Annotated in this window: 41 protein-coding genes and 1 pseudogene; 28 read left to right on the top strand and 14 right to left on the bottom strand. The window is 71.1% G+C overall.

From position 1 onward, the window contains the following. Positions 1–511 precede the first annotated feature (511 nt). Positions 512–1,795, bottom strand: a complete 1,284-nt coding sequence (gene tyrS / locus ABZV78_RS17095; RefSeq protein ID WP_355639546.1) for a tyrosine--tRNA ligase — start codon at positions 1,793–1,795, stop codon at positions 512–514. Positions 1,796–1,898: 103 nt separating this feature from the next. Here tyrS and ABZV78_RS17090 point away from each other — a divergent pair, with 103 nt between their 5' ends. The 4 genes from ABZV78_RS17090 (at position 1,899) to ABZV78_RS17075 (ending at position 4,279) form a co-directional block, all read left to right on the top strand. Further along, entirely contained in the window at positions 1,899–2,288 is a 390-nt protein-coding gene (locus tag ABZV78_RS17090) for a PaaI family thioesterase (protein WP_091309546.1), read from the top strand. Positions 2,289–2,371: 83 nt separating this feature from the next. Next, positions 2,372–3,598: a divalent metal cation transporter gene (locus tag ABZV78_RS17085; protein WP_355639542.1), complete on the top strand. Its 1,227-nt coding sequence runs from the start codon at positions 2,372–2,374 to the stop codon at positions 3,596–3,598. Next, entirely contained in the window at positions 3,595–3,975 is a 381-nt protein-coding gene (locus ABZV78_RS17080; RefSeq protein WP_355639540.1) for a hypothetical protein, read from the top strand. The genes ABZV78_RS17085 and ABZV78_RS17080 overlap by 4 nt, the downstream gene beginning before the upstream one ends. Then, on the top strand, positions 3,962–4,279 hold the full coding sequence (locus ABZV78_RS17075) for a PRC-barrel domain containing protein (protein WP_355639538.1): 318 nt from the start codon (positions 3,962–3,964) through the stop codon (positions 4,277–4,279). The genes ABZV78_RS17080 and ABZV78_RS17075 overlap by 14 nt, the downstream gene beginning before the upstream one ends. A 3-nt stretch (positions 4,280–4,282) precedes the next feature. On the opposite strand, the gene ABZV78_RS17070 is transcribed toward ABZV78_RS17075, so the two are convergent. The 3 genes from ABZV78_RS17070 to ABZV78_RS17060 form a co-directional block, all read right to left on the bottom strand. After that, positions 4,283–5,620 (bottom strand): hemolysin family protein, encoded by a 1,338-nt coding sequence (locus tag ABZV78_RS17070; RefSeq protein WP_355639536.1) that lies wholly within the window; start codon positions 5,618–5,620, stop codon positions 4,283–4,285. A 125-nt stretch (positions 5,621–5,745) separates the two neighbouring features. Next, entirely contained in the window at positions 5,746–6,372 is a 627-nt protein-coding gene (locus ABZV78_RS17065) for a hypothetical protein (protein ID WP_355639534.1), read from the bottom strand. A gap of 51 nt (positions 6,373–6,423) precedes the next feature. After that, positions 6,424–7,953, bottom strand: a complete 1,530-nt coding sequence (locus ABZV78_RS17060) for a DUF4082 domain-containing protein (RefSeq protein ID WP_355639532.1) — start codon at positions 7,951–7,953, stop codon at positions 6,424–6,426. Positions 7,954–8,429: 476 nt separating this feature from the next. Here ABZV78_RS17060 and ABZV78_RS17055 point away from each other — a divergent pair, with 476 nt between their 5' ends. The 12 genes from ABZV78_RS17055 to ABZV78_RS17000 all read left to right on the top strand — a co-directional run bounded on the left by ABZV78_RS17055 (position 8,430) and on the right by ABZV78_RS17000 (position 21,751). Then, positions 8,430–9,629 carry a nucleotide sugar dehydrogenase gene (locus ABZV78_RS17055; RefSeq protein ID WP_355639530.1) on the top strand — a complete coding sequence of 400 codons (1,200 nt, stop codon included), beginning with the start codon at positions 8,430–8,432 and terminating at the stop codon, positions 9,627–9,629. Between the two features lie 8 nt (positions 9,630–9,637). Then, complete coding sequence (locus ABZV78_RS17050; protein ID WP_355639528.1) at positions 9,638–10,408, top strand: glycosyltransferase family 2 protein; 771 nt, start codon at positions 9,638–9,640, stop codon at positions 10,406–10,408. Positions 10,409–10,416: 8 nt separating this feature from the next. After that, on the top strand, positions 10,417–11,442 hold the full coding sequence (locus ABZV78_RS17045) for an NAD-dependent epimerase/dehydratase family protein (protein WP_355639526.1): 1,026 nt from the start codon (positions 10,417–10,419) through the stop codon (positions 11,440–11,442). A gap of 122 nt (positions 11,443–11,564) precedes the next feature. Continuing rightward, positions 11,565–12,767 (top strand): hypothetical protein, encoded by a 1,203-nt coding sequence (locus ABZV78_RS17040; protein WP_355639524.1) that lies wholly within the window; start codon positions 11,565–11,567, stop codon positions 12,765–12,767. Between the two features lie 243 nt (positions 12,768–13,010). Next, a complete protein-coding gene (locus ABZV78_RS17035) occupies positions 13,011–14,084 on the top strand; it encodes a Gfo/Idh/MocA family oxidoreductase (RefSeq protein WP_355639522.1) in 1,074 nt (357 codons plus the stop codon). Then, entirely contained in the window at positions 14,081–15,049 is a 969-nt protein-coding gene (locus tag ABZV78_RS17030) for an NAD-dependent epimerase/dehydratase family protein (RefSeq protein ID WP_355639520.1), read from the top strand. Before ABZV78_RS17035 ends, ABZV78_RS17030 begins: the two co-directional genes overlap by 4 nt. Positions 15,050–15,081: 32 nt before the next feature. Continuing rightward, positions 15,082–16,197, top strand: coding sequence for a DegT/DnrJ/EryC1/StrS family aminotransferase (locus ABZV78_RS17025; protein WP_355639518.1), 1,116 nt, complete (start codon positions 15,082–15,084; stop codon positions 16,195–16,197). Next, positions 16,194–16,886: an acetyltransferase gene (locus ABZV78_RS17020; protein ID WP_355639516.1), complete on the top strand. Its 693-nt coding sequence runs from the start codon at positions 16,194–16,196 to the stop codon at positions 16,884–16,886. The genes ABZV78_RS17025 and ABZV78_RS17020 overlap by 4 nt, the downstream gene beginning before the upstream one ends. Then, the gene (locus tag ABZV78_RS17015) at positions 16,883–18,001 is read left to right on the top strand and encodes a DegT/DnrJ/EryC1/StrS family aminotransferase (protein WP_355639514.1); all 1,119 of its coding nucleotides are present in this window, start codon (positions 16,883–16,885) and stop codon (positions 17,999–18,001) included. The genes ABZV78_RS17020 and ABZV78_RS17015 overlap by 4 nt, the downstream gene beginning before the upstream one ends. A gap of 47 nt (positions 18,002–18,048) precedes the next feature. After that, positions 18,049–19,365, top strand: a complete 1,317-nt coding sequence (locus tag ABZV78_RS17010; RefSeq protein ID WP_355639512.1) for an MFS transporter — start codon at positions 18,049–18,051, stop codon at positions 19,363–19,365. Continuing rightward, positions 19,362–20,408: a hypothetical protein gene (locus tag ABZV78_RS17005; RefSeq protein ID WP_355639510.1), complete on the top strand. Its 1,047-nt coding sequence runs from the start codon at positions 19,362–19,364 to the stop codon at positions 20,406–20,408. Before ABZV78_RS17010 ends, ABZV78_RS17005 begins: the two co-directional genes overlap by 4 nt. 20 nt (positions 20,409–20,428) lie before the next feature. Next, positions 20,429–21,751, top strand: a complete 1,323-nt coding sequence (locus tag ABZV78_RS17000) for a glycosyltransferase family 4 protein (protein ID WP_355639509.1) — start codon at positions 20,429–20,431, stop codon at positions 21,749–21,751. Here the strand turns inward: ABZV78_RS17000 and ABZV78_RS16995 are convergent. The 4 genes from ABZV78_RS16995 to ABZV78_RS16980 all read right to left on the bottom strand — a co-directional run bounded on the left by ABZV78_RS16995 (position 21,734) and on the right by ABZV78_RS16980 (position 29,882). Further along, positions 21,734–23,224 carry a lipopolysaccharide biosynthesis protein gene (locus tag ABZV78_RS16995; protein ID WP_355639507.1) on the bottom strand — a complete coding sequence of 497 codons (1,491 nt, stop codon included), beginning with the start codon at positions 23,222–23,224 and terminating at the stop codon, positions 21,734–21,736. The genes ABZV78_RS17000 and ABZV78_RS16995 overlap by 18 nt on opposite strands. Before the next feature lie 111 nt (positions 23,225–23,335). Next, complete coding sequence (locus tag ABZV78_RS16990) at positions 23,336–27,007, bottom strand: DUF4082 domain-containing protein (RefSeq protein WP_355639505.1); 3,672 nt, start codon at positions 27,005–27,007, stop codon at positions 23,336–23,338. 473 nt (positions 27,008–27,480) lie between these two features. Next, entirely contained in the window at positions 27,481–28,848 is a 1,368-nt protein-coding gene (locus ABZV78_RS16985) for an O-antigen ligase family protein (protein ID WP_355639503.1), read from the bottom strand. Further along, positions 28,845–29,882: a hypothetical protein gene (locus ABZV78_RS16980; protein ID WP_355639501.1), complete on the bottom strand. Its 1,038-nt coding sequence runs from the start codon at positions 29,880–29,882 to the stop codon at positions 28,845–28,847. The genes ABZV78_RS16985 and ABZV78_RS16980 overlap by 4 nt, the downstream gene beginning before the upstream one ends. A 233-nt stretch (positions 29,883–30,115) precedes the next feature. On the opposite strand from ABZV78_RS16980, the gene ABZV78_RS16975 reads away from it, so the two are divergent. From ABZV78_RS16975 to ABZV78_RS16960, 4 genes are all read left to right on the top strand, one after another. Next, positions 30,116–31,276 (top strand): glycosyltransferase family 4 protein, encoded by a 1,161-nt coding sequence (locus ABZV78_RS16975; protein ID WP_355639499.1) that lies wholly within the window; start codon positions 30,116–30,118, stop codon positions 31,274–31,276. 141 nt (positions 31,277–31,417) lie between these two features. Beyond that, positions 31,418–32,737 (top strand): glycosyltransferase family 4 protein, encoded by a 1,320-nt coding sequence (locus tag ABZV78_RS16970; protein ID WP_355639497.1) that lies wholly within the window; start codon positions 31,418–31,420, stop codon positions 32,735–32,737. 8 nt (positions 32,738–32,745) lie between these two features. Next, positions 32,746–33,558: a glycosyltransferase gene (locus ABZV78_RS16965; RefSeq protein WP_355639495.1), complete on the top strand. Its 813-nt coding sequence runs from the start codon at positions 32,746–32,748 to the stop codon at positions 33,556–33,558. Continuing rightward, positions 33,555–34,553 carry a glycosyltransferase family 2 protein gene (locus tag ABZV78_RS16960; RefSeq protein WP_355639493.1) on the top strand — a complete coding sequence of 333 codons (999 nt, stop codon included), beginning with the start codon at positions 33,555–33,557 and terminating at the stop codon, positions 34,551–34,553. The genes ABZV78_RS16965 and ABZV78_RS16960 overlap by 4 nt, the downstream gene beginning before the upstream one ends. Here the strand turns inward: ABZV78_RS16960 and ABZV78_RS16955 are convergent. Then, a complete protein-coding gene (locus ABZV78_RS16955; RefSeq protein ID WP_355639491.1) occupies positions 34,540–36,297 on the bottom strand; it encodes an asparagine synthase-related protein in 1,758 nt (585 codons plus the stop codon). The two genes, ABZV78_RS16960 and ABZV78_RS16955, sit on opposite strands and share 14 nt — an antisense overlap. 156 nt (positions 36,298–36,453) lie before the next feature. Here ABZV78_RS16955 and ABZV78_RS16950 point away from each other — a divergent pair, with 156 nt between their 5' ends. Then, positions 36,454–37,194 (top strand): polysaccharide deacetylase family protein, encoded by a 741-nt coding sequence (locus ABZV78_RS16950; RefSeq protein WP_355639489.1) that lies wholly within the window; start codon positions 36,454–36,456, stop codon positions 37,192–37,194. Positions 37,195–37,221: 27 nt separating this feature from the next. Further along, the gene (locus ABZV78_RS16945) at positions 37,222–38,439 is read left to right on the top strand and encodes a glycosyltransferase (protein WP_355639487.1); all 1,218 of its coding nucleotides are present in this window, start codon (positions 37,222–37,224) and stop codon (positions 38,437–38,439) included. Positions 38,440–38,455: 16 nt separating this feature from the next. Here the strand turns inward: ABZV78_RS16945 and ABZV78_RS16940 are convergent, their stop codons facing one another. From ABZV78_RS16940 to ABZV78_RS16930, 3 genes are all read right to left on the bottom strand, one after another. Further along, positions 38,456–39,118 carry a class I SAM-dependent methyltransferase gene (locus tag ABZV78_RS16940; RefSeq protein ID WP_355639485.1) on the bottom strand — a complete coding sequence of 221 codons (663 nt, stop codon included), beginning with the start codon at positions 39,116–39,118 and terminating at the stop codon, positions 38,456–38,458. A 148-nt stretch (positions 39,119–39,266) separates the two neighbouring features. Then, on the bottom strand, positions 39,267–40,619 hold the full coding sequence (locus tag ABZV78_RS16935; RefSeq protein ID WP_355639483.1) for a UDP-glucose/GDP-mannose dehydrogenase family protein: 1,353 nt from the start codon (positions 40,617–40,619) through the stop codon (positions 39,267–39,269). 22 nt (positions 40,620–40,641) lie between these two features. Then, the gene (locus ABZV78_RS16930) at positions 40,642–42,006 is read right to left on the bottom strand and encodes a sugar transferase (protein WP_355639544.1); all 1,365 of its coding nucleotides are present in this window, start codon (positions 42,004–42,006) and stop codon (positions 40,642–40,644) included. 523 nt (positions 42,007–42,529) lie between these two features. Here ABZV78_RS16930 and rfbA point away from each other — a divergent pair. The 4 genes from rfbA to rfbD are packed head-to-tail and all read left to right on the top strand — an operon-like array spanning position 42,530 to position 45,919. Continuing rightward, complete coding sequence (gene rfbA / locus ABZV78_RS16925) at positions 42,530–43,417, top strand: glucose-1-phosphate thymidylyltransferase RfbA (protein WP_355639482.1); 888 nt, start codon at positions 42,530–42,532, stop codon at positions 43,415–43,417. Then, positions 43,414–44,046: a dTDP-4-dehydrorhamnose 3,5-epimerase family protein gene (locus ABZV78_RS16920; RefSeq protein WP_355639480.1), complete on the top strand. Its 633-nt coding sequence runs from the start codon at positions 43,414–43,416 to the stop codon at positions 44,044–44,046. Before rfbA ends, ABZV78_RS16920 begins: the two co-directional genes overlap by 4 nt. After that, complete coding sequence (rfbB, locus tag ABZV78_RS16915; RefSeq protein ID WP_355639478.1) at positions 44,043–45,053, top strand: dTDP-glucose 4,6-dehydratase; 1,011 nt, start codon at positions 44,043–44,045, stop codon at positions 45,051–45,053. The genes ABZV78_RS16920 and rfbB overlap by 4 nt, the downstream gene beginning before the upstream one ends. Further along, positions 45,050–45,919, top strand: coding sequence for a dTDP-4-dehydrorhamnose reductase (gene rfbD, locus ABZV78_RS16910; protein WP_355639476.1), 870 nt, complete (start codon positions 45,050–45,052; stop codon positions 45,917–45,919). Before rfbB ends, rfbD begins: the two co-directional genes overlap by 4 nt. Here the strand turns inward: rfbD and ABZV78_RS16905 are convergent. Then, positions 45,916–46,395: a GNAT family N-acetyltransferase gene (locus ABZV78_RS16905; protein ID WP_355639474.1), complete on the bottom strand. Its 480-nt coding sequence runs from the start codon at positions 46,393–46,395 to the stop codon at positions 45,916–45,918. The genes rfbD and ABZV78_RS16905 overlap by 4 nt on opposite strands. A gap of 158 nt (positions 46,396–46,553) precedes the next feature. Here ABZV78_RS16905 and ABZV78_RS16900 point away from each other — a divergent pair, with 158 nt between their 5' ends. Continuing rightward, entirely contained in the window at positions 46,554–46,808 is a 255-nt protein-coding gene (locus ABZV78_RS16900) for a hypothetical protein (RefSeq protein ID WP_355639473.1), read from the top strand. On the opposite strand, the gene ABZV78_RS16895 is transcribed toward ABZV78_RS16900, so the two are convergent. Continuing rightward, entirely contained in the window at positions 46,778–47,254 is a 477-nt protein-coding gene (locus ABZV78_RS16895) for a cyclic nucleotide-binding domain-containing protein (RefSeq protein WP_355639471.1), read from the bottom strand. The genes ABZV78_RS16900 and ABZV78_RS16895 overlap by 31 nt on opposite strands. A 170-nt stretch (positions 47,255–47,424) precedes the next feature. Here ABZV78_RS16895 and ABZV78_RS16890 point away from each other — a divergent pair. Next, positions 47,425–48,294: pseudogene (locus tag ABZV78_RS16890) on the top strand (universal stress protein); the annotation flags it as partial. Positions 48,295–48,389: the final 95 nt, after the last annotated feature.

The raw sequence follows: 48,389 nt of genomic DNA, 5'->3' as shown, positions 1-48,389 counted from the left end.
TTTGGCACTGGCTTATCAAGCACCCTGTTGAGTTCTCAAAGAACAACCACACACCATCCGGAAACCCCGCACCAGCAGGACCCCCGTCCGGGGCATTTCGTTCAACCGCACCCGCCGCTCTCGCGCCAGGCACTTTTACTACGTTACCCGGTGGTTTCTGCCGTGTCAAACCGGTGTTTCGCGGTTTGTCATTGCTTCCACCCTTTTGCCGGGCACCACGGTTCGACCGACTCGCGCCGGGCGCCTCGTGGATTTCGGCAGGACGGCCGCTGCGGTTTCCCGCTCGCTCGTCCGTGTCCCTGCCGGCCGATAACCTTACCCGGTCGGCTCCGCCTCACCAAATCCGCCTCCCGGCGAATCCGGGGCACCGCCCGTATTCGGTCCTGCGCTCCGGCCTTTCAGGCTTTCGCCTGTTTCGTCCGTTCCGCGCTGGCAGAGAGAAAGTTACGCGCCCGGCGGATTGATCGTCAAATCTGCCGGGCGCGTCCCGCGTCACACCGTCGATGTGGAGCTATCTGCCCAGCTCAACGCCGGCAAAGTTGCGCTTGCCGCGGCGCAGCACGAGGTAGCGGCCGTGCAGCAGGTCCGCCGGTGCCACCGTGGCGTCCACCTCGGCGATGCGCACGTTGTTGACGTACGCGCCGCCCTCGGCGATGACCCGCCGGGCCTCCTTCATGCTCGGCACCAGGCCCGACTCCTTGAGCAGACCCGCGACGTCGGGCAGCTCGTCGAGGTGCACCAGGCCCGCCTCGGTGAGCGCGGCGCGCAGGGTCGCCGGGGACAGCTCGTCGAGCGAGCCGCGGCCGAAGAGCGCCTGGCTGGCCGCGACGGCCTGGGCCATCTCCCGCTCGCCGTGCACCAGCGTGGTCAACTCCTCGGCGAGCGCCCGCTGGGCGAGCCGGGCCTGCGGCCGTTCCGCCGTGGCCTTCTCCAACTCCTCCAGCTCCTCGCGGGAGCGGAAGCTGAAGTACCGCAGGTAGCGGGTGACGTCCCGGTCGTCGGCGTTGACCCAGAACTGGTAGAAGGCGTACGGGCTGGTCATCTGCGGGTCGAGCCAGACCGCGCCGCTCTCGCTCTTGCCGAACTTGGTGCCGTCGGCCTTGGTCACCAACGGTGTCACGAACGCCTCGACCGGCCCGGCTCCGCGGCGGCGGACGTAGTCGACCCCGGCCGTGATGTTGCCCCACTGGTCGGAGCCGCCGTACTGGAGCTGGCAGCCGTGCCGGCGGTGCAGCTCGAAGAAGTCGTTGGCCTGCAGGAGCTGGTAGCTGAACTCGGTGAAGCTGATGCCGCTCTCCAGCCGGGCCTTGACCACCTCCCGTGCCAGCATCTTGTTCACCGGGAAGTGCTTGCCGACGTCGCGGAGGAACTCCACCACCGACATCTCGCCGGTCCATTCCAGGTTGTTGACCAGCTGGGCGGCGTTCTCCCCGGTGTACGAGACGAACGGCGAGAGCTGGTCGCGGATGCGCTGCACCCAGCCGTGGACCACCTCGGGCGGGTTGAGGGTGCGCTCGGCGCTCTCCTTCGGGTCGCCGATCTGGCCCGTGGCGCCGCCGACCAGCAGCAGCGGCCGGTGCCCGGCGAGCTGGAGCCGGCGCGCGGTGGTGACCTGCATGAGGTGGCCGACGTGCAGGCTGGGCGCGGTCGGATCGAAGCCCACATAGAAGGTGGCGCTCCCGCCGTCGAGCAGCTCGCGCAGCTCGTCGAGGCCGGTCGAGTCCTGGATCAGGCCCCGCCACCGCAGGTCTTCGGTCAGGGAGTCCCGCCCGTGCGGGAGGCTGCTGTCGGTCACGGTCACCGATTCTCCCCCATCACCGGCCCCGGCCCGTACCGGGTTTGCCGACGAGGGCCCCGACTAGGCTGACGGCGGCGTCGCGCGAGAGGGAGGGGTCGCCGTGGAGGAGCCGGATCTGACCGGGGGCTTCGTCGCCCTGCTGGGCCTGAAGTTCGACGAGGTGAGCGGGGACCGCGTGGTGATCCGCTGGCAGGTCCGTCCGGAGCTGCACCAGCCGTACGGGATCCAGCACGGCGGGGTCTACTGCTCGGTGGTGGAGACGGCGGCCAGCATCGGCGGGGCGCTGTGGCTCGGTGACAAGGGCAAGGTGGTCGGGGTCTCCAACCAGACCGACTTCCTGCGGGCCGTCCGCGACGGCGAGCTGACCGCGGTCGGCACCCCGATCCACCGGGGCCGCAGCCAGCAGCTCTGGCTCGTGGAGATCACCGACGAGGGCGGCCGGCTGGTGTCGCGCGGCCAGGTGCGGCTGCAGAACCTCACCGGCGCCTGATCCCGGGCTGTTCGATTCGCCCGAAAACGGGGATCTGACGCCGATATCGTCGCGTCGATGAGACCGCCCGCTCCCGACCCGACGTGAGGAAGCTCCTCGCCGCCACGCTCGGCGTGCTGTCCGCCATCGGCGGCTTCGTCGACATTGGCGACCTCGTGGCGGCGAGCCAGGCCGGCGCCCGCTTCGGGATGGCCCACGCCTGGGTGCTGCTGGTCGGGGTGGTGGGCATCTGCGCGTACGCGGACATGGCCGGCCGGATCGCGGCGGTGAGCGGCCGGGCGGTGTTCGATCTGGTCCGGGAGCGGCTGGGGCCGCGGGTGGCGCTGCTCAACCTGGTGGCCTCCTGGCTGGTCACGGTGATCACCCTGGCCGCGGAGCTGGGCGGGGTGGCGCTGGCGTTGCAGCTCGCGACCGGGCTGAGCTACCTGCTCTGGGTGCCGGTGGCCGCGGTGGCGGTGTGGCTGGTGCTCTGGCGGATGCGCTTCGAGCGGATGGAACGGGTCTTCGGGCTGGCCGGGCTGGCCCTGCTGGTCTTCGCCGTCGCACTCTTCGCGCTGCCCACCGATTGGGCGGAGCTGGGGCGCGGGGCGGTGCGGATCAGCTCCGCCGGCGAGGGCTGGTCGGTGTACTGGTTCGTGGCGGTGGCCCTGTTCGCCTCGACGGTCAGTCCGTACGAGGTGTTCTTCTTCTCCTCCGGCGGGGTCGAGGAGCGGTGGAGCGCCGCCGACCTGGCACACGCCCGCTCGAACGTGCTGATCGGCTTCCCGGTCGGCGGCTTCCTGGCGCTGTCGCTGATCGCCGTGGCGACGGTGGCGTACCACCCGTCGGGGGCGTCGCTGGACACCCTCGACCAGGTGGCCCGGCCGGTGGTGACCGCGCTGGGCGGGGCCGGCCTGGCCGCCGCCGTGCTGGCGTTCTTCGCGGTGACGTTCGGTGCGGCGCTGGAGACCGGGCTGTCGGCCGCGTACGCGGCTTCGCAGTACTTCGGCTGGCAGTGGGGCAAGCGGGTCAGCCCGCGGGAGGCGGCCCGGTTCCACAGCGTGCTCCTCGTCGGGCTGCTGCTCGGGGTGCTGCTGCTGATGACCACGGTGGACCCGGTCCGGCTCACCGAGTACATGCTGGTGCTCAGCGCCGTGGTGCTGCCGCTGACCTACCTGCCGATCCTGGTGGTGGCGAACGACCGCAACTATCTCGGCGACCGGGTCAACGGGTGGTGGACGAACCTGCTCGGGGCGCTGTTTCTGCTGCTCATCGTTGCCGCGTCGGTGGCGGCGATCCCCCTGGCGATCGTCACGGGGATGGGGCGATGAGGATCCAGCTCGCCAAGCAGTTGCTCGACCGTCAGATCGTCGACGTCGACGGCCGGCTCGTCGGCCGGGTCGACGACATCGCGTTCGACGTCGACGAGGAGGGCTACCCGTACGTGGACTGCCTGCTCACCGGGCAGGCGGCGCTCGGGCAGCGGGTCGGCGGCCGGATCGGGCGGCTGCTCGTGGCCGTCGCCGACCGGTTCACCGACGACCCGCCGGTGCCGCCGCTGCGCATCCCGCTCACCCTGGTCGACCGGGTGGACAGCGCGGTGCGGTTGCGCTGCCCGGCGGCCGACCTGCCGCCCTCGCCGGTGGAGTCCTGGCTGCGCCGGCACGTGATCGACCGGATTCCCGGAGCGCACCGTGCGAGCGGGTGAGCTGCTCGGCCGGACCGCGTACGACCTGCGCGGCCGCCGGTTGGGCCGAGTGGTCGACGTGGTGGTGCGGGGTGGCTGGCCGCCGGAGCGGCTGCGGATCACCGACGTGATCGTCGCCGGCCACTGGTGGACCCGGGTCACCAGCCGGCTGATCGGGCCGGAGCGGCACCCGTCGGGGCCGTGGCTGCTGCGCGCGATCACCCGGGTGCTGGGGCGGAGCACCCGCCAGGTGCCCGCCGACTCGGTGCAGTTGCTCCCGCCGGTGCCGGGCTTCCCGTTCGGCTCGCCGGCCGAGCGCCGTTGAGGGTCAGCCGCGCGCCTCGTCGAGCACCGGGGCGTCGTCGGCGGTGTCGGCGTCCTCGGCGCGGTCGCGGCGGGCGTGCCGGCGGACCCGGACCTCGGTGATGGCGTGGTGGTCGACGCCGCCCACGGCCAGGTCCCAGCCGTCGACCCGGACCCGCTCCCCCGCCACGGTGGGGATGTGCCCGAGGCAGATGAGCACCAGCCCGGCGATGGTGGTGTAGTCGCCGGCCGGCCGGTTGGGCAGCTCGACGCCGAGGTCGGTGAGGTCGTGCACCGGGAAGGTGCCGGGCAGCACCAGCGTCCCGTCCTCCTCGGTGTGCACCGTGCTGAGGTCCCGGTCCGTCTCGTCGTAGATCTCGCCGACGATCTCCTCGAGGATGTCCTCCAGGGTGACGATGCCGTCGACGGCGCCGCGCTCGTCGACCACCAGCGCGATGTGCTGGCGTTCCGCCTTGAACTGGCGCAGCGCGTCGACCACCGGCAGCGAGTCGGGCAGCAGCATGGGTGGCCGGGCGATCTCGTCCACCGGCCGGTCGTCGGGGACGCCGACCAGGTCGCGCAGGTGGATCACCCCGACCGCGTCGTCCAGACCGCCGTGCCGGACCACCGGCGCCCGGGAGTGGCCGGTCGCGGCGAGGACCAGCCGGGCGGCCTCCGCGGTCGTCCCGCTGTCCAGGGTGAAGACCTGCAGCCGGGGTACGAGCACCGCGCGCAGCTGCCGGTCGGCGATCTCCACGGCGCCGGCGATGATGGTCCGCTGCTCCTTGGTGAAGCCGTGGTTGCCGGCCACGATGTCGCGCAGCTCGTCCGGGCCGATCTCGTCCGGTTCGTGCTTCGGGTTCAGCCCGAAGAGGCGGACCACCAGGTCGCTGGTGGCGCCGAGGGCCCACACCGCGGGCCGGGTGACGCTGGCCAGCAGGTCGAGCGGGCGGGCCACGACGAGGGCCCACCGCTCGGCGGACTGCATGGCGATCCGCTTCGGGGCCAGCTCGCCGAAGACCAGGGTGACGAAGGTCAGCACCAGGGTGACCGCGACGATGGCGACCGTCTCGGCGGCGTCGCCGAGCGCTCCGAGCAGCGGGACGAGGGGCTTGGCCAGCGACACCGCCGCGGCGGCGGAGGCCAGGAAGCCGGCCAGGGTGATCCCGATCTGGATGGTGGCCAGGAACCGGTTGGGGTCCTTGGCCAGCCGGGCCAGGGTGCGGCCGGCGCGACTGCCGCGTTCCAGCCGCTGGAGCTGGCTGTCACGCAGTGAGACCAGGGCCATCTCGCTGCCGGCGAAGGCCGCGTTGACGATCACCAGAACTCCGACCAGGGCCAGCTGGCTCCAGTAGCTCTGCACGCCCGGTTCTCTCCCCCTCGACCCGACCGGGCCGGCCGCCGTGGCCGCCCCGTCGCCGACCGGGGCCCGGGCGGCGTCGCCCCTCAGTGCCCCGCGGGCGGGCCGCGCAATCCTCCGGCGAAGGGTCAGGCGGGCGCCGGCAGGTCCAGCACGTAAGCGTCGCCCTCCGGGCGGAAGCCGAGCCGGTGGTAGTAGGGAGCGACCATGCCGGGCGGGCTGACCACCCGGCGGAAGCCGCGGTCGGTGAACAGCCGGCTGCGCCGGTAGACGAACTCGCCGGGGGTGAAGTCGCGGAACGGCGGGGTCACGTAGTCCAGGTCGATCTGGGCCACCCCGCCGGCCTCGGCGTGCGAGACCACCACGCCGACCACCTCGTCGGCGCGGACCACCAGGAACGCCGAGCGGTCGGCGGCGGCCCGGTCCCAGCGGAAGTCCGGGTTGAACCGGGCGATGTCGGCGGCGTGCACCCGCAGGGTGTGGGCCAGGAAGGCGTCGCCGGTGCCCACCTCGACCACCTCGTAGGTCTGCGCGTCGTGCCGGGTGGCGAGCATCTTTCGCAGGTACCAGACGTTGATCACCGCGAGCACCACGTTGAGCCCGACCATGGGCCACACGTGCACGGCGGCGTTGTAGCCGATCAGGATGAGGCAGCCGAGCAGGTTGAGCGCGCGCAGCCGCAGGATGCGGGTCTGCAGCAGCGACCAGACCAGCAGCGCGGAGCCGGCCCAGCCGACGAGTTCCAGCCAGTTCACCCCGGGGAGACTAGTGGTCGCCCTGGTCAGCCGCCTCGGAGGGCGGCCCGGTCAGGGCCCGACGGGCCCCGAACCGTCCGCCCACAGATTCCCCTGCCAGACGTTTCCCGAGTTGTTCCGGTAGGCGGCCACCGGTCCGTAGCTGCCGCAGCGGGGGTTGAACTTCTTGCCGAAGCGGTTGTCGAGGTAGCGGATGTTGGTGCCGTTCGGGCCGCCGCCGTAGGTGCAGTAGCCACCGGCGGTGTTGAAGAGGTTGTTCTGCACCAGCACGTTGCTGATGGTCGGCTCGTCGTAGAGCGACAGGGCCGACGAGCAGCCCTGCTTGTCCGGAGAGACGTTGACCCGGCTGCACTCGAGGTTGTTGTGGACGAGGGTGAGGTTCGCACCGCCGTTCGCGCCGGCCGCCGCCTGGTGAGCGCCCTCGGTGTACGTGAAGTCGTGGGCGTACGAGTCCCGGATGGTGACGTTGTCGCCCATGCTGATGCCCGTGCCCGTGTTGTGCACATGGCAGCGGATGCAGGTGAAGTTCGGTCCACCGATCGCTGCCCGGTCCGGCGTGGCGTTGCCCTCGTCCTCCACCTCGACATCGATCAAGGTGAGATTCTGGAAGTCCCAGTCCGTCATCCAGGAGGCGTACACGGAGCCCTTCACGTGGGACCGCTTGATGGTCACATTCTTCGCCACGATCTTGAGATCCCGTGGGAAGTAGCAGCCGTCGAGCGTGATGCCGGACGTGCGGATGTCACCATTGCAGTCGCGCAGCTTCACTCCGGTGTGCCGCCACCCGGTGCAGTTCTCGTCCGGGAAGGCGGGGAACGCGGGGCAGGCACCGGGAGCCGGCGGTGGCGTGGCGCTCTGAGTGGGACTCGGCGTCGGCGAGGCACTCGGTGTACGGGTGGCGGTCGCGGTAGGGGTGGGAGTGGGAGTGGCACGGGTGGCCGTGGGCCGCGGCGTCGGGGAGCCGGACGGAGTGGGCGTACCGGACGTGAAGACCACGTCCACCCAGTAGTTGGTGGCCTTGTAGCCCTGGTCCGGGAAGCCGCCGGCGCCGTACCGGTACACACCGTTGGCGCCCTTGGCGCCGTCAGCCGGGGCATGCAGCGGGCCGCGATCGCGGCCGGCCTTGAAGTAGTTGTCGTCGGCCGAGTAGGCCCCCACGTTCGTGTGGTACGACACCACGTACAGGTCGTTGGCCTTGACGGCGACCGGCTTCGAGAAGGCGACGTACTGCCACCCGGACGCCGTCTCGTCGGTGAACTGAGCCGTCGCCAGCCGGGCCCCGCTGATCGTCCAGAGGCTGCCGGTGTGCACTCCGGTGTTGGTTTTCGACTTGTAGAACCGCACACCGAGCACCGTGCCGGCCTGATCCGAGGTGAACTTGACCCCCAGCTCGACGGCCCGCCGGTCCGGGTCGGTCACCGTTTCGGGAACCGTGGAACTGCTCCACAATGAATGCGATTGACCGGGAACGGGATCGCCGGCGCGAGAACCGGTGAGCGTCGCATTGGCGAGAGCCGTCCCGGCAACGGCGACGATGCCGGCGACGCCCAACACAACGATCGATCTCAACTGATCACGCATCCGTTACCCCTTCTTGCGGTGCCACGGCTGTTCCGCGGGCACCGAAGCCACGCCGTTATTTCGATCATGACGAGGGCGGTCCTCGGCCAGACTATGTGACGTGCCGCTGACACCTGTCCTGCGCAACTCGCACGTGCCCACCCGCACGAAGCGGTCGGTCCTCGGCTCCGACGACCTGCTCAACGAGCATCGGCGCCCGACAGGTGCTGTAATCAGCCGAAAAGCTTCCCCCATCGCTGTCCGCCCGCCACCGCATCGCATAGATCTTCGACGAGTGGACGAAGAAAACGGCGAGTGCCCTATCGGTAGTTTGGACGGCCGACCTCAGCCACCTGTTCGTGGCCCGTGTCGCTTAGTGGACAGACGGAGTTTCCGCCCTACAGTCGTCCATAGCATTTAGCCCGTCGTTAGGACTGGCAAAGGCTTCCGCCACGGTCCGACAATCCACGGGTCGATGCAATCTGGGGGTACGCCCTGTGCGCAAAAACCAGTTTTCCCGCGATGCGGTCATCATCGGCGGTTGCGGTCGGGTGGGGCTGCCCTTGGGCATAGCGCTCGCCTCACGCGGCCTGACGGTGGCCCTCTACGACATCAACGAAGCGGCGGTGGCAGCCGTCAACAACGGTGTGATGCCCTTTGCCGAGGAAGGCGCCGACAGGCTGCTGGCCGAGGCGACCCGAGCCGGCCGGCTCGCCGCGACCACCGATCCCGCGAGCGTGGGTACGGCCGAGAACCTGATCGTGGTGGTGGGAACCCCGGTCGACGAGCATCTGAACCCCGACCTGGGAGCCGTGCCGCGCGCGCTCGAACGCTGCGCGGAGCATCTGGCCCCCGGCCAGTTGATCATCCTGCGCAGCACCGTGTATCCCGGAGTCACCGGGCTCGTCGAGAAGCTGCTGCGCGACAAGGGCATCCACGCGGATGTGGCCTTCTGCCCCGAACGGATCGCCGAGGGCAAGGCCCTCACCGAGCTCTTCGACCTGCCGCAGATCGTGGCGGCACGGACCTCGGATGTCAGCCAGCGAGCGGAGAAGTTCTTCCGGAACCTCACCGGTCAGATCGTGCCGCTCGCACCCGAAGAGGCGGAACTGGCGAAGTTGTTCACGAACACCTGGCGCTACATCAAGTTCGCCACCGCCAACCAGTTCTGGATGATGGCCAACGACTTCGGGCTGGACTACGCCCGCATCCGCCACGCCATCACGTTCGACTACCCGCGTGCGGCCGACGTGCCGATGCCGGGCTTCGCCGCCGGACCATGCCTGCTGAAGGACACCATGCAGCTGGCCGCCTTCAACAAGAACAACTTCGTGCTCGGCCACGCCGCGATGCTCATCAACGAAGGGCTGCCGCTCTACCTGGTGTCCCGCCTCGAAGACCGCTTCGACCTGGCGAGCAGCACGGTCGGCGTCCTGGGCATGGCGTTCAAGGCCGGCAGCGACGACCCGCGCGAGAGCCTGGCCTACAAACTCCGGAAGATTCTGACGCTGAAGGCGAAGTCGGTCCTGTGCACCGACCCGTACGTGGTGGACGACCGGTTCGTCCCGCTCACCGACGTGCTGGCGGCCGCCGACGTCCTGGTCATCGCCGCGCCGCACGCCGACTACGCCCGACTCGACACCGAGCGTCCGGTGATCGACATGTGGGGTGTCACCAGGCAGGGGGTCCTGCTGTGAGGCCGCGGGTGTCCATCGTCATCCCGGTGTACAACGAGGGCGAGGCCATCCTGCCGTGCATGGAACGGATCCTGCGCGACGTCCTGCTGCCCAGCGAGATCCTGCTCGTGCACGACACGCCGGACGACTCCACGGTGCCCTACGCGGAGAAGATCGCCGTCACCGACTCGCGTGTCCGTCCGGTCCTCAACACGTACGGGCCGGGGCCCGCCAACGCCATCCGCTTCGGCATCGACGCCGCCCAGGCTCCGGTCACCGTGGTGACGATGGCGGACGGATGCGATGACCCACGGCAGATCGACGAACTGGCCCGCCTCGTCGAGCGCGGTGTGGTCGTGGCGGCGGCGTCGCGGTACATGCCCGGCGGGCAGCAGGTCGGAGGGCCGCGCCTCAAGCGGTTCCTGTCCCGCTGGGCGGGGCGTAGCCTCCACCTCTTCACCCGCGTCGGCACCCGCGACGCGACCAACAGCTTCAAGGCGTACGACACGGAGTTCGTCCGGTCGGTCGGCATCGAGTCGCGGGCCGGCTTCGAGATCGGCCTGGAGTTGACCGCGAAGGCCAGCCGGGTCCGCCGTCCGGTGGCCGAGATCCCCACCATCTGGCTCGACCGCCAGCTCGGCCAGTCGCACTTCGACCTGGGTCGGTTTCTCCCCAGCTACCTGCGCTGGTACCGGTTCGCCTACGGCCGGCGGCTGACCATGGAGCAACTCGTCGCCCGACGAGAGCGCCATGACAAGCAACAGGTCATCGCTACCCCCGCCCTCGAACAGATCCACTAGGAGCATTCGTGTCAAAGGTTCTGGTCACCGGTTCGGCCGGCTTCATCGGCGGCTACGTCGTCGAGGAGTTGCTGTCACGCGGCCACGAGGTGGTGGGAGTCGACAACTTCTCCAAGTACGGTCCGGTGTCGCACTCGTACGATGCCGACCCGCGTTACCGCTTCGTGGAAGGGGACGCCCGGGACGCGGACCTGCTCGGCGATCTCCTGGCCGACTGTGACCACTTCATCGCCGGCGCAGCGATGATCGGTGGCATCTCCTACTTCCACACCTACGCGTACGACCTGCTGGCCACCAACGAGCGGATCATGGCCGCGTCCTGCGACGCCGCGATCCGGGCGCACCGCGACGGCCGGCTGCGGAAGGTGACCTACCTGTCCTCGTCGATGGTGTTCGAGTCCACCGACCGCTGGCCGTCGAGGGAGGGCGACGAGCGGCGCATCCCGCCGCCGCTGTCCTCCTACGGCTTCCAGAAGCTGGCGGTGGAGTACTACGCCCGCGCGGCCTGGGACCAGTACCGGCTGCCGTACACGATCGTGCGGCCGTTCAACTGTGTCGGCGTCGGTGAGGGCCGGGCGCTGGGCGAGGCCGAGGTGCTCTCCGGCAACGTCAAGCTGGCCATGTCCCACGTGGTGCCCGACCTCGTCCAGAAGATCGTCAAGGGACAGGATCCGCTGCACATCCTCGGTGACGGCAACCAGGTCCGCCACTACACGTACGGGGGTGACCTGGCGCGCGGCATCGTGGTCGCGATGGAGCACGAAGCGGCCCGGAACGAGGACTTCAACCTGTCGACCGCGGAGTCGACCACGGTGCTGGAGTTGGCCGAGCTGATCTGGCGCAGGATCAAGGGTCCGGAGGCGCCGTTCCGGTACGTCTCCGACGACCCGTTCGAGTACGACGTGCAGAAGCGCGTCCCCGACGTCACGAAGGCCCGGGAGGTGCTCGGATTCGAGGCGACCACCACGCTGAACGAGATGCTCGGCGAGGTGATCCCGTGGGTGACCCAGGCGGTCGCGGAGGGGCGGCTCTGACCGCCACGCGACGGCCGGACACCCGCCCGGCACCGCCGAGCGCCGCCCGGGCATTGTTCGTCGCCCCGGCGGCGGCCCGGTTCGCAGGATGGCGCGGCCTCGCGCTCGCCACGGTTGCCGTGGTGGCCGGCACCGCGCTCCAACTGTTGCGCCAGCCGGGGGCCGGCGCACTCGACACCATCTGGGCCGAGGACGGCACGGTCTTTCTCAGCGACGCCGTGCGGCAGGGGCCGCTGACCGCGCTCACCACCTCGTACGCCGGCTACTACCACGCGGTACCCCGGCTCCTGGGCGGTATCGCGGCGCTCGTCCCGGCGGACGCGGCCGCCGCCGTCCTGGCCGTTGAGGCGGCGCTCGCCGTCGCACTCCTCGCGCTGCTGGTCTACGTCGCCAGTGCGGCGCACCTGACCTCGTCGCTGTCCCGCCTGCTGGTGTCCGCGGCGATCCTGGTGGTGCCCGTGGGCCAGGGGGAGGTGCTGAACTCGATCGCCAACTTCCACTGGTACGGGTTGTACGCGCTCTTCTGGGTGCTGATCTGGACGCCGCGCACCAGGGCCGGGCGGGTCGTCGCGGTCGTGGTGACGGTCCTCGTGGCGGCGAGCGACATCCTGGGTGTCGTCTTCGTGCCCCTGCTGCTGTGGCGTGCGGTGCGCCCGGCGGACGGGCCGAGGCGGGACCGGCACGGCGTGGTTCTGGCCGGCGCGCTCGCCCTCGGCCTGGCGGTGCACTTCGCCGGTCTGCTGGCCGGATCGAGCGGGCGGCACCTGTCCCCCGACCCGGTCCGCGCCCTGGCCGGCTACCTGCTGCGCGCGGTGCCGGCTCCGCTGATCGGCGAGCGCTGGTTGGGAGACGAGGTCGACGCCCGGTGGATGGCGCTGGCCGCCGTCGCCTGGCTCGCCGTGGGTGCGGTGGTGCTGCTGGCCTTCGCCCGGCTGACCGGTCCGGCCTGGCCGCTGGCGATCGCCGCCGCGCTGCACGGCGCCGCACTGTACGTCCTGCCGGTGTTCCTGTCCGGCACGGCCGCGCCGCGCTACGCGGTGGCTCCGGCGCTGCTCGTCGTGACGGCGCTGGTTGCCCTGCTCCAACCGGCCGCCGACGCCCGTGCCGGGAGGGTGCCCCTGTACGCCCTCGCGGTCGTGCTCGCGGTGGTCGCGGCGGTCAACTTCCGAGTCGACAACCCGCGTGCGGACGGCCCGACATGGCGCGAGGAACTGACGCGCGCCCGCGCCACCTGCGCTCCGGGCGCCACCGCCGTCGTGCCGGTCGCCCCGCGGAACGAGACGCCCCCCTGGCTGGCCCGGATCCCCTGCGGCCACCTCACATGACCGGGGCAAGGGTGGCCTCGCGGGTAGCCGCCGATGCCGATGGGGCGACCGGTGTCACGCACTGTCGGTTGGCGACGACACACCCGACAGCGAGTGCTGGTGGGCCGAAGGTACCGGTTTCCCGGCGGCCGCCCGCCGAAATGCGACAGAGCCCTGCGAACGCCCATCACCGGCCGGTAGCTTCCCGAGCGGATCAGGTCAATGGGCGCCAAACGAACCACCGTACGAACGAAACGGAGTGCCGTGAGTTCTTCGCCTGCCATCTCAGACGGACCCATCGGCGTCGCCGTCATCGGCGCCGGCTACTGGGGCCCCAACCTGGTTCGCAACTTCCAGGGGTCGCCGGCCTTCCGCCTCCGGTGGCTGTGTGACCTCGACCGCGAACGGGCCCGCCGCGTCCTCGGGGACTACTCGACGGTGCAGGTCACCGACGACCTTGACACGGTGCTGGCCGACGAGACGGTCCAGGCCGTCGCGATCGCCACCCCGGCCGGCACCCACCTTCCGGTGGCACTGGCCGCGCTGCGCGCCGGCCGGCACGTGCTGGTGGAGAAGCCGCTCGCGGCCACGTACGAGGAGGGGCGCCAGCTCGTCGAGGAAGCCGACCGGCGCGGGCTGACCCTCATGTGCGACCACACCTACTGCTACACCCCGGCGGTCCTGCGCATCCGTGAGCTGCTGCGCTCCGGCGACCTGGGCGAGCTGCACTACCTCGACTCGGTGCGGATCAACCTCGGTCTGGTCCAGCGCGACATCGACGTGGTCTGGGACCTGGCTCCGCACGACCTGTCCATCCTGGACTTCATCCTGCCGCCGGGGATCGCGCCGACGGCCGTCGCCGCCCACGGCGCCGACGGCATCGGGGCCGGGCGCAGCTGCGTCGCGTACCTCACGCTTCAACTCAACACGGGCGCGATCGCGCACATCCACGTCAACTGGCTCTCCCCGGTCAAGATCCGCACCGCCATCATCGGCGGATCCAAGCGCACCCTGATCTGGGACGACCTCAACCCCAGCCAGCGGCTGGCGATCTTCGATCGGGGCGTCGACGTCGCGACACCCGACGAGCTCGGCGAGGAGGAACGCCGCGACGTGCTGGTGTCCTACCGCTCCGGGGACATGGTGGCTCCGGCACTCACCGAGCGCGAGGCACTGCGAACCATGGTCGAGGAGTACGCACGCGCCATCCGCACCGGATCGCCGGCGCTCACCGACGGCCGGTCCGGCCTGCGGGTGCTCCAGATCCTGCAGGCGGCGTCGCAGAGTCTCGCCAACGGCGGTCTGATGGTCGACTTGCGAGGAGGGTCCGAAGGATGAGTGCGGCGGTTTCGGTGAAGGACGCGTGTGCCCTGGTGACGGGCGGTGCCGGCACGATCGGCTCCCACGTGGTCGACCTCCTCGTGCAGGGCGGTGCCCGCGAGGTGGTGGTGCTCGACAACTTCGTCCGCGGCCGGCGCGAGAACCTGCAGTGGGCCCTGCGGAACGGCCGGGTGCGCCTGGTTGAAGGGGACATCCGCGACGCGGACCTGGTCCGCGAGGTCAGCCGGGGCAAGGACCTGGTGTTCCACCTCGCCGCCATCCGGATCACCCAGTGCGCCGAGGAGCCGCGGCTGGCCAACGAGGTGCTCGTCGACGGCACGTTCAACGTGCTGGAGGCGGCCGCCGCCGAGGGCGTCCGCAAGGTCGTGGCCTCCTCGTCGGCGTCGGTGTACGGCCTGGCCGAGGTGTTTCCCACCACGGAACGGCACCATCCGTACAACAACGACACCTTCTACGGCGCCGCCAAGGCGTTCAACGAGGGCATGCTGCGCAGCTTCCACAGCATGTCCGGCCTCGACTACGTGGCCCTGCGCTACTTCAACGTCTACGGCCCCCGGATGGACATCCACGGTCTGTACACCGAGGTGCTCATCCGCTGGATGGAACGCATCGAGTCGGGCACTCCCCCGCTGATCCTCGGCGACGGCCGGCAGACCATGGACTTCGTGCACGTGGCCGACATCGCGCGGGCCAACATCCTGGCTGCCGAGGCCGATGTGACCGACGAGGTGTTCAACATCGCCAGCGGCACGGAGACCAGCCTCAAGGAGTTGGCGCAGGCGCTGAGCGAGGTCATGAAGTCCGACCTGCCGCCACAGCACGGGCCCGCACGCGCGGTCAACGGAGTGACGCGGCGGTTGGCGGACACCTCGGCGGCCGCCGAGCGGATCGGCTTCCGGGCCGGCATCGGGCTCCACGAAGGCCTGCAGGGCCTGGTCGACTGGTGGCGGGGGCAGCGATGAGTTCAGCCGATCCGGGCCGCCGGATACCGGTCATGATTCCCCTGCTCGGCGAGGAGGAGGCACAGGCCGCGGCAGACGCCGTCCGCTCCGGCTGGGTCGCCCAGGGCCCACGGGTGGCACAGTTCGAGCAGGAGTTCTCCGCGCGCGTCGGCGCCGATCACGGGGTGGCCGTCAGCTCCTGCACGACCGCCCTGCATCTGGCTCTGGTCGTCCTCGAAATCGGCCCGGGGGACGAGGTGATCGTCCCGTCCCTGTCCTTCATCGCCACCGCCAACGCGGTGCGATACGTCGGCGCGACCCCGGTCTTCGCCGACGTCGACCTCGCCACCGGCAACCTCACGGTCGACACCGTCGACGCGGTACGCACGCCGCGAACCCGCGCCGTCATCGCGGTCCACCAGGGCGGCGTGCCGTTCGACGTGGCCGCGCTGCGCAAGGCCGCCGACGGGTGGAACGTGGCCCTTGTGGAGGACGCCGCCTGCGCGGCCGGCTCCACCGCCTACGGTCAGCCCGTCGGGGCCGGCGCCACCATCGCCGCCTGGTCGTTCCATCCCCGCAAGGTCATCACGACCGGCGAGGGCGGCATGCTCACGACGGACAACGCCGACTGGGCGCGGCGCCTGCGTCGGCTGCGGGAGCACGGGATGAACATCTCCGCCGCCGACCGGCACGCCAGCGCACAGCCGGTGCTGGAGTCGTACCTGGAGACCGCCTACAACTACCGGATGACCGACATCCAGGCGGCGGTGGGCCTGGTGCAGCTCGGCCGCCTCGCCGGGCTGGTCACGCAGCGCCGGGCGCGGGCCGAACGGTATCGGGCGCTGCTGGCCGATCTCCGCGGCGTCGTGCCGGTCCAGGATCCCGCCTACGGCCAGAGCAACGTGCAGTCGTTCTGGGTGCTGCTGCGGCCGGAGTACGGCACGAGCCGCGACGAGGTGCTCGCCGAGTTGGCGGCGCAGGGTGTGTCGGCCCGGCGGGGCATCATGGCGTCCCACCTCGAACCGGCGTACGCCGGCCTGCCCTCGGCGCCGCTGCCGGTGACCGAACAGCTCACCCGCGACTCGCTGATCCTGCCGCTGCACCACGCGCTGACCGACGCCGACCAGGACCACATCGTCGCCGTACTGCGCCTGCTGGCCGGTCGATGACGCAGCCTCTGGTGATCGTCGGAGCCGGGGGCTTCGCCCGGGAGACCGCCGCGGCCGTCCGCGCGGTCAATCAGGTGCGACCTGTCTGGCGGCTGCGAGGCTTCCTCGACGACGATCCGGCGTTGCACGGCACCGAGCGGGCGGGTCTGCCGATCCTCGGCGGGATCGACGACCTCGCGGAGCTACCCGACGCAGCCGTCGTGGTCTGCGTCGGCAACCCGCGCGACCAGCTCGCCCGGGCGCGGGTGGTCCGCCGGCTCGGCCTGCCCGCGGAACGCTTCGCGACCGTCGTCCACCCGTCCGCTCAGCTCGGTGCGGGCTGCCTCCTCGGAGCGGGGTCGGTGCTGCTGGCTCAGGTCACCCTGACCGCTGACGTCACCGTCGGCAGTCATGTGGCGATCATGCCGCAGTCCGTGCTGACCCACGACGACGTCGTGCACGACTTCGCGACGATCGCCTCGGGCGTGCGGCTGGGGGGCGCGGTCACCGTCGCCGAGGGCGCCTACCTCGGCGCCGGCGCCCTGCTTCGGGAGTCGCTGACCGTCGGCGCGGGGTCCCTGCTCGGCATGGGCTCGGTCCTCCTCGACGACCTGCCGCCGGCCGAGGTCTGGGCCGGCAACCCGGCCCGGTTCCTGCGCCGCACCCACCTGCCCGCCGAGCCGCTCAGCCTTCGAAGGAGCCCTGCATGACCAGCATCCCGCTCGTCGACCTGGCCGCCGCCCACGCCGAGGTGGCGGAAGAGGTCGAGGCCGGCTTCAAACGGATCATCGCCGACACCGCCTTCATCGGCGGCGCCGAGGTGACCGCCTTCGAGCAGGAGTACGCGGCCTTCAGCGGCGTACCGCACTGCGTCGGGGTGGCCAACGGCACCGACGCGCTCGAGTTGGCGTTGCGCGCGCTCGGCGTCGGTCCGGGCACCGAGGTGGTACTTCCGGCCAACACGTTCATCGCCACCGCGGAGGCGGTCGCGCGGGCCGGCGCCCGGGTGGTGCTGGTGGACTGCGACCCCGGCACGTATCTCCTCGACGTGGACGCCGCGCTGGCCGCGATCACGCCGGCCACCAGGGCGGTCGTCCCGGTGCACCTCTACGGGCAGCTGGCGCCGGTGGAGCGGCTGCGCGCGGGGCTCGCCGGGCGGGACGTCGCGATCGTGGAAGATGCCGCCCAGTGCCAAGGCGCCACCCGGCACGGCCGCGGCGCGGGCGTGGACGGCATCGCCGCGACGAGCTTCTACCCCGGGAAGAACCTGGGGGCGTACGGGGACGCGGGCGCCGTGGTGGCGACCGACGCCGAGCTCGCCACCGCGGTGCGCACGCTCGGCAGCCACGGCGGCCTGAAGAAGTACACGCATGACGTGATCGGCGTCAACAGCCGGCTCGACGGGCTGCAGGCCGTCGTGCTGCGCGCCAAGCTGATGCGGCTGGCCGGCTGGAACGCGCTGCGCCGGACCGCGGCCGCGCGGTACGACGCGCTGCTCGCCGGACTCGACGTGGTGCGGCCGACGACGCTGCCGGGCAACGAACACGTGTGGCACATCTACTGCGTGCGGATCCCCGGCGACGGCTCGCCGGGCCGCCGGGACGAGGTGCTGGCCCGCCTCAACGCCGCGGGCGTGGGCGCCGCGGTCCACTACCCGGTGCCGGTTCACCTCACCGGGGCCTTCGCCGGGCTGGGATACGCCGCCGGCGCATTCCCGGTCACCGAGCGGATCGCGCCGGAACTTCTCTCCCTGCCGATCTATCCACAGATCACCGCCGAGCAGCAGGAGCGGGTGGTGGAGTCGCTCGTCGCGGCACTGCGATAGCTCCTCATCCGCAGCCGCCCCGCCCGGATCGGGACGAAAGGTAGGACGTGTACGTATCGATACGGGATCGACCCGGGATCGGCCGGCGGCCGGGCCCGGACGCGGTCGTCGCCCGTGTCTCCACGACGGTCGTCCTGCTGGGCGTGGTCAGCCTGCTCACCGACGTCTCCTCGGAGATGGTCTCGTCCGTCCTGCCGCTCTACCTCACCGCGCAGGTCGGGTTGACGATGACCGCCTACGGCTTCCTGGACGGCGTCTACCAGGGCGTCAGCGCGGCGGTTCGCATCGCCGGCGGGTACGCGGGCGACCGGAGCAGCCGGCCGAAGTGGGTGGCGGCGATCGGCTACGGGGTGTCGGCGCTGTCCCGGATCGCCATGCTGCCGGTGCAGGGGCTCGCGGCCATCACCGCGGTGATCACCGCGGACCGGTTGGGCAAGGGTTTGCGGACCGCCCCCCGCGACGCGCTGATCGCCGCCTCGTCGGACCCGGCGATGCTGGGCAGGTCCTTCGGCGTTCATCGGGCGCTGGACACCGCCGGCGCGGCGTTGGGGCCGTTGCTCGCGTTCGGACTGCTCGCGGGCGTGCCCGGCAGCTACGACTCGATCTTCGTCGTGTCGTTCGCCTTCGCCGCGGTCGGACTGGCGGTGCTCCTCCTGTTCGTACCGAACCCGCTCACGGCGACGGACGGCCGCCGCGCCGGACTGCGCCGTCTCGGTCGCGAGCTGACCAGCCCGCGGCTGCGCCGTCCGCTGCTCGCCGCCGGCCTGCTCGGCCTGCTCACCGTCGGTGACGGCTTCCTCTACCTGACGCTGCAGGACCGCGACGGCTTCGCCGCGCGCTACTTCCCGTTGCTGTACGTCGGCACCAACGTCGCCTACCTCGTGCTCGCCGTACCGCTCGGCCGCCTCGCCGACCGGGTGGGCCGCGCGCGCGTGCTGGTCGGCGGACACCTCGCCCTGCTCGGCTGCTATCTGCTGGCAGCCGGACCGTCGGGCGGTCTGGCCGCCACCGTCGTCGTTCTCCTGTTGCTCGGCACGTTCTATGCCTCGACCGACGGAGTCCTGGCGGCGCTGATCAGTCGGCTCGTGCCCGCGGAGGTGCGGGGCAGCGGCATCGCCGCCGCGCAGACCGTCGTGGCGGCCGCCCGCTTCGTAGCCTCCCTGGCGTTCGGGCTCGCCTGGGACGCGACGGGCCCCGGCAGGGCCCTGGTGGTCGCCGCGATGCTGCTCGCGATCGCCGTTCCCGGCGCGGCCTGGCTGCTGCGCGGCGTCGAGACCGGCGCCGACCCGGACGGGGCCGGTACGGCGGACACCGCGGACCGGAGCCCGGCCGACCGCACACCCGATGGCGGTGTCCCGGCGTGACGACGGAGCAGGTTCACCGGGGCGCCACACGCCTGAAGCTGGTGGTGTTGGCGGGCGTCGTGCTCTTCGCCGTGCTCGGCGCAGGCGGTTACGTCCTGCACGTACGCACCTCGCAACCGGCGGCCGGGCCGAAGGTGCCGGCCGCGGCCAGGCGGGATCGTCTCACCAGCGTCACCGCAGGGCCGCACGTGGTGTTCCGGAGCACGGCGCGGGGCGAGGGGTACGGCCAGGTCGCGCTCGTTCCGCTGTCCGCACCCGACGGCCCCCGCACCTTCACGCCCGCGTCGTGCGACCGCGTGTATGCCGCCGCAGGCCAGACGATCTGCCTCACCGCCAGACGCGGCCTGGTCACCACGTACCAGGCGAAGCTGCTCGACGCGGAGTGGGCTCCGCGGCGGGATCTCCCGCTCACCGGCGTCCCGAGCCGGGCGCGGCTCTCCCGGGACGGAACGCTGGTCGCCACGACGAGCTTCGTCTCAGGCGACTCGTACGCCAATCCCGGCCAGTTCTCGACGCGCACGGTGGTCAGCCGGATGGACGGTGCGACCATCGGCGACATCGAGAAGTTCGCGCTGGTGGTCAAGGGCCGGACCGTCGCGGCGGCCGACAAGAACATGTGGGGCGTGACGTTCGCCGACGACGATCTGTTCTACGCGACCGCGTCCTCGGGAGACAGGACGTGGCTCGTGAAGGGCAGTCTGGCGGCCCGGCGACTGACCGCACTGCGCGAAGATGTCGAGTGTCCGTCGTTGTCGCCCGACGGCACGCGGATCGCCTTCAAGAAGCACGGTGACCTGCCACCGGGACAGTGGCGGCTCGCGGTGGTCGAGATCGCCACCGGCAGGGAGACCCTTCTCGCGGAGACACGCAGTGTCGACGACCAGCCCGAATGGCTCGACGACACCCATGTCCTGTACGGGCTTCCCCGGAGCGGCACCGACGGCGCCGCCGCGACCAGCGACGTCTGGAGCGTGCCCGCGGACGGCAGCGGCAGCCCGAGTGTCCTCATCCACGACGCCTGGTCTCCGGCCGTGGTGCGCTAGCGAAGGCAGGCAGGATCGGCATGAAGATCATCGTTTACCCGCACGCCATGAACGTCGGGGGCAGCCAGCTCAACGCCATCGAGTTGGGCGCTGCCGTACGGGATCTCGGTCACGAGGTCGCCGTGCTGGGCGACGAGGGGCCACTCGCGGCCCGGGTCGAGGCGCTCGGTCTGGAACTGCTGCCCGTCAGCGCCCGCCGCCGGCGCCCCTCCCCGACCGTCGCCGCGAAGCTCCGCCGGCTCGTCCGGGCGCGTGGGATCGACGTGGTCCACGGCTACGAATGGCCACCCGCGCTGGACGCGGCCGCGGCGGTTCTTCCCGGCGACCGGGCTGCCGCCGTCTGCACCGTGATGTCCATGGCCGTCGCCCCGTTCCTGCCCGCGTCCATGCCGCTGGTGGTGGGCACCCGCGCGTTGCAGATACACACGGCCGCGCGCCGGCCCGGACCGGTGCATCTCATCGAGCCTCCGGTCGACACGGTCGACAACGCGCCGGGCCACCCGACGGGGGAGTTCCGCGCCGATCACGGGCTGCACGCCGATCTCGGCGAGGAACGGCCTCTCGACCTGGTCGTGGTGAGCCGGCTCGCCCCGCAGCTCAAGCTGGAAGGCATCCTCACCGCGATCGACGTGGTCGGCGCGCTCGCCCGGCGACGGCCGGTACGCCTGGTCATCGTCGGCGACGGTGTGGCCCGCGAGACGGTCGAGCAACGCGCGGCGCGGGCCAACGCGCAGGCGGGGCGACGGGCGGTGGTGCTCACCGGGGAACTGCTCGACCCGCGGCCCGCCTACGCCGCGGCCGACATCGTTCTCGGCATGGGCGGGTCGGCCCTGCGTGCGCTCGCCTTCGGCCGCCCGCTCATCGTCCAGGGCGAGGGCGGCTTCTGGGAACTGCTCACCCCCGAGAGCTGCGACCTGTTCCTGCACCAGGGGTGGTACGGCGTGGGCGATGGCACAGCCGGCGGTGACCGGCTGCACGGCATCCTGCGTCGGCTGCTCGACGACGCCACGTTGCGGCAGACCCTCGGTGCGTACGGGCGCGATCTGGTGGTGCGACGGTTCAGCCTGCAGCGGGCGGCGCGTCTGCAGGAGCAGATCTACGAGGAAGCTGTGGCGCGGCGGGCCTCCGCTCGCGAGTCCGCCGCTGCTCGGGAGTATCTGCGCGCCCTCGCCGGCGTCGGCTCCCACAAGGTGCGCCGGCGGGTCGAGTCGCTCCGTGGATCCGCGGCGCGGGACGACTTCAACGCCGCCACCCTCGCGGCCGCCTCGCTCAGGCAGCAGCAACGGCAGCCGGCCCGACAGGACGTGGTCGAATCCGGCGTCGAGTCAGGCGCGGAGGGCTAGTTGGGCCTCGGCTGCCGGCTCGGGCTCGGCGGCACCGACGGCGCGCAGTGACCGCAGCACGTCGCGCTTCTGGTAGACCAGCAGGACGATCGCGGACATCCCGACGAGGCCGGCGAGCACGAGTGCGAGCAGGTCGTGCCGCATGCCACCACTGATCACGAAGACGATCACCCCGACGGCCGCCGCGCCCAGGACCGGCCGGATCATCTGCGCCGCGAACGGCCCGGCCCGGACGCCGGTCCGGTTGAGTTCGAACAGATAGATCGGGAGCACCACGAGCAGCCCCACGACCAGCTGCGCGATGCCCGCGCCGGGCAGTTCCCAGAGCGTGGCGCCGACGTAGAGGGCGGGAACGAGCGCGGCCAGCCAGATCACCTGCGCCGTGAAGACCACCCGGCTGCTGGCGAGCACGACGAAGTAGTCGTAGATCAGCTCGAAGATGATCCGCAACGCGGCGAGCAGTCCGAGCCAGGGCAGCACGGTGGCGGCGGGCTGCCACACGGACCCGTAGACGAATCTGACCAGGGGCTCCGCCGCGGCCGACAGCAGCACGCAGGCGGGCAGCGTGACAGCGACGAGCAACCCGGCGGTCGACAGGAAGGTCCGGTGCATGACGGGCCGGTCGTTCTGCAGTCGGGACAGCGCCGCCGGAGCCACTGCCCGCACCGGTGAGGAGAAGATGCTGATCGGCCAGCCCGCCAGGTTGGAGGCCAGTACGTAGTAGCCGAGCGGTACCGGTCCGAGCACCGCGCCGACGAGCAGCCGGTCCACGTTGTTGACGGTGAAGACCAGGATGCTGGAACCCGCGAGCGGGAGTCCGAAGCGCATCAGCTCACGCGCCTTTGCACGGTCCAGTCCGAACCGCATCGACCCCCACTCGAAACGGACCAGCAGGAGCCCGCCGGCGAGCGCGCCGGTGAGCCGTCCGACCGCCAGGCTCATGGCACCCAGGCCGGAGATGGCGAGGGCGATCGAGGTGAGCGAGCCGGTCCAGTGGGTGACCTGGTCGACGATGGTCTTGCGGTCCTGGCGGAACTTGCGTTGCAACATCGCGGCCGGCGTCGCCAGCAGGCCGTCGAGAATGACACTGACAGCGAGCAGGCGGACCACGGGGGTGGCGCCCGGCTCCCCCATCGCCGAGGCGAACGCCGGCGCGCCCAGAAAACAGGCGACGTAGACCAGAACGCTGGAGATGACCGAGATCGTGGCCACGGTGGGTGCGATCTCCCGGGGGTCGCCGGGCCAACGCACGATCGCCAGGCTGACGCCGAGTTCGTTGAAGCTGAGCACGGCCATGAGCGCCACGGTGGCCACCGCGAACGTGCCGAACTCCGCCGGCCCGAGCAGGCGGGCGATCGCGATCCCGATGGCCAGGGTACTGAGCCGCCCCAGCGCGGTACTGGCGAAGCTCCAGCCCAGCGCCCGACCGGCCCGACCGTACAACGAGCCGTCTTCGCTGACCTTCAGCCTCATACCCTCACCTTGGTCACCAGGTCGTCGTGGCACCCGCCCGCGCGAACCCACCGGCGGGCTGATCCCGTCAGCCGGCCCGCGGTCCAGCCAACTGAATCAGCCCGGTGAGCACTACGGGGTCCGGAACATGACATCCACCCAGTAGTTGTGCGGGGTCCCCTCGCTCGGATAGGCCGAACCTGCGCCGTAGCGGTATACGCCGCCGTTGGCCGAGGCGTGGAGCGGAGGCCGGTCGAGAGGGTTGTTGAAGGCGCCGACGGTCACCGCGTAGTAGCCGACCATCGTGTGATACGAGGCCACGTAGGTGGTCCCCGCCGTGATCGCGATCGGCTGAGCGAAGGTCACCGTCTGCCAGCCCGATCCGGACTCGTTCTGGAACGTCCCGCTGGCCAGCAGCTGCCCACCGGTCGTCCACAGCGAACCGGTGTGCACTCCGGTGTTCGCCGGGCCCTTGTAGAACCGCACACCGGTCACCACCCCGTTCACGTCGGACCGGAACCGGACCCCGACCTCCACCGCGGACCTGTCGTTCCAGTTCGCCGACGCGGGATTGTCGGCCGGGGTGAAGATGGTGACCGACCCGTCCGTGGGCCACGGCGGCGTTGTGGCGGTCGGGCTCGGCGTCGGGGACGGCGAGGGACTCGGCGACGGTGATCCGCTGGGACCCGGCGTGGGCCCACCTCCATCGGAGACGAACAGTGGCTCGACCCAGTAGTTGCTGGAGTTGTACGACTCGGTCGGGAAACCGGAGCTGGCGGCGTACTGGTAGACACCGTTGCTCCCCGCCGGGGCGGTGAGCGGCCCGTTGGTGTGTGGCGCGACGAAGAAGTTGCCGTCGGCGGCGTAGTGGCCTTCCGGCGCGAAGTAGGACACCACGTAGGTCGTGCCGGCCGTGATCGTCACCGGAGTGGCGAAGCGGGCGGTCTGCCAGCCCACTCCGGCGCTGTCCGGGAAGGTGACCCGCGCGAGCAGCGTCCCACTGGCCGACCAGAGGCTGCCGGTGTGCGGACCGGTGTTACCCGGTCCCTGGTAGAACCGCACACCCACGACCGAGCCGCCGGTCGACGCCACGAACTTCACACCGAGCTCCACCGACCTGGTGTCGTTGACGCTCGTCTCGCCGGGTACGGCGTCGGTCCCGAAGAGCTTGGCGACCGACGGGTCCAAGGCGGTGGTGAACGACCAGGTCCGCGGCGACTCCATGGCCTGGCCCTGGGTGTCCCCGGCCTGCACGCTCGCCCGGTAGACCTGTTCCGAGGCCAACACGGCCGCCGGTGTGAACGTCGCCGTCTTCGTGGCGCTGTCGTAGGAGGTGCTCCCGGCGACCGCACCGCCGCCGTCAGCGGTCAGGTTGAACTGGATCGTCGCGGGGTTCACCGCCTTGGAGAACACCACCGAGGGCCGCGTCGTGACCGGCACGTCGGTCGAATCCGGCAGCGGCAACGCCGACACCACCACCGGTCCCGCCGCGTTGCTGGACGTGAAGAGCACGTCCACGTAGTAGTTGGTGTCCTTGTAGCTGGCCGCGGGGAAACCGGCGCCCTCCCGGTAGACCCCGTTGCCGCCCGCACCCAGAGACCGTGGGGCGGTCAGCGGCGCCGAGACGAAGTCGGCCGCGGTGAAGAAGGACTGCTCGGCGGCGTAGTGCCCGTTGGGCGCGTAGTACGACGCGACGTACGTGGTGAAGGCGGTGACCGCCACCGGTGTCCCGAACGTGACCTGCTGCCATCCCGAGCCGGTCTCACCGGTGAACGTCGCTCTGGCCAACCGGCTGCCACCGCTCGACCAGAGGCTCCCGACATGCGTTCCGGTGTTGGTCGTGCCCTTGTAGAAGCGGATGCCGGTGATGAAGCCGTCGGTCTGCGGCTTGAACTTGACGCCGAGTTCGTACCCGCCGCCGTCGGCGACCGTCGGCGTCGGCGGGACGCGGGCACCGAAGATCGTGCTCGGTCCGGTCAGGTTCAACGAGAGGGTGGCCGGCTGCCCGATGTTGACGCTGTCGTCGATCGCCCGGACGAGGATGGCCTGGGTGCCCGCCCCGTTGCTGTAGAAGGGGTAGGACCAGGAGGTGGTGCCGGTGGCGGGGTGCCAGCTCGTGCCACCGTCGGTGGACACCTCGACCCCGGCGACCCGCCCACCGCCGGTGTCGCCGGCGGTGCCTTGGACGGTGACCTGGCTCCCGTTGGTCACGGAGGCGCCGGATGCCGGCGACGTGATCGTCGTCGTCGGCGCGATCGAGTCGGTGGAGGCGGTCGGGGTGACGAGCCCGCTCATCCTGGTGGCGGGTTGGGCGCCCATGTCGGCCAGGAGGTTGAGCGTTGCCTGTTGCATCCGCGGATCGGCCGGTTCCACCGTCCCGTCGTGCTGCTCGTCCAGGCCCCACGCCCACTGGATGGTGCCGGCCGAGAAGACCAGGGCGCCGCTGTCGGCGCGGTAGAGGGTGAGGTGGTGGGTCGTCGTGCCCGGGGTCACGGTGTTGCCGTAGTCGCGCAGGTATTCCGGCGTCGGTCCGACCGTGGTCGAGAGACGGATCAGGCCGGCGGGCCGGAAGCCGTTGTCGAGATCCTCGTTGGACTCGTAGCCCACCGTGTGCGGTGCGAGCGTGGCCGTCTGCCCGGCGGCGAGCGAGGCCAGGCCGGTGTCTCGCCACAACCGGTACTTGCCCTGCTCGGCCGGCACCTGGACGGCCAGGTCGGTGGAGTTGGACATGTAGGCGGTGCCGGTCAGCGCATTCTCCGGTCGGCCACCGTTCGACGGCGGGCTGAACCGGGGGTCACGCCAGGTACCCGTCCATTCGGCGGCCGGGTCGATCTTCGCGTTGTTCCACGTCTCCTTGTAGCAGACCAGGGTGCGATACGCCGTCGCGGAGCCGTCCTTGCTGGTCTCCCACCGGGTTCGCCAGTAGCTCTCGTTGCCGCTGAAGAAGGCGAGGTTCACGCCGGCGTCCCGAGCGGCCTCGACGTTGGCCCGCTGCTGGCCCGACCAGTACTCGTCGTGGCCCACCGACAGGAACACCTGGTGGTTCTTGATGAGCTCGCCGCGCCGGTCCGAGTCCACGTTGGTGGTGTAGCTGACGTCGTAGCCGTTGCGCTCGAGGAAGCGCAACATCGGGTACTCGTTGCTGAACAGGAAGTCCTCGGGGTTGTTCCCACGGGTGCCGAACGGACGGTTGTAACTGACCTTGTAAGCGCGTCCGTTGTTGCCACCGTGGTAGAAGTTCGAGCCGCCGTACATGTTGTAGGCGTGCCAGGTGGCGTCGGAGGTCTGGAGGAACAGCGCGGAGGTGCTGCTGTCGTCCCGCACGATGAAGGTGATGTGGCTGGTGTCGCCGTTGTCCGGACGCCTGAGCTTGGCGATGAAGACGCCCGACACCGTATTGGAGGGCACGGTCCAGGACGCGGAGACCGCCCAGACGCCGCAGTCGTAGATCTCGGTCGCCGGATCGGTGATGCAGGCCGGCTGGGATTGTGGAAGCTGCGCCGAGGGGGTGACGCTCGTGATCTTCCTGGCGCCGTTGCCGCCGTACCACCCCAGCCGGTAGATGTCGATCGTGTACGCCGACGCCGTCGTTTTGATCTTGAAGTTGATGGTCTGGCCGCGGTTGACGCTGATGTCGGTGGCGAACCCCTGAATGGAATCGTCGCCGGCTTCGAAGATGTCCCATTCCGCGGGGGGCGAACCGCTCTTGCTGTTCTCGCAGACGACCGGATTGACCAGCGGCGCGCACGGATCGGTGGCCGCGGTGGCCGACCCGGCCGTGATCCCGCTGGCGACCAGGGCCACCGCGAGGAATCCGCCACCGACAGCGAGCCGGATTCGGAATCGGGCGCCGGCGAAGCGGGCCGCACCAGGAACGGTTCTACGCGATGTACGGAAAGATGACTCGGTTTCCGACAGTTCGTCGTGCCACTGCTGCCGCCACCAGATCATGAACGGTCCACCCCCTCACTGCCACCCGGAAACCCACACTTCGCCGCTAACTCTAGGATCAGCCGGACCATAGCCAGTGGGAGAACCGCGCCACAATGCCGATTACGCCATGGGTCGCGTCAGGGTGGACGAGACGCCCTCCGCCGTTCGGTTCGCCATTTCCCACATCGGACTCCGACGGATTCGGTGACCGCATGGCGGACGGGCAACGCACCAAAAAGATCCAGTTAGTTGTTTCCGCAGGCGGCGGAGGTCGGGCAGCCGGATCGAGTAGTTATTCGAATCGATAAGCGGTCCGGTGCGGCAGCTGGGCCGAGGCCGCTCCGCTAATCCATGACACCCGGGCCGGTGGTCCGCACCTGTCTTGACGGATGCAGCAGCCGCCACATGGCGCCCGCGCAGCCGGTGAGCACGGCGAGCACTCCACTGAAGGTCGTGAAGGCCAGAGCGTCGAAGGTGCCCTCGGCCACCATGGCGATCACCTGCACCGCGATGAGGCAGCCGCAGAGGTGCCGGTCCGCCACCACGGTGGCCCGCCGATAGGCGATGACGGCGAGCACGATCGCGGTGAGGTGCAGGCCGGCGAGCGTGGCGATCCCCACGACGCCGCCGCTGACCGCCTGCCCCAGCCACTGGTTGTCCAGGAAGGTGTAGAGGGTCGGGATGAAGGTCCCCTGCCCGCGGCCGAACCACGGCCGTTGGCTGAAGAAATACCCGACGATCTCGTAGTCGTCCTTGCGACCCTGCACGCTGGGATCGCTGTTCCAGCCGTAGAACAGTCCGGCGACCGAGCCGAGCATGCCGGGCCGGACCACCATCATGGCGGCCAGCAGCCCGAAGAAGGGCAGCACGAGGTTGTAGCGGACTCGCCAGGACCACACCGGCAGCATGACCACCATGCCGACGACCAGCGCCAGGGTCCCGGTGCGGGACTGGGTCATCGGGATCACGGCCAGGATCGTCACGGCGGCGACGGCCCCCCATTGGCGGACCGCGCGCGACGCGGCGAACCGGGCGACGTGCACGGCGAAGGGCAGCACCATGGCCATCACCGCGGCGAATTCGATGTAGTGCGCAGCCGTGCTCGCCACGCCGAGACGCTCCGAACCTGCCGCCGGGATCCCGGTGCCGTAGTCGCTCAGCGAAATCAGCCCCGGGACCCGGATGTACACGGTCAGATCCAGCGCCAGGGTCGACTGGAGCACCCCGATCGCGGCCATCCCGGCGGCAGCGAACACCAGAGTCTGGATGACGCCGTCGATCCGACGGCGGTTCGGCACACCGTCGGCAAAGGCCACCATCGGCCCGAGGAATGCCAGCGCACCGAGCAGGGCACGCTCTGCCCCGCTCGCCTCGATGCTGGGCATGCCGCGGTACAGGCCCGCGACGTACGAGGCCAGGTAGCTCGTGAAATATGCGATGGCGGCCCAACGCAGCGGTTGGGGACCACGCGTGGCCAGGCGCTGATGGGTACGGGACAGCATCCAGATGGTCGCCAGCGCGGCGCCCATCAGCGTCGCGGGGCGGCCGAGATCGCTGAACTGCGGGACGACCAGCCCCGCGGGAAGCAGAAGCGCCAGCGTCGCCAGGAGGCTGAGCAGGAAAGCCACGTCAACCAGGTGGCGGCGCTGCCGCGACGCGTACGTTCCGGCGTCGAGCCGGGACGGATCAAAATCGACCGAAGTGACGGTCAAAGCCGGTCCGCCCCATGCGGCCCCTCGTCGCCACGCACGGCCGGACGGTGCAGTCGGTCGGTCCCGGCGAAAGGCAGGACAGAGGAATTGTCCCGCGGCACGGCAGGGCCGGCGGTGGCGGGCGGCGCGTCACGCCTCGACCGCCGGTAGTCGAGCACTGTGGTGGCCTCGTCGACCGCGGCCCGCGGCGCGGCGTCGGGGCCTGCGGACGGACCGTGGCCGCTCCGGTGGTCGGCTCGCCCGGCTGCCTGCCCGGCAGCCGTGGGCGGTGCTGACCACGGCCACGCCGGTGCGGGCTGGGACCGCTCCACCGGCAGCCCCGGACGCCTGATCCACGGGGACTGGGTGAGGTCGTCCTGGTCCCCCACCGGCGGCCTGTCGCGGCTGCCGCCCGACCGAGGCACAGGCGGGCCGGCCGCGGTTCCGGTTGGTCGGCGGCGCAGAGCATCCACGCCCAGGCAGATCGAGACCGTGAGAATCAGACCGATCGCCACGACGACGATGAGCATGCGCTTCTTCGCCGAACTGAGCACCTCGATGTTCTGCCCCGAGTCGAGCACCTCAGCGGTGATCGCCTCCCCGCCGTCGACCCCGTACGGCGCCTGAAGCCGCCTCAGCTGCTGGCCGAGCAACCCGATCAGGCGGTCCAGGGTCGCCCGGGCCTTCTCCGGGCTGGGGGCCACCACCTCGGCCTCAACGATCGGCAGCTGCGTCCCACCGATCGTCACAGTGAACTCCTCGGAAAAGCCCGCCCTGGCGAACTCTCGCTTCACATCGGCCCGCCCGGCGTAGATCACCAGCGCATCCGCGAGCGAGTAGACGTTCCAGGGGCTCACCGTCTGGGGCGCCGTGGTCGCCTTCGGATCAACCGCTCGCTGCTGGCTCGGGGGCAGCAGCGTGAGGTGCCCGGTCGCCTGATAGTCGGAACGGACCGTGGAGACGACGTAGAACGCCACCAGTGCGCTCACCAACAGCATGGGCAACGCGATCCAACGACGGCGCCACAGCACCTTGGTGACATCCCAGAGATCCATTCGGCCCTCCGTCGGCCCCGCGAAAATTTTGTCGTGCGTAGACGACGCTGGCAATGCCGGCCGAAGTGTCAATCCCCCACCGCCGCAGCGATCCGGGCACCATCATGCCCCGTGACGGGCCTCCGCGGTAACACCCGAACCGCCCTGTCGCAAAACCGACGAAGGATTGTGAGTCGTCGAGCGACGGGGAGAATTTCGCACGATCCCCCGTTATCAGGAGCGAGGATAGCCGGATGCGCATCGGATTTGCCTGTCTGTGGGATTCACACGCCCCGTCCACCTGGTCCGGCACCCCGTGGCACCTCCGTGCGGCGCTGCGCCGGCAGGCCGACATCGCCGACGTGGGGGTGGAGGTGCCGCAACCAACGCGGCTGGCGCTGTCGGCCATGCACCCGCGCTGGCGGAACGGTCGACTGAGCACCATGTGGGAGCAGTCCAGGACCGGGGACGCGTACTGCCGGATCAAGATTCGGGGCCGAGCGAGGCGGCTCGGCTGCGACGCGGTGCTGCAGATCCAGGACCTGACACCGCTGGATGTGCCGTACTTCGTCTACCAGGACATGAGCTTCGACGCGCTCATCAACCTGGTCGATGCCGGCCAGCCGATCTTCCGGCGACTGTCCCGGGATGAACTGTTCCGCCGGCGCGAGCGACAACACCGGGTGTACGAGCGGGCGGCCGGTGTCTTCGCGATGAGCCACTGGCTCGCTCGCAGCCTGGTCGAGGACTCCCACCTGCCCGCGACGAAGGTGCATGTCCTGCACCCGGGACTGCACCTGGACACGCGGGCCGGGTTCGCCGCCGACCAGCCACCACCGGTCCGGCCCGGACCACGGCGACGGCTGCTCTTCGTCGGCCGCACCTTCCACAGCAAGGGTGGGGATCTCGCGGTGGAGGCGCTGCGCATCCTGCGGCGGGACGTCGACCCGGCCATCACGCTCACCGTGGCCGGACCGCCGAGCTGGCCGCTTCCCGGGCAGGTACCCGACGGCGTCGACTTCCGGGGTGCGATCTCGCGCCACGAGGTGGCCGTCCTCTATGACACGCACGACCTGTTCGTGCTGCCCACGCGCATCGAAGGCTTCGGCCTCGTGTTCGCCGAAGCGCTCGCGCGCGGCCTGCCATGCGTCGGTCGCGACGCCTTCGCCATGCCCGAGATGATCAGGCCCGGTGTCAACGGCGGGCTTCTCAGTAAGGACGACCCGGCCGAACTCGCCAGTCTGATCGCCACGATCCTCGGCGATGACCGAATCTATTCAAGCTGCCACGCCGGCTCGTCCGAAGTGGCCTCTTGGTTCTCCTGGGATCGGTCGGCCGGCGAGGCAATCAACACGATCGCAACGACTCTCGGCCGAACAGCCACAACAACATCCACCCCCCGTCGAAACCTGTAAGCAAGCCGACACGCCGCGTACGCGAATGTACTTGCTGTCGAGCGGTGCCTAGATGAACGTGAGCACGTACTCCATTCTCATCCGTCACGGCGAGGACGGTCGGCCAACAAATGAGCCGGCCGCTCGACGAGGGGAGCCGAGTTGCGTGCAACGGAAACCAGCCCGAATGGCCGCGTAAGACGGCCGAACGTCACCATTCTCATCGCGAACCTCCCCGCCGAGCGAGATCGGCGCGTCATTCGTGAATGCCTCTCGCTCGAGGAGAACGGGTACGACGTGACCGTGATCGCGCCACGCGGCGAAAAGGGCCTGCGCGTTCTGCCCGGCAGCCGGAACACCCGACTCAAGCCCTACCCAATTCCGGTCTACGGCTCCGGGTTGCTGTCGTTCGCGATCGAGTTCGCCTGGTCATTCCTGTGCATCACGGTGCGCCTGCTCGGCGAGATCTGCCACGGACGGGCACAGGCCGTGCAGGTGTGCAACCCGCCGGATGTCTACTGGCCGCTCGCGCTGCTGCTGCGCGCACTGGGCCGGCCATGGGTGTTCGATCACCACGACCTGTGTCCGGAGATCTACGCCACGCGCAGCGACGGCCGGCCCAACCCCCTCGTGTACCGGACCCTCGTCGCCCTGGAGTGGCTGACCCTGCGCACCGCGACCGCGGTGGTGGCGACCAACGAGTCGTTCCGGGCGAACGCCCTGCGTCGCGGGGTCGCGCCCGACAAGGTGACCGTCGTCCGCAACGGGCCCGCCAGCCGGGAGATCGCACCAGGCCCGGCCCCGGTGGAGACGGAGGGCGGCGTCCACCACATCGTGTATCTCGGCGTACTCGGCAAGCAGGACCACGTCGCCGGGGTCGTCCACAGCGCGGCGGAGCTGGCTCGGCTCCGGGGACGCAGCGGCTGGCGGGTCACCATCGCCGGCGACGGCGAGACCCTGGCGGAACTGCGGGAGCTCGCCGACACGCTGGGCCTGGCCGATCTGGTCGAGTTCCCCGGCTGGTTGGACGGTCCGCAGGTGGACGCCCTGCTGCAGAGCGCCACCGTCGCGATCCAGCCCGACCTGCCGACGCAGATGAACGACCTGTCGACAATGGCCAAGACGGTGGAGTATGTCAGCCGGGGCGTGCCGGTGGTGGCGGTGGACCTCGTGGAGACGAGACGTACCGCGGGCGAGGCGGCGGCGTACGTGCCGACCGGCGATCCGGCCGAGATCGCGGCCGCGGTCGACGCGCTGCTCTCTGATCCGCAGCGACGCGCCGCCATGCGCCGGACAGCGCTTGCGCGCTTCGCCGAAGAGCTGTCGTGGGAGCACCAGAGCGTCGCGTACGCGGCCGTGTGGAGGCGGGTGCTTCCCCACCGTCAGCCGGCTTCCGCTGTGGTGTCCGCCTCCGCGTCCGACACGGTGTCCGTGCCCGCCGGGCCGGAGCCGTCGCCGACCGTGGAGCCGGTGCGCCGGTGACGACGAGCGTGGTGATCGCCGCCCACAACGAGGCGCGAGTGCTGGGCCGGTGCCTCGACACGGTGCTCGCCGACGCCGAGCCGGACGAGCTCGAGGTGATCGTGGTGGCCAACGGCTGTACCGACAGCACCGTGGACGTGGCGCGCCGGCGTCGCGGTGTGCGGGTCGTCGTCCTGGCGGACGCGTCGAAGGCGGGCGCGCTCAACGCCGGGGATGCGGCGGCGACGGGCTTTCCGCGTGTCTATCTGGACGCCGATGTGGCGGTCACCGCGGCGGGCCTGCGCGTGCTCGCCGCGGCGCTCGAGGAGCCGGGGGTGAGGGCGGTCACCGCGCGCCGTGAACTCGACACCGCCGGCTCGTCGATGGCCGTGCGCGGCTACTACGCCATCAACCGCCACCTGCCCGCATTCCGGGGTGCCCTCTTCGGCCGCGGCGTCGTCATGCTCGACGCATCGGCGCGAGCCCGCTTCGACCGCTTTCCGGCGATCATCGCCGACGACCTGTTCCTCGATTCCCTGTTCGCTCCGCAGGAGCGGCGTGAGGTGGCGGCCGTGGCCAGTCGGGTGGTGGTCCCCCGGCACGCCCGCGACCTGGTCCGGCGGCTGGCACGGGTGCGGACGGGCAACCGGGCCCTGCGGGCCACCTCCGCCGGCGTCCGCCCACCGGTCCGGTCCTCGTGGCTGCGCGATGTCACACTGCCACGCCCGTGGCTGCTGCCGGCCGCCGTCTGCTACGTCGGCATCATCGCCGCCGCCGAACTGCAGGCGCGGCGGGGAGTCGGCTGGGCGAAGGACGAGTCCTCGCGGGGGGTGGCGTCGTGACGCCGAGCGTGAGCGTGCTGATGGTGTCCTATCAGACCCGCGAGCTGACTCTGCGTGCGCTCCGCGGTCTGCGCGACACCTGCGTCGACACGCCGTACGAGGTGGTGGTGGTCGACAATGCCTCCACCGACGGCGCCGCGGAGGCGGTGGCCGCTGCCTTCCCTTCGGCGACGGTGGACCGCCTGTCGGTCAATGTGGGTTTCGGCCGGGCCGTCAATCGGGCCGCGACTCATGCCCGGGGTGAGTGGCTGCTGCTGATGAACCCGGACACCGAGCCCGTCGGGGATGTCGTCACCGCCCTCGTCGCCCATGCGGCGGAGCACCCGGAGCACGGCATCTACACCGGCCGCACCCTGCACGTCGACGGCACCGACGACTTCCGCTCCTGCTTCGCGCTGCCCAGCCTGCGTGGCTATCTGGCGTTCGCGCTGGGTCTTTCCACGATCGGTCGGCGGGTGCGCTGGTTGGGCCGCTGGTTCAACCCGGAGGAGCTGCCCGGCTACGACCGGACCCAGCCGCGCGAGGTGCCGGCCGTCTCCGGCTGCCTCATGCTGATCCGCCGCGATCTCTTCACCGAGCTGGGTGGGTTCACGCCGGACTATTTCATGTACAGCGAGGACATCGATCTGTGCACCCGGTCCGCCGCGCTCGGCGCCTCCCCCGTGCTCGTGCCCCACGCCCGCCTGCGGCACCTCGGCGGAGCCTCCTCCTCCACCTCGAACAAGACCATGATGGTGCTGCGCGGGAAGTGTACGTACGTGCGGCTGCACTGGCCCCGACGCCGGGCGGCTGCCGCGCGGGCGCTGCTCGTGGTGGGCGTCGGCCTGCGTGCGTCCATCGGGGCCCTGCTGCGACGCGAGAGCGCGTGGCGGACGGTGTGGCGCAACCGCGGGGCGTGGTTGCCGGGCTGGCCGGCAGTGCCGGGCGCCGGGATCGAGCCGGGCAGGACGATCACCCCGGGTACCGCGACGGCCACGCCGGTCAGCCCGCGCTGACCGGCGTCTGCTCCTCGGCGGCCACGGCGAGGTTGACCAGGAAGCCCACGGTGGCGGCGTCGGCGCCGTGACGGCCGGCGAGCAGGCCGTTGAGCCATTCCTCGCGCACGATTCCGATCCGCAGCGCCGGCTCCGCGAGCTCCGGATGCTCCCGCCAGTGACTGACCACGAGATCGGCGAGCGCCGGGGTGCCGGCGGCAGTCTGCGCCTCACGGCGGGCGAACTGGAGAAGCTTCTCCCCGCCACGCCGTAGGTACCTGGCCACGGAGTATTCGGCGAGCGCCCGGGGCACGTAGCGGCGGGGCAGGCGCTTCGGTCGTACGCCGGTGGCGAGCGGCACGAGGGCCAGGTCGCGGTCGAGCCGCTCCAGAACCCGGGCCGCGAAACCGGATCCGCCACGGACGGAGGGCGGCACCGTGTGGGCGATGGCGAGAAACCGCGGGTCGAGGTAGATGCTCACGATGGTGCGGTCCAGGCAGGCCCCGGAGAAGTTGATACCGACCCAGCGGTGCACCCGCTCGTTCAGGAAGAAGTGGTCGATCGCGGTGAGCCAGTCGGTGTCGTAGGCGGCGAAGGCGGCGCGGATCTCGGCGATCCCCTGAGCCTGCGCCCGCTCGGCGAAGTGCGGCACGAGCGCATCCGGGTTGACGGCTTCGTTCGTCATGAACCACCACCGCGCCAGCCGGTCGACCAGCGCCGGATCGGGCCGCGGGTGCTGCCGCTGTCCCATGTGGTAGCTACCGCGGGAGATCTCGCCCCCCTGCCCGTTGATCCGTACCCCCGGCTCGACCTGGCTCTCCACCCAGTCCAGCACGCCGAGCGCGACGGGGTTGCCGACGGTGTCGTGACGCCGGGCCGCGGCCATGACGAGTTCGTACGCGGCGGAAGGCGGTAGCGCGCCCAGCCGGGCGAGGTCGATGACCTGGTGACGCGTGCCGTAGCGCGTGGCGAGGGCACCGGCGATCGCGGCGTCGGCGCTACCCGGGGCGGCAAGGGTGAGGGTGCGCAGACCGGCGCGGCGCGCCGGCGGGACGGCGGCGAAGAGCAACCGGCTGTCGAATCCGCCGGACAGTTCGAAGACGGTGTCGGGGTGCCGATCAAGGCAACGCTCGACCGAGCCGCGCAGCAGGTCGGCCATGGCGGTGACCGCGTCGGCGGGGTGCGGCTCGTCGGCGGCGGCTGCCGCGTACCGACTGATCTCCAGGACGCCCTTCGCCAATCCGGTGCGGGTGCCCGCCGGCAGCTTCCGCACGCCCTGGAACGGCGTGGCCTCGCCGAGATAGAAGCCGGTGACGGCGAACGCGGCCAGCGCGGAATCGTCCACCGGAGCACCCGCGAGGCGGGCGAGCTCCAGCGCGGAGGTCGAGACGGCCGCCCAGCCCTCGCCCTGCACGGAGTAGAGGTGACGCAGGCCGACATGGTCGACGGCGGCGACGAACTCCGTGGCGGTCAGCGCCGCCGCGGCGAACGGAGCGGCCAACTGCCCCAGCGCCGCGCCGGACAGCAGCCGCGCGGCCAGTTCGGTCGAGTCGACCGGCCGGAAGTCGTGATCGCGCGGCCCCCGAGAGAGCGCGAAGACCTGCACGTCGAGGCCGGACGCGGAACCCGGCTCCGCGGCCCGGGTCCAGACCTTGCCACCGTCGAAGGTGTGGCACTCGGCCAGCCCACCGAAGGGCGCGACCGGGCTCGGCGCCGTGCATCCGGGCGCGGCCGTCACCGCCAGCAGGTCCCTGCAGAAGTGCACGTGTCCTCCTCGGTGCCGACCCCGGACAGCCGACTCTATCCATGCGTCGGGGTCCTGACCGGCGAACCGTCGGGACAGATATCCGACTTCGGAAATGCGCTGGTCATACCGCACCGCTGGTTAGGGTGAAGCCCTCGGACCAGGCGGGAGGCATCGGTGACCACTGGCTCGACCAGGACGGCCGGCTACCAAATGGCCCGTGCGGCGGGACGTTATCTGACCCGCCCGGTCGGCACGATCCGCGCGGTCGCGACGGACGCTCCGCACGTCGTGCTCACGTACGACGACGGCCCGGATCCCAAGGGCACGCCGCTCGTGCTCGAGGCCCTCGCCGACTTCGGCGCCACCGCCACCTTCTTCGTCCTTGTCGGACGGGCCCGCCGCCACCCCGATCTGCTCGCCGAGCTGATCGCAGCCGGGCACGAGGTCGCCCTGCACGGCCTCGACCACGTCCGTCTCACCGGCGTTCCGGTACCCGAGGTGCTGCGACGCACCCAGGCCGGCCGGGCGGAGTTGGAGGACCTGACGGGGACGCCCGTACGCTGGTTCCGAGCGCCGTACGGTGCGTTGCTGCTGCCCCACTGGCGCGCGGTGCGCCGGGCCGGCCTGATGCCGGTGGTCTGGGGAGCGACGCCCGGCGACTGGCGGCACGTCTCCGAGGAGACCATGGCGCGCGACGCGCTCGCCGCCAGCCGCCCTGGCGCGATCGTGCTCGCCCACGACGGGCACGCCGGGCCGGATGACGGGGTGGACGACGGCCCGCCGCCACCGATCGATCGCGGCCTCCTCGCGACGATGATGCTCACCGGTCTCGACGAGCAGGGCCTCGTCGGGCGGTCGTTGAGCGACGCGCTGTGTCAGGGCACGGCGGCGCGCTGGGCGTGGTTTGTCCGCTAGCTGATCCCGGTCCTCGAAGGGATGTAGATGGCCTCCGAACGCGAGCCGAGGAGCGACCCGGCCACGCTGCCGTGGATCGTGCTCTGCGCCGTCAACCTCTGGACCGGCACGGCTCGCACCGACCGGCACATGGCCACGCAACTCAGCCGCTATGCCCGGGTGCTCTGGGTGGAGCCTCCGGTCTCCGTGGTGACTCCTGCCGCGTCCCGCTATGGTGCGTCACGGGGATTCCGGCCCAGGCTCATCCCCGAGGATCCACGCATCACCCGGCTGGTGACCGTGGCGCAACCGTTCTACACGCGCCGGCTGATCCGGCTCGCCACCCCGGCACTGGTACGCGCGCAGATCCGTTGGGCGCTACGGCGGCTGCGCGTGAGGCCCGCCGCCGTCATCACCTTCTCCGCGACCGACCTGCTCGGGCGCTGGGGCGACGACGTGATCGACGTGCTCTACGCGACCGACGACTTCCTGGCGGGCGCGGACCTGCTCGGCATCAGCGCCGCCGACATCGCCAGGGAGGAGAAGGCGGCCCTGTCCCGCGCCGACCGGATCGTGGCCGTCTCTCCGGTGCTCGCCGACAAATGGCGGGCCCGGGGGGCCGACCCGGTGCTCGTGCCGGGTGGGGTACTGGCCGAGGCGTACGCCGATGTGGAATCGGCGTCGCTGCCGGACGACGTCCGCCTGCCGGCTCCGGTTGCCGGGGTCGTCGGGCACCTTTCCGACCGGATCGACATCGGGCTGCTGGAGGCGGTGGTCGACGGGGGCTCCTCCCTGCTGCTCGTCGGCTCCCGTGACGAGCGGTGGGAGCCCGAGCGCTTCGCGAGGCTCACCGCACACCCCCGCGTGTCGTACGTCGGGCACCGGCCCTTCGCCACGCTCCCGTCATATCTGAAGATGATCGATGTCGGCCTGACGCCGTACGTGGACAACGCCTTCAACCGGGCGTCGTTTCCGCTGAAGACGCTGGAGTACCTCGCGGCGGGCAAGCCGGTGGTGAGCACCGATCTACCTGCGATCCGCTGGCTCGACACCGACCTGATCGAGGTCGCTTCCGCTGCGGCGCAGTTCTCCGCCGCCGTGCGCACGGCGGCGCTTCGCGCCCGACAGCCCGACCTGGTCGCCCGCAGGCGCCTGTTCGCCGCGGGACACTCATGGCCACGGAGGGCGCGGACGGTGGCCGAAGCGATCGGCCTCATCCCGGCCGGCGGAGTCGCGCAGGCGGAAGCGTCCTCGGCCGCCGGCTGAGGCGGACCGGGTGGGATCAGGCATTCGGGGCACGACAGGCGATCAGCGACTTGGTCATGCCGAGGTAGCGCTCCGACCGGATCGTCGAGTCCGGGAAGTAGTGCCGCATCTGCGTCCGGTCGAGCAACTCCGTCCAGAGCACGCTGCGCGTCGCGTCGAGCCGGTTTCCGGCCGGGTTGTACGCCAGCGGCCAACGCTGAGCCAGCCAGGCACGGCCGGCGGTCGGCAGGAACTGCATGCCCGGAGCCAACCAGTGCGGCTCGACCGGAAAGAAGCGGTACGGCGTCTGCACCCAGTGCGCGTCCGCCAGGCTGTGCACCGACTCGGCGAAGCGCAGCCGGCGCTCGTGCCCGCCGACGTGCTCGAGCACGGAATTCGAGAAGACCAGGTCGTAGCGGCGTCTGGCGATGTGCTCGGGCAGGCCGCACGCGTCCCCGTGGTCGAGGGCGGCCCACTCGGGCAGGCCGCCCGACATCGGCTCCAGATTGACCACGTGCACGTGCTTCGGGCGGACCGGCGCCCGAAGCCACGTGTCCAGCCGGCCACCGAGGTCGATCACCGACATGTTGGCGAGGTCGGGAAAGGTCTCACCAAGCCACCGTGCCCGGGCTTCGCGGCGGCGCGCGCCCCACGAATCGGGGGCGTCGACCAGCCGCGATCGCAGCGAACGTACGTTCACGCCGCCGAGATTAGCGGGAAAGTCACCGCCTTGTGGCCGGCCATCGCGATCCGACGGTCAGCATGATCCGGACGTCCGGCCAGGCCGGCTTAGCGGCTGAGTCGGCTGGTGAGCCGGCGGCCGACGCCCGGAGGAGCGGGGCTCGCGCTCACGGACGGCCCAGGGCCCGATACTCCCAACCCGCCGCGCGCCAGCGCGCCGGCTCCAGGGCGTGCCGGCCGTCGACGATACGCCGCTTGCCGACCACGGCGCCCAACGCCGCCGGGTCGATCTCCCGGAACTGGGACCACTCGGTCAGCAGCACCACGACGTCCGCGCCCGAGGCCGCGTCGAAGGTGCTGCGTCCATATTCGAGGGCGGGACAGGCTCGGCGGGCGTTGTCCATGGCAACCGGATCGAACACCCGCACCCGGGCCCCCAGCTGGTGCAGGGTGCTCGCGACATCGAGGGCGGGTGCGTCCCGGATGTCGTCGGAATCCGGCTTGAACGCCGCACCGAGCGCCGCCACCCGGACCCCGCGCAGGTCACCGCCGGCGAGTTCGCGTACCAGATCCACCGTGCGCGCCCGGCGTCGGTGGTTGATCTCGTCGACGTCGCGGAGAAATCCCACCGCGTGACCCACGCCCAGTTCCTCGGCGCGATGCAGGAACGCTCGGATGTCCTTGGGCAGGCAGCCGCCACCGAAGCCCAGCCCGGGCCGCAGGAACCGGCTGCCGATCCGGGCGTCGAGGCCAAGCGCCACCGCCAGGTCATGGACGTCGGCTCCGATGGCTTCGCACACCTCCGCCATGGCGTTGATGTACGAGATCTTCGTGGCGAGGAACGAGTTGGCGGCCACCTTCACCAACTCGGCGGTCTGCAGGTCCGTCACCACCACCGGGCTGCCCTGACCGATCACCGGCGCGAACACCTCACGCAGCCGTTGCTCGGCCCACGGCGAAGAGACGCCGAACACCAGCCGATCCGGCTGCATGGTGTCGTCGATCGCGAAGCCCTCGCGAAGGAACTCCGGGTTCCACGCCAGCTCCACGTCGTCACCCGCTGGCGCCACCGATCTGATCAGGTCGGCGAGGCGAGCCGCGGTGCCCACCGGCACGGTCGACTTGCCCACCACCAGCGCCCGCCGCCGCACGTCCCGGGCCAGTGCGGTCACTGCCGCGTCGACCTGGCTCACGTCGGCCGCGAACGACCCGGCCCGCTGCGGCGTCCCCACGCAGACGAAATGGACGTCGCCGAAGTCTGCCGCCTCCGGGAAGGAGGTGGTGAACCGCAACCGCCCCGATTCCAACGCCTTGACGAGCAACTCGGGCAGCCCGGGCTCGAAGAACGGCACCTCACCCGAGGCCAGGCGCGAGATCTTCGCGGCGTCGACGTCCACGCCGAGAACCTGATAACCCAGGGCCGCCATGCACACCGCGTGGGTGGCCCCCAGGTAGCCCGTGCCGATGACGGTGAGCCTGGGGCTGGTGGCAGCGACCGGTTCGGCGTACTCGGTCGTCATATACTCCTCCAAACGGGTGCGGTCAGTAGGCTCCGGAGCTTCGGATGACGGCGCTGAGCGTGCGGGCCAGGATCGCCAGGTCCATGGTCAGCGACCAGTTCTCCACGTATGACAGGTCGAGCCGGATCGATTCCTCCCACGACAGGTCGGACCGGCCCGAGACCTGCCACAGCCCGGTGAGCCCGGGCTTGACCACCAGGCGCCGGCGCATGTCGGACGGATAGTTGGCCACCTCACGAGGCAGCGGCGGCCGTGGCCCGACCAGGGACATGTCGCCCTTGAGCACGTTGACGAGCTGCGGGAGCTCATCCAGCGACAGCCGGCGCAGCCACCGTCCGACCGGCGTGACCCGGGGGTCGTGCCGCATCTTGAACAGCTCGCCGTCGGTTTCGTTGCGGTCGACCAACTCCGCCAGGCGTGCCTCGGCGTCCACGTACATGGTGCGGTACTTGTAGATGGTGAACGGCCGGCCGTTCTTACCCACCCGCACCTGGCGGAAGACGGCGGGACCGCCGGCCCCCGGGCCGGTCCGCACCACCAGGGCGATCACCAGCAGCATCGGGGCGGCGAGGATCAGCAGTGCGAGCGCTGACACGCGGTCGAAGACCTCTTTGACGAACCGCCGGCCACCCTTCAGCCGAGGATGCTCGACGTGCAGCATCGGCAACCCGTCCACCGGGCGGACCGTGGTGCGGTCGCCGGCCACGTCGACGAGATTGCTCGCCACGATGAGGTCCACGTCGTCCCGTTCCAACTGCCACCCGAGGCGGCGCAGCGCCGCTCCCGCCATCTCCGGGCAGGAGAGCACGACCACGGTGTCCGCACCCACGTGCGCCACGGCGGTCGCCACATCCCCGAACGTCCCGAGGACCGGCGGCAGGCCGGGCTCGCACCGCTCCACGGACGCGGCCGGTTGCGGCAGGCAGGCGCCGACCACGCCGAGGCCGTGGAAGCGCTCGCGACGCAACCGCTTGGCCATCTCGGCGACGGGGAACTCGTGCCCGACCAGAAGCACCCGGTGCAGCCGTTCGCCACGTGCCCACGAGCGGTGAAGGCGCCGACGAGCCAGGTACCGCATCCCGACGCCGGCCACGATGAGCAGCGGAGTCACGATGATCAAATATCCCCTGGCGAGCGGGAATTCGAACGCGAATGATGCAACCGCCAGGCCGGCGGTAAGCGCGAGTCCGGATTGGAATACCCGAGCGTACTCGTCATTCCCCACGAAGAGATGACGTGATTCATACGCTCGGTTGAGGGTGAGGGCGACCATCCAGGCAAACGGCAGAGCCAGGGTGACCCACAGATGGCCGCTGTTGTGGGACTCGACCGTCGGCGAGCCGAACCGGACGACCAGGGCCACGGCCGCGGACGCCAGTCCGACCATCAGGTCGAGCACGCACAGTGTGGCGACGTATCGGGCCTGCCAGCCGGTCCGGGTTGGCGCCTCAGAATGTCCTGACGGCGCTGATGCGCCGTCCCGAATTGCCCCTTCGTCAACGACCTGCGCTACATCCAGCAATGCACACCGTCCCCCACGTACGCAGGGCCACCAGCCGTTTGCCCCGACGGCTTGTCGTCCAGCCCGAGTTGCCACGGAACCCGCGAACACTTCACATCCGGGCGCCCCATGCCGGGGATGTGAAGGCGGGTCCGACTAAGCTAAGAGCATGCTGAGCATCCACTCAGTGCGCCAGCGTCGCTTTCGGTATTTCTAAGTCAAAGTCGAATTGCCGACAAGGCGTCGGCCGCCCGGTGCCGGGCACGGCACCGGACCGGCCTTTCACAATGGTCCGTCCAGTTGACCGCGACAACCCGGTCGAGTGACCGGGCACGACTTTCGGGCGTTGTCGGATGTGATTGCCGACAGCACATCAGGATGACACCGTTCGGCCGGTAGCCTCCGCCACATGCGCGGAATCCTTCTGGCTGGTGGCACCGGTTCTCGGCTCTGGCCGATCACTCGGGCGGTCTCCAAGCAGTTGATGCCGGTGTTCGACAAGCCGATGATCTATTACCCGCTCTCCACATTGGTGATGTCCGGGGTACGCGAGATCCTGGTTGTCACCACACCTGAGGACCAGGCCCAGTTCCAGCGGCTGCTCGGTGACGGCAGCCAGTGGGGCCTGCGGTTGGCGTACGCCACGCAGGCCCGCCCGGAGGGCATCGCACAGGCGTTCCTGCTGGGCGCGGACTTCATCGGCGACGAGTCGGTCGCGCTGGTCCTCGGCGACAACATCTTCCACGGCGTCGGCCTCGGACGGCAGCTCGCCGACCACGCCGACCCGGTCGGTGGGCGGGTCTTCGCCTACCCGGTGGCCAACCCGCGCGAGTACGGGGTGGTCGACTTCGACGCCGCCGGGCGGGTGCGGTCGATCGAGGAGAAGCCGGCGCGACCGAGGTCCCGCTACGCCGTGCCCGGCCTCTACTTCTACGACAACCGGGTGGTCGACATCGCCGGCAAGCTCACCCCGAGCGCGCGAGGCGAACTGGAGATCACGGCGGTCAACGAGACCTACCGCGAATGGGGAGAGCTCTCCGTGACGGTGCTCGACCGGGGCACCGCCTGGCTGGACACCGGCACCTTCACCTCGATGATGCAGGCCGCCGAGTTCGTCCGGGTCATCGAGGAACGCCAGGGCATGAAGATCGGCTGCGTGGAGGAGGTCGCCTGGCGGGCCGGCCTGATCGACGGCGACCAGCTGCGGACGTTGGCCGAGCCACTGTGCAGGAGCGGATACGGCGACTACCTGCTCGGCCTGCTGGACCAGCAGAACGGCCGGGAGGTGCGCCGATGAAGATCCGGCCGTTGAGCATCGAAGGGGCCTGGGAGATCAGGCCGCAGCAGCACGGCGATCCGCGCGGGTTGTTCCTGGAGTGGTACCGCTTCGACCGGCTCGCCGCCGTGGTCGGCCATCCGCTGCGGCTCGCCCAGGCCAACCTCTCGGTCTCCGCGCACGGCGTCGTCCGTGGCATCCACTTCGCCGACGTGCCCCCCGGCCAGGCCAAGTACGTGACGTGTGTCCGGGGGGCGGTCATCGACGTGGTGGTGGACGTCCGGGTGGGCTCGCCGACCTTCGGCCGCTGGGAGGCGGTCCGTCTCGACGACGACGACCGTCGCGCGGTCTACCTGAGCGAGGGCCTGGGGCACGGCTTCTGCGCGCTGACCGACGACGCCACCCTCAGCTACCTCTGCTCCACCACGTACAACCCCGCCGCCGAGCACGCCGTGCACCCGCTCGACCCCGAGCTGGCGATCAGCTGGCCGACCGGGACGCCGCTGCTGTCGGCTCGGGACGCCGCAGCCCCGACCCTGGCCCAGGCGAGGGCAGCGGGCCAGCTCCCGGACTACCCGACCTGCCGGTCCCAGCTGGCCGGCCGGAACTTCGGTACGACCCCCGCCCCGACGGAAGGTAGTCACCCGTGAGGATCCTGGTCACCGGCGGAGCCGGATTCATCGGGTCGGAGTACGTGCGGATGCTGCTGGGCATGCCCGGTGGCGACGCTGCCGGGGTGCCGGCCGTCGAACCCGCCGTGGTGACCGTGCTGGACAAGCTCACCTACTCGGGCAACCTGAGCAACCTCACCCGGGTGCGGGAGGACCCGCGTCTGCGTTTCGTGCCGGGTGACATCTGCGACCCGGCGCTGGTCGACGAGGTGGTGGCCGGTCACGACGTGATCGTCCACTTCGCGGCGGAATCCCATGTGGATCGCTCCATCATCGGCGCGGCCCCGTTCGTCACCACGAACGTGCTCGGCACCCAGACGCTGCTCGACGCCGCGCTGCGGCACGGCGCGCACCGGTTCGTGCACGTCTCCACCGACGAGGTGTACGGCTCCATCGACGAGGGCTCCTGGACGGAGACCTGGCCGCTGTCGCCGAACTCCCCGTACTCGGCGTCCAAGGCCGGCTCGGACCTGCTGGCGCTGGCCTACCACCGTACCCACGGCATGGACGTGGTGGTCACCCGCTGCTCCAACAACTACGGGCCGTACCAGTTCCCGGAGAAGGTCATCCCGCTGTTCGTCACCAATCTGCTCGACGGTGGCACCGTCCCGCTCTACGGCGACGGCGGCAACGTCCGCGACTGGCTGCACGTGCACGACCACTGCCGGGGCATCGCGATGGTCCAGGAGAAGGGCCGCGCCGGCGAGGTCTACCACATCGGCGGTGGCACCGAGCTGACCAACAAGGAGCTCACCGCCCGGCTGCTGGCGGCCTGCGACGCCGGATGGGACCGGGTCGTGCCGGTCGCCGACCGCAAGGGCCACGACCGCCGCTACTCGCTGGACATCAGCAAGATCAGCGCCGAGCTGGGGTACGCCCCGAGCATCGACCTCGAGCGCGGCCTGGCGCAGACGGTGCGCTGGTACCGGGACAACCGGGCCTGGTGGGAGCCGCTGAAGTCGGCCACCAGGTCGGCCGCCGGATGAGTCGGCTGCTCGTCACCGGCGCCGGCGGCATGCTGGGACGGGACCTGCTGGCCGTCCTGGGTTCCCGGGAGGACCTCTCGGTCACCGCCACCACCCGCGCCGACCTCGACATCACCGATCCGGAGGCGGCGCGGGCCGCCGTCTCCGGGCACGACGTGGTGATCAACGCCGCCGCCTGGACCGACGTGGACGCCGCCGAGACCCAGGAGACGGCGGCCACCGCCGTCAACGGCGACGCGGTCGCGAACCTGGCCGGCGCCTGCGCCGCGAGCGGCGCGCGCATGATCCATGTCTCCACCGACTACGTCTTCCGCGGCGACGCCACCACCCCGTACCCGGAGGACGCCCCGACCTCTCCCGTCAACGCTTACGGGCGCAGCAAGCTGGTCGGCGAGCTGGCCGTGGCCCGGTTGCTCCCCGAGAGCGGCTACACCGTGCGCACCGCCTGGCTCTACGGCGCACACGGACCGAACTTCGTGGCGACCATGCTGCGCCTCGCCGGGGAACGCGAGCGGCTCGACGTGGTGGACGACCAGCGCGGACAGCCCACCTGGTCGTACCGGCTGGCGGAGCGGCTCGTCGCGCTGGCCGACGCGGCACTGGCCGGCCGTGCCGCCCCCGGCGTCTACCACGGCACCGCGTCGGGCGAGACCACCTGGTACGGCCTCGCCCGCGCCGCGTTCACCCTGCGCGGCCTCGACCCCGACCGCATCCGGTCCACCACCAGCGACCGCTTCCCCCGCCCGGCAATTCGCCCCAGCTACAGCGTGCTGGCCCACGACCGCTGGACCGCCGCGAAGCTCCAGCCGCTTCCGGACTGGCGGACGAGCCTCACCGAGGCACTCTCTTCCGGCACGTTCCCCTAGCCGGACAGCTCCAGCACGTATTCCTCGACCTCGGCGCCGCGGCTCTCGGCGTACCCCGAGTCCTCGCCGACCACGACGAAGCCGCACTTGCGCAGCACGGCGAGGGAGGCGACGTTGTCCTTGGCGGCGCGGGCGTGCACCGGCCGCTGCGGCAGCTCACGCAGCAGCGCGGCGAGCGCGGCGGTGGCGTGGCCCCGGCCCCAGCGGGCGCGGTCGATCCAGTAGCTGACCTCGGTGCGCTCCCCCACCGGGAAGGCGGCCACGCGCCCGACCACCGTGCCGTCGACGGTCACGGTGCGGTTGACGATGCGCGGGTCGGCCCGGATGCGCGCCCAGTGGGCGTCGAAGGCGGCCCGGTCGGCCGGGTCCTTCGGGCCGAAGGCGGCCATCCAGTTGGCCTGCGGATCCTGCTCGTGGGCGAAGAACGCGGGCAGGTCCTCGTCGCGTACCGGGCGGAGCCGCACCTCACTGGTCATGGCCGGAGGATACGCGGGCACCCCGACAGGACCGGGGCGACGGCACGTTCACCCGGCCGATGGACCGGCGCCGGGATCGGCGCCGGACGAACCGGGTGGGAGCAGAGGATCCACGGGTGAACAGGATGCTCCAGCGCCCGCGGAGCCGGGCACTTCCGATGCGTACCGTCCGAGCCCGTGTCATCGGCCCGACGGCGGCCGGCCCGCGTGCCCTCGGCCCGACGGCGGCCGGGCCGCTGGCGCTCGCCGTGGCGGCGATCGGCGCGGTGGCGATCGGCCGGCTGGTGATCGCCCGCCTGGCCGTCCGCCGGGCGGTGATCCGTGAGCTGCGGATCGGCCGGCTGGAGGTGGACGACCTGGTCGTCCACCGGCATTCGGCAGGTCAGCCGGTCGGCGGCAGGGCCGTCGGGTAGCCGTAGAGGTCCAGCAGCCGCACCCGGGACGCGTGGAGCCGGTCCACCACGACGCTCATGAAGCGGGTGGTGAGCTGCCGCCCGAGCGCGTCGTCGGACTCCATGAGCCGGCGCACCCCGGCGGCGCTGAACTCGACCGCGGTGCTGCGCTGGGCGGCCACCGCGCCGAACTGCCAGCGGTAGGGCGGGAAGAGCCACGACCAGCCGAGCACCCCGCCCGGGCCGATCGTCTCGATCCCCACGTCGCCGCGGCCCGGCACCGGGAAGTCCAGCGCCACCTGGCCGCCGCGGACCAGCCAGAACCGCTCGGCGGGCTGCCCGGCGCGGAACAGCCGGTGCCCGGGGTGCCAGACCACCGGTCTGGCGTAGCCGGTCAGCGGGGGCAGCCACTCCTCGGGCAGCCCGGCGAGGAAGGGATGTACGCGGAGCATCTCCAGCGGGGTCATCGGTCGCTCGCTTCCCACGGCGTCCCTGGTCGGGGCGGATCGTCCCGGCTCCAGCTCACACCCGCCCGGCCCGAACCGTCAGGGCCGTTGGTCCCGAACCGGCCAGGTGCAAGGCCTCTGCCGGCGGGATGCCGACCGGAGAACCCTGGAGGTGGACGAAGGAGGACGTGATGACCGACAGATCCGGCGCTCCCGTCGTGGTGGGCGTGGACGGTTCCCCCACCGCCCTGCACGCGGTCCGGGTGGCCGCGCGGGAGGCGGCCGCCCGGCACCGACCGCTGCGGGTGGTGCACGCGTTCCGGTGGCCGCTGCTCGCCACCCCGCTCGGCCCGGTGGCGGCCACCCTGCCGCACGAGGAGCTGCGGCAGGAGGCGGACACGGTGGTCGCCGAGGCGCTCGACGAGGCGCGCAAGGTGGAGGCCGAACTGCCGGTGACCGGCGCGGTGCGCGACGGAGCCGCCGTCCCGGTGCTGCTGGAGGAGAGCCGGGACGCGGCGCTGCTGGTTCTGGGCCACCGCGGGCTCGGCGGCTTCGCCGAGCTGCTGGTCGGCTCGGCAGCCGTCGGGCTCTCCGCCCGGGCGGACTGCCCGGTGCTGGTCGTCCGGGGCGAGCCGCGCGCCGACGGTCCGGTCGTGGTCGGGGTGGACGGTTCCGCGCTCTCCACGGAGGCGATCGGCTTCGCGTTCGCCGAGGCGGCGCAACGCGGCGCCGACCTGGTGGCGGTGCACGCCTGGCTCTACCCGGCGCCGGTCGGCCCCGGCGACATCGTGCCGCTGGTGTACGACCCGGAGCAGCTGCGCGCGGAGGAGGAGCGGGTGCTCGCCGAGGCGGTCGCCGGCTGGGCCGAGCGCCACCCCGAGGTCCGGGCACGGCGGAAGCTGATCGCCGCCGCCCCGGCGGCCGCGCTGGTGGCGGAGTCCGCCGACGCGCAGCTGGTCGTGGTCGGGGCGCACGGCCGGGGCAGCCTGGGCGGGCTGCTGCTCGGCTCGGTCAGCCACGCGGTGCTGCACCACGCGCGCAGCCCGCTGGCCATCGTCCGGCGGAGGGCCTGGTGGAGGCCATGCGGGCGGCCGCCGAGTGCAACGCCGCCGTCAAGGGTGGCGCCGACGACCGGGCGTACGCGCTGGAGCGGGCG

Origin of the sequence: Micromonospora sp. NPDC004540 (assembly GCF_040610095.1) — a bacterium.
Lineage (GTDB): Bacteria > Actinomycetota > Actinomycetes > Mycobacteriales > Micromonosporaceae > Micromonospora.
The sequence above is the reverse complement of the archived record's forward strand: the minus strand, read 5'-3'. Positions and strand labels throughout refer to the sequence as shown.

Excerpts from the sequence above, each read along its gene's own strand:
- ABZV78_RS16980 (WP_355639501.1), bottom strand. The coding sequence starts at position 29,882 with ATGGATCTCTGGGATGTCACCAAGGTGCTGTGGCGCCGTCGTTGGATC.
- rfbA (WP_355639482.1), top strand. The coding sequence starts at position 42,530 with ATGCGCGGAATCCTTCTGGCTGGTGGCACCGGTTCTCGGCTCTGGCCG.
- ABZV78_RS16900 (WP_355639473.1), top strand. The coding sequence starts at position 46,554 with ATGCGTACCGTCCGAGCCCGTGTCATCGGCCCGACGGCGGCCGGCCCG.
- ABZV78_RS17015 (WP_355639514.1), top strand. The coding sequence starts at position 16,883 with ATGACCAGCATCCCGCTCGTCGACCTGGCCGCCGCCCACGCCGAGGTG.
- ABZV78_RS17000 (WP_355639509.1), top strand. The coding sequence starts at position 20,429 with ATGAAGATCATCGTTTACCCGCACGCCATGAACGTCGGGGGCAGCCAG.
- ABZV78_RS17020 (WP_355639516.1), top strand. The coding sequence starts at position 16,194 with ATGACGCAGCCTCTGGTGATCGTCGGAGCCGGGGGCTTCGCCCGGGAG.
- ABZV78_RS16935 (WP_355639483.1), bottom strand. The coding sequence starts at position 40,619 with ATGACGACCGAGTACGCCGAACCGGTCGCTGCCACCAGCCCCAGGCTC.
- ABZV78_RS17030 (WP_355639520.1), top strand. The coding sequence starts at position 14,081 with ATGAGTGCGGCGGTTTCGGTGAAGGACGCGTGTGCCCTGGTGACGGGC.
- ABZV78_RS16975 (WP_355639499.1), top strand. The coding sequence starts at position 30,116 with ATGCGCATCGGATTTGCCTGTCTGTGGGATTCACACGCCCCGTCCACC.
- ABZV78_RS16930 (WP_355639544.1), bottom strand. The coding sequence starts at position 42,006 with ATGGTCGGACTGGCGTCCGCGGCCGTGGCCCTGGTCGTCCGGTTCGGC.
- ABZV78_RS17080 (WP_355639540.1), top strand. The coding sequence starts at position 3,595 with ATGAGGATCCAGCTCGCCAAGCAGTTGCTCGACCGTCAGATCGTCGAC.
- ABZV78_RS17025 (WP_355639518.1), top strand. The coding sequence starts at position 15,082 with ATGATTCCCCTGCTCGGCGAGGAGGAGGCACAGGCCGCGGCAGACGCC.
- ABZV78_RS16895 (WP_355639471.1), bottom strand. The coding sequence starts at position 47,254 with ATGACCCCGCTGGAGATGCTCCGCGTACATCCCTTCCTCGCCGGGCTG.
- ABZV78_RS16905 (WP_355639474.1), bottom strand. The coding sequence starts at position 46,395 with ATGACCAGTGAGGTGCGGCTCCGCCCGGTACGCGACGAGGACCTGCCC.
- ABZV78_RS16945 (WP_355639487.1), top strand. The coding sequence starts at position 37,222 with ATGGCCTCCGAACGCGAGCCGAGGAGCGACCCGGCCACGCTGCCGTGG.
- ABZV78_RS16920 (WP_355639480.1), top strand. The coding sequence starts at position 43,414 with ATGAAGATCCGGCCGTTGAGCATCGAAGGGGCCTGGGAGATCAGGCCG.
- ABZV78_RS17060 (WP_355639532.1), bottom strand. The coding sequence starts at position 7,953 with ATGCGTGATCAGTTGAGATCGATCGTTGTGTTGGGCGTCGCCGGCATC.
- rfbD (WP_355639476.1), top strand. The coding sequence starts at position 45,050 with ATGAGTCGGCTGCTCGTCACCGGCGCCGGCGGCATGCTGGGACGGGAC.
- ABZV78_RS16995 (WP_355639507.1), bottom strand. The coding sequence starts at position 23,224 with ATGAGGCTGAAGGTCAGCGAAGACGGCTCGTTGTACGGTCGGGCCGGT.